Genomic DNA, 56,302 nt, shown 5'->3' with positions numbered 1-56,302 from the left:
TCGTTGGGGTCCTGCACGCGATAGACCAGCGTGTCGGAGACCATGCGGTCGATCATCTTGGTCAGCGTCGGATGGTTGAGCAGCACCGCATCCGCAAGCTCGCCCATCGAATGGCCGTCGCCGTCCGACAGCACCTTCAGGATTCGCCATTGCTCGACGGGAACTCCCTCCTTGCTCAACCGCAGTTCGAGTTGCCGGTTGATCTCCCGGTTGGCTTGCGCGAGCAGGTAGGCGAGGTGTTCGGTGATGGGAGCGTTCGATTTTGCCACGGCTAAGGCTTCGTCTTGACCCAAATGAGTGAATGTCTTGCAATCAATGCTGCATCTATATGCACTTCAATTGTTGAATATTCAATATTTTCAAAATAGGATCATTGCCCAACAAAAGGGCGGATGCCGCGGCCGCCTGCTCAATGTGCTTTCAGGTCTGGTGCCAGACAGGAGTTGGCGTGCGCGCGACGGTAAACTTCCCGGCTCACGGCGGTCTGGCGTTGCCGCCGTCCTTGCTGTTCAGGAATCTGTCGTCATCGGCGGCTGATGGCGCGCTGTCGCCTGCCGATCAGGCCTTTCTCAGGCGTCGTGGCCCGAACAAGTTGCGCGTCGGGGGCTTCATCTGCTGCACCGGTTCGCCCGGGATCTGGGGGCCCTGCGCGACCAACAGCGCGCAGCTCGCGGTCGCCGAGATCAACAAGCGCGGCGGTATCCTCGGCCGCGAGATCGAATTTTCCGTCTATGACGCTGGTGGGCCGCTCGACGAGGTCCTGAGCCGCGCGGAGCAGGCGATTGCCTTCGACGAGGTCGATCTGATCCTGGGCTTGCACACCAGCGCGGTCCGTGTTGCCCTGCGCGATATCACCACGCGCCATCGTATCCCCTACATCTACACCCCGGTCTATGAGGGCGGCGAGCGCACGCCGGGCGTGATGGCGATCGGCGAGACGCCACGCTGGCAGAGCCGGCCGTCGATCCACTGGCTGGCCGACGTGAAGAAAGCGCAGCGCTGGTACCTGATCGGCAGCGATTACGTCTGGCCCTGGCAGTCGCACCGTGCCGTGAAGAACTACATCAAGGAAACCGGCGGACACGTCGTCGGCGAGGAGTTCGTTCCCCTCGGCGAGGACAACCATGAGCCGCACCTGGCGCGCATCCGCGCCGCGCGGCCTGACGTGGTGCTGATCTCGCTGATCGGCACCGACAGCAGCACCTTCAATCGCGCCTTCGGCGAATGCGGCTTGGCTGCCACCACGCTGCGGCTTGCCGGCGCCATGGACGACACTGTGCTGCTCGGCATCGGCGCCGACAACAGCGAGAACATGTTCTGCGCCTCCGGCTATTTCACCGGCACCGGCGCGCGGGCCAATGACGACTTCCAGAGCCGCTATCGCACGATGTTCGGACCGAATGCACCGCCGATCGGCTCGGTTGGCCAGTCCAGCTACGAAGGCATGCGTTTCCTCGAAGCGGTTGCCAACAAGGCCGGCACATTGGCGATGGGGCCGATGCTCGCAGCCGGCCGCAACATCGTCTACAGCGGCGCTCGCGGAACGGTCACCGTTCGTGATGGGCGCGCGCGGATGCCGATGCATCTCGCCGAAGCCGATGGCCTCGACTTCAAGCTGATCAAGCCGATCTGACTCGCGCGGGCATTTCGCGAGGCGCGCCAAGCGCAAAATAATACTTGAAAAGGAAAATATTTCCGTTTTGAATGTTTCAGCGAGGCCGGTGGTGCGTCGCGCCGGGGCGGTCGCGCCCAACATTCGTTTCAAGAAGCTTCAGGAGAGCGCCGTGACAGTTGTCCTTCCCACGCCAGCCCAACTTCGCAGCGTCGCCGAGCAGTGCGGCCTCGCGCTGACCGACGATGACGTCGCTTCGTTCCGCGGCCTGATGCAGGGCTCGATCGAGGCTTACAATCTGGTCGCCGCGATGCCCGACGAGGTTCCGGAGGTGAAGTACCCGCGCACACCCGGCTATCGGCCGTCTGCGGAAGAGAACCCTCGCAATGCCTGGTATCGCAAATCGACCGTGAAGGGTGCTGCCAGCGGCAAGCTCAAGGGCAAGACGGTCGCCCTGAAGGACAACATCATGCTGGCCGGCGTACCCATGACCAACGGCTCGTCGACGCTGGAAGGCTATGTGCCCGATTTCGACGCCACCATCGTCACGCGCATGTTGGATGCCGGCGCCGAGATCGCCGGCAAGGTGCATTGCGAGCACTTCTGCCTGTCCGGCGGCAGTCACACCGGCTCCTACGGGCCGGTGCACAATCCGCACAAGATGGGCTACTCGGCCGGCGGCTCATCGTCAGGTTCGGGCGTCGTGGTTGCGCTCGGTGAAGTCGACATGGCGATCGGCGGCGATCAGGGCGGCTCGATCCGCATGCCGTCCTCGTTCTGCGGCATCTACGGCATGAAACCGACCTGGGGCCTCGTGCCCTATACCGGGATCATGCCGATCGAGATCTACGTCGACCATACCGGCCCGATGACCGCGACGGTCGCCGACAACGCACTGCTGCTCGAAGTGCTCGCCGGCGACGACGGTTACGATCCCCGCATCAAGGCGCCGAAGGTGGAGGAATACACCAAGGCGCTCGGGCAGGGCGTCAAGGGCATGAAGATCGGCATCTTGAAGGAAGGCTTCGAGCAGCCCGGCGCAGAGGCTGCGGTGAACGAAAGCGTGCGCGAGGCGGCGAAGCGCTTCAAGGATCTCGGCGCCAGCGTGGAGACGGTGTCGATCCCGATGCACCTGCTGGGCGGCGCGATCTGGACCCCCATCGGCACCGAGGGGCTGACCCAGACCATGATGTTCGGCGACGGCTACGGGCTCAGCCGCGGCGATCTTTATTCGACCTCACTGATGGATTTTCATCGCGGCTGGCGCCGGCAAGCGGACTCGCTCTCCGAGACCACGAAGTTGTTCATGATGCTCGGCACCTACATCAACAACAATTTCGGCCCACGCTTCTACGGCAAGGCGCTCAACATCTCGCGACGGCTGACCGCGGCCTACGACAAGGCGTTCAGGGATTATGATCTGCTGCTGATGCCGACGACGCCGATGAAGGCGACCAAGCTGCCGGAGCCCAATGCCAGCCGTGAGGACTATGTCGCTCGTGCGCTGGAGATGATCTCCAACACGGCGCCGTTCGACATCACCCATCATCCCGCAATGTCGCTGCCCTGCGGCATGGTCGACGGCCTGCCGGTCGGCTTGATGCTGGTCGGCCGCATGTTCGAGGAATCCACCATCTATCGCGCCGCGCATGCCTTCGAGCAGATCGGCGACTGGAAGACGATGTGAGCGGGGTGGTGATGCAGACGGGCGGGGTACCAGAGCGTTTTCGAGTGACGTGGACACCGGATCGCGTCAAGAAAACGCGTCAATGCAAGGAGCCCGGTTCCGATTTCATCGGAGCCGGAAAGGCTCTGGCGCATGGCTAACGCGTTCGTCGCGGCATTCGAGATCCTGAGCTTTGGCGCGATCATCGTCCTGATCGTGCTGGGGCTCGGGATCATCGCCAGCATGATGGGGATCTTCAACTTCGCGCAGGGTGAGTTCGTCCTGCTCGGGGCCTACGTCACCTATCTTGCCTACGCCAAGGGCCTGCCCATCTGGGCCGGCATGGTCGCGGCGCCGTTTGTGGTTGGCGCACTCGGCTTCGTGTTGGAAGCGCTGATCATTCGCCGCTTCTACGCCGCGCCGATCGTGGCGATGCTTGGCACTTACGCGCTCGGCCTGATCATCCGCGAATCCGTGCGCGGGCTGATCGGCGGCTTCTATCTCACCGTGCCCGAGCCGATCGGCGGTTCGATCGACCTCGGTACCATGCACATTTCGGCGTGGCGCTTCACCATCATCGTCATCACGATCCTGGTGATGGCCGGCTGTTATCTTCTGCTGTCGCGCACCAGCTTTGGCTTGCGCATGCGCGCCACGCTGGAGAATCCGTCGCTGGCGCGGGCCTCGGGCATTTCCACGCCTCTGATGTACGGCGCTACCTTTGCCTTCGGGTCTGCGCTCGCCGGGCTTGCCGGCGCGCTGATCGTGCCGGTGTTCAGCCTCTACGCCGATCTCGGCATCCGCTTCCTGATCCAGGGCTTTGTCGCCGTCATGGTCGGCGGTGTCGGCTCCTTTATCGGCCCCGTCGCCGGCGCTGGCGTGATCGGCACGCTCAGCGCCGCGCTGCCCTGGGTCATGGCGCCCGTGGTCGCCGATGTCCTCGTCTTCGTTCTCGCCATTGCCTTCATCAAATTCCGGCCGCAGGGCCTCATCGCTGGAAGAGGGGTTTAATCATATGTTCGATCGTCAGCTCTCACGCCGCCGTTTTCTGTCCAATTTTGCCTTCGCCTCCGGCGCGGTCGCGACCGGCGTCGGCAGCTGGGTGATCCCGGCGCCCTGGGCCAACGCGGCCGAAGCTCCGATCAAGGTCGGTATCGCGACCGACCTCACCGGCCCCATCGCCTATGCCGGCAATGCCGACGCCAATGTCGCCAAGATGGTGATCAAGGAGATCAATGCGGCGGGCGGCCTGCTCGGCCGTCCGCTCGAGCTCTATATCGAGGACACCGCGTCGAACGAATCGGTGGCCGTCGGCAACGTGCGCAAGTTGATCCAGCGCGACAAGGTCGACATGGTGCTGGGTGGTATCACCTCGTCGATGCGCAACGCGATCAAGGATCCGATCGTGGCGCGCGGCAAGACGCTCTACATCTATCCGCAGCTCTATGAGGGCAGGGAGTGCACGCCCTATTTGTTCTGCACCGGGCCGACGCCGGCGCAGCAATGCGACGAGTTCATCCCGTGGCTGATCAAGAACGGCGGCAAGAAGTTCGCGTTGCCGAGCGCCAACTACGTCTGGCCGCACACGCTCAATGTCTATGCCCGCAAGGTGATCGAATCCAACGGCGGCGAGGTCGTGTTCGAAGAATACTATCCGCTCGACCAGATCGACTTCTCCGCGACCGTCAACCGCATCATCTCCAACAAGGTCGACGTCGTCTTCAACACCGTCATTCCGCCCGGCGTCGGCCCGTTCTTCAAGCAGCTCTATGAAGCGGGCTTCCTCAAGAACGGCGGGCGTCTCGCCTGTGTCTACTATGACGAGAACACGCTCAACATCAATCAGGCCAACGAGATCGAGGGACTTGCGAGCTGCCTCGACTACTTCAAGGTGCTAACCAAGGAAAGTCCGTTCGACGCGAAACTTCAGGCGGCTTACGAGAAGGATTTTCCGGGCAACTTCCTGTTCGCGGCCGGCAGCGCGGCGACCGGCACCTATCGCGGCCTGAAGCTGTGGGAAGCCGCCGTCAAGGAAGCCGGCAAGATCGACCGCGAGTCGGTCGCCGCTGCGCTCGACCATGCCAAGATCGCCGAAGGTCCGGGCGGACCGGCCGAGATGGTGCCGGGCAAGCGGCACTGCAAGATGAAGATGTATACCGCAGTCGCCAAGGCCGGGAACTACGAGATCGTCGCGCGCAGCGAGGGCCTGGTCGATCCCAAGGAATGCTAACTTTCTTCACCTCCCCCCGCTGGGGAGAGGCGAAGAGACCGCCACAAGGTGCTTAATTCGGAATGCTGAAATCCATGGGTGCAGCTAGACAGGCCGTCCACGCCGACGTCGGGGGTGAGACGGACGTTTCGGTCGCCGAGAGTACAACGGCCGAGCGATCGTCGGCACGAAGAGTCCTGCCGATCGTGGAGGGCGTGGTGCTTGTCGCCGCGCTCATCGCGCCGCTGGTGCTGCAAGACTACCTCACGGTGTTCGCAACGCGTGTGGTCATTCTTGCGCTGTTCGCGCTGTCGTTCGATCTGGTCTGGGGCTATGCCGGCATCATGAGCTTCGGCCAGGCCCTGTTCTTCGGCTCGGCCGGCTATGGCGTCGCGCTGCTCGCGCGCGACTTGGACATCACCAACATCTTTCTGGTATTGCCGGCGGGCACGCTGATCGGCCTCACCTTCGCGCTGCTGCTCGGCGGCTTCCTGCTGCTGGGCCGGCATCCCTCCAGCGTGATCTTTGTGTCGCTCGGCACCTTGACCGGCTCCTACGCCGCCGATCGCCTCGCGCGCGGCTGGTACTATCTCGGCGGTCAGAACGGCATTCCCTCGATCGCGCCGATGACGCTCGGCGGCTACGAATTCTCGGAAGGGCCGGGGTTCTATTATCTCGTGCTCGGCATTCTCGTCGTCGTCTATCTGCTCTGCCGCTTCCTGGTGCGCTCGCAGTTTGGCCTCGCGCTCGCAGGCCTGCGCGAGAACGAGCAGCGCATCGCCTTCTTCGGCTACAAGGCGCAGCACCTCAAGGCGATCATCTTCGCGATTGGCGGCGCCATTGCAGGTCTTGCCGGCAGCCTCTACGCGTTCCACGAGGGCTTTGTGTGGCCCAACATGGTCGGCGTCGTGGTCTCGACGCAAGTGGTGCTCTACGTGCTGTTCGGCGGCTCCGGCACGCTGATCGGGGCCGTCATAGGCACCGTCATCGTCGAAGGCGTCAGCTTCTGGCTGTCGGACAATTATCGCGACATCTGGCCGATCATTCTGGGAGTATTGCTTCTGCTCGTGATCCTGTTCCGGCCGCTCGGCCTGATCAGTTTCGTCCTCGGCGAGCGCGAGCGGGTCGGCAGCTTCGGTACCAAGATCAAGGGGAAGAAAAATGCCGCTCCTTGAAGCCGCGGGCATCTCGAAGATCTTCGGCAAGCTCACCGCCCTCGACGGCGCCGCGCTCACCGTCGGCGAGAACGAGTTTCACGGCCTGATCGGCCCGAACGGCTCCGGCAAGAGCACGCTGATGAAGTGCATCGCCGGCGCCGAGGTGCCGACGCAGGGCAGGGTCTCCTTCGTCAACACCGACATCACCGCCTTCACGCCGACCGAGCGCGCGCGGGCCGGCATGAGCCTGAAATTCCAGATCACGAGCGTGCTACCGTCGCTGACGCTCTACGACAACATCCTGCTCGCGCTGCAGGCGCAATCCTCGCTGCTCGATCTCGTGCTCTCGCGCACGCGCAGGCTGCTGCACGATCAGGTCATGACCATGCTGACGCAATTCCGTCTTGCGAACCGCGCGTTCGATGCGGCGGCCGCGCTGTCGCACGGCCAGCAGCAATGGCTGGAGATCGCGATGGCGCTTGCGGGCAAGCCGAAGCTGTTGCTGCTCGACGAGCCGACCGGCGGCATGAGCCTGGAGGAGCGCCGCGTCACCGGCGAACTGCTGCAGCCGATCAAAGAACATTGCTCTCTCGTCATCGTCGAGCACGATCTCGATTTCATCCGCGACATCTGCGATCGGTTGACCGTGCTCGACCAGGGCAAGGTGCTGGCATCAGGCACCGTGTCCGAGATCCAGGCCAACACATCCGTCCAGGAGATCTATCTGCGCCGTGCCTGAATTTTTGGACATCAAGCATCTCGACGCCGGCTACGGCCGCAGCCAGGTCCTGTTCGACGTCAATCTCGGCATCCCCTGGCGTGGCGGCGTCGCCGTGCTCGGGCGCAACGGCGCGGGCAAGACCACGCTGATGAAGACCATCGTCGGCGAGCTGCCGGCATGGAAGGGCGAGGTCGGCTTCGACGGCCGCGACATCAGCCGCCGCCGGCCCGAGGAGCGCGTCCGCGCCGGCATCGGCTACGTGCCGCAGGAGCATTCGGTGTTCGCGCGCCTGTCGGTGCGCGACAATCTCGCGGTCGGCTCGCTCTTCAACAAGGATGCCACCGCCGTCGACCGCGTGCTGGCCATCTTCCCGAAACTCGGCCAGCGCCTCGACCAGCCCGCCGGCACGCTCTCCGGCGGCGAGCGCAAGATGCTCGCCATCGGCCGCGCCATGCTCGGCGACCCCAAGCTGCTGCTGCTGGACGAGCCGACCGAAGGCGTTTGGATCGGCGTGATCGAGGAGATCACCGAGCGTCTGATCGAGCTTGCCAAGACCATCGCCGTCATCATCGTCGAGCAGCACCTCGACCTCGCGCTGCGCGTCGCCGATTACGCCTACGTGCTGGATCGCGGCCGCGTCGCGCTGCAAGGCGAGGCGGGCGAGGTGAGGGGCAATCCGGAGCTGATGCGGTATCTGGCGCCGTAAATGGGCGGGCGAGCGAAACGCCGCCCGTTACTTCACCGCGCCAAAGCGGCTGTCGAACGAGTTCGACGACACCACCGGCGCTGCGCCGGCCATTTGCGCGCCATCGTTCACCGACGGCTTCAGCGGGGGGCGCGTCGCCGCGACCTTGGTCTCGGCGGGCTTCGCAGGCTCGGCGGGTTTTGCGGCAACGGCCGGCTTGTCCTTCGCGGTATCGTGGTGGCCGGGCACGAAGCGCGTCACGGCCGCCTTCAGCCTGGATGCTGCGGTAGGCGGCGTCGCGGCGGGGGCCACCGATGCGGTCGCTTGCGGCGGCGGCGTTGTCGCCGTCGTGTCGGCGGTGCCGAATCCCATCTTGCGGCCAAGGTTCGAGAAGAAGCCCGACTTCTCGGCAGGCTGCGCCGAGGCGACGCGGGTGTTGGTCGCGGGCGCGCTGACGGCGACGACCGGCTCTGCCTGCGGGGCGGTTGCGGTCGGCTCGAGGTTCGGCTTCGGCGGATTGACGGTGCCGGGGATCGTGCCCGGCGCCTTCGACATCGCCAGCATCTGCAGCGTGTTGCCTTCGGCGCCTTCCGACAGGCCGGTCGAGCCCTCCGGAATCTTGGCGGCGAAGATCTTGTTCATGCCGCCGTCGATGCCGGTGTTCATACGCGCCACCGGCGTGCCCTTGGCGACCAGCTTGCTGTACTCGGCCTCGTCGCGCTGCTCCTTCTCGCGCACGGCGCTGGCGACGTCCTCGGGGACGATATAGGCCGGGCACTTGGCCGAGGCGTCGAACACGGGATCGCGCTTCGCATCAGGCGCGCGTGCCGCATCGAACACGTACTTCTTCTCGCAGAAATCGACCTTCGGCTCCTGCCGCGTCACCTCGAAATGATCATAGCCTTCCTTGATCATCTTCCAGAAGGCCATGTTCGGATTGTTGCGGTGCTTGGCCATGTTCACCGGCGTCATCCGGAACGGATACGCCTGGAACTGGAACGCCTTCTGGCCGCCGAAGAAGGACTCGCGCCCCAGCGAATAGATCTCCGCGATCTGCTCGTCGGTCATGGCGTAGCAGCCGCGCGAGGAGCAATCGCCGTGCACCATCAGCTGCGAGCCGGTGCGGCCAAGCGCCTTGTCGAACGCGTTGGGGAAGCCGGTGTTGAACGAGAGGTAATAAGCCGATTGCGGATTCATCTGGCTCGGGTTGATCGAGTAGAATCCTTCCGGCGCCTGGCGGTCGCCTTCGCGCACCTTCGGACCCAAATCGCCCGACCAGCGGCAGATCGGATAGGTCTTGAGCAGCGCGAACTGGCCGCTGCGGGTCTGCTTCCAGATCTCGAGCTCGGCCTCCTGCTTGAACAGGCGGATCAGGATCGGCGACTGCAGATCCATGTCCTTCTCGCCCATCGCGGCGACGAGCTTCGGCGAGACCGGCTGGTTGGCCTTGGCGTTGGTCGCCAGCGACACCTGATCGGTATCGCAGCCGGCCAGCACAACGCTGAGGGCAAGCGCAACCGAAGCCAAGAGCGCGCGAGCAAGCGAACGAGAATTCAAGATGGACCCCACAACGTGCCGGGCAAGGAGCGCGAACCCCAATCTCTCGGGCATGGCCTGACCGGAGAACCGGACTTTCTCAGACCAAGCCCCAGCGCTTATGCCCTGAAGCCATTGATTAAAATTCTAACCTCCGCACCTTGGGGTCGCAACCCGACCGGGGATCACGAGCCCGTTGGCGAGACGGCGTGGTCAACAGAGACTTAAACTGGGCCGGAACTTGGACTTTGCAGTCGAACCAGTACTGAGATCGCCGATTTGGGCAAAAAAAGGGTTAATACGGGGTTACCGGTGCGTCGTTCCGGGATGGTCCGAAGGACCAGACCCGGAACCTCGAGATTCCGGGTTCGCCGTTCGGGCGCCCCGGAATGACAGGAAATGAACAGAATCAGCCCAGTTTCCGGCCGATATCGAGGAATTTCTGCCGGCGCTGCTTGCGGATGGCGTCGCCGTCCAAGCCGCGGAGCTCGTCAAACGCCTTGGCGATCGCGTCGCCCGTGGTGGCGATCATGGCGGCGGGGTCGCGGTGGGCGCCGCCGACCGGCTCCTTCAGGATCTGGTCGATCACCCCGAAGCGGAGCATGTCCTGGGCGGTGATCTTCATGTTGTTGGCGGCTTCCTGCGCCTTGCTGCCGTCACGCCAGAGGATGGAGGAGGCGGCCTCGGGCGAGATCACGCTGTAGATCGCGTGCTCCAGCATCAAGACCTTGTTGGCGGTGGTGATCGCGATGGCGCCGCCCGACATGCCCTCGCCGGTGATGATGGCGACGTTCGGCACGGTCAGCGCCATGCAGGCATCGGTCGAGCGCGCGATGGCTTCGGCCTGGCCGCGCTCCTCGGCGCCGATGCCGGGATAGGCGCCGGCGGAATCGGCCAGCGACAGCACGGGAAGGCCGAACCGCTCGGCCATCTCCATCAGCCGCACGCATTTGCGGTAGCCCTCGGGCCGCGCCATGCCGAAATTGTGCTTGATCCGGCTCTCGGTGGAATCGCCCTTTTCCTGGCCCATCACGCAGATGGCTTCGCCGCGGAAACGGCCGAAGCCTGCGACCAGCGCCTCGTCCTCGCCGAACTTGCGGTCGCCGGCGAGCGGGGTGAATTCGGTGATCAGGCCCTTGATGAAGTCGTTGAAATGCGGCCGCTGCGGGTGCCGCGCGACCAGCGTCTTCTGCCACGGCGTCAGGTTGAGATAGAGGTCGGCCAGCGCCTGCGCCGCCTTGTCCTCGATCCGTCCGATCTCTTCGGCGATGTCGGTGCCGGAGGCCGCAAGCGTCCTGAGCTCGTCGACCTTGGAGTCGAGCTCGGCGACGGGCTTTTCGAAGTCGAGATAGCTGCGCATCTGATCTGGCATCAACTCAATATAGGGGGACGGGACGACGAGGCGAAGCGAGGTTGGCTTCAGGTAAAGAAGTGTAGCTTCTTCAAGGGGTTGACCTGTGCGTTCGCGGGAGCGCGGCAAATCACGAATGAGGCCACGGCTCTTTCTGCGGAGATGTGGCCGAAGTCAAGGCGGTTAGTTCACCCCTCCAGCTACTTCTCCGCCAGCGGGTGCAGGTCGCGCACCAGGCTCTTCAGCCGCTCCTCGACCACATGGGTATAGATCTGGGTGGTCGAGATGTCGGTGTGGCCGAGCAGGGTCTGCACGATGCGCAAATCGGCGCCGTTGTGCAGGAGGTGGCTGGCGAAGGCATGCCGCAGCACGTGTGGAGAGACCAGGCGGGCCTGAAGCCCCGAGGCGACCGCGAGCTCCTTGAGGTCGCGGGCGAAATGCTGCCGCGTCAGGTGCCCGCTCTCGCCGAAGGAGGGAAACAGCCATTTCGAGGCGGCGAGGCTGCCCTTCTTCTCGCCCTTGTTGTTTTCCTTGGCCGCCTCCGTCGCCGCGAGATAGTCCGCCATCGCCTGGCGCGAGGCCTGGTTGAGCGGCACCAGACGTTCCTTGTCGCCCTTGCCGCGCACCACGATCATGCGGGCGTCGCGCTTGGCGGCCGAGCGCGGCAGCGACACCAGCTCGGAAACGCGCAGGCCCGTGGCGTAGAGCACCTCGAGCAGGCAATAGAGCCGCAATGCGCGCAGCCGCTGTGACGGCGAAGCGTCCATCGCCTCGCTCATCTCCTTGGCGCGGCGGAGCATGCGGTCGACATCCGATATCGACAGCACCTTCGGCAGGCCCCGGCCGCGCTTGGGGCCGGACAGGATCGCCGCGGGATCCTCGGTCCGGATGCGCTCGTTCAGCAGGAAGCGGAACAGGTGTCGCATCGCCGACAGCCGCCGCGCGACACTGGAGGATTTGAAGCCGCGCGCATCGAGGTCGGCAAGATAGTCGCGCAGCGTCTGGGTTTCGGCGTCAGTAAAGCCATGGCCGGTGCGGCCGAGAAACTCGGAGAAATCGGTGAGATCACGGCGATAGGCATCGAGCGTATTGGGCCCGGCGCCCTGTTCGGCTGCGAGCATGTCGAGGAACAGGCCGGTCAGCTTGGCGTCGGAAGGCTTGCTGGCGGAGGGTTTGCGCATGCCCCGGAGGCTAGCTCCTATTTCTTGAGAAATTTATCCGGCGGGATCGTCACGGTCATTTCTCGCGGCTTCGGATTGACGAAATTGGCCAGCGCGAACACGACGCCGTAGACGATGCCGGCGATCACGGCGACGACCGTCAGGAAGCGGAACAGGCTGGGCATCGGGCAAGGTCTCGAACGGCCGAATTAACCAATGAAATCATCCAACATGTTCGCCGTTTCGTGGCAAGAGTCCTCTGGCGAGGGCTTCGAGGGGGTCGTATAGGTGGCCGGGATGCCGCCTTTGGCGGCCAATTGAGCGAGATCCAGAGCAAGATCCAATGTCCGACGCCGTGTTGCCAGCACAAGCGAGCCCTGAGGCCGACATCCTGTCGGCGCTGGGGGCGCGTTCGATCGTGCTGGTCGGCATGATGGGCGTCGGCAAGTCGACCATCGGCCGGAGGCTGGCGGCGCGGCTTGGCCTGCGTTTTTTCGACGCCGATGTCGAAATCGAGGTGGCCCACGCCGGCATGACCATTCCGGAAATCTTTGCGACCCATGGCGAGCCCTATTTCCGCGACGGCGAGGCCCGCGTGATCGCACGCCTGCTTGAAGGCGGGCCGATCGTGCTGGCGACCGGCGGCGGCGCCTTCATGCGCGAGGAGACGCGGACCCGCATTGCGGCGAAGGCGGTTTCGATCTGGCTCAGGGCGGACCACGACGTCATCATGCGCCGCGTGCGCCGTCGCGCCGACCGCCCTTTGCTCCAGACCGCCGATCCCGAAGGTACCGTCACGCGGCTTCTCACCGAGCGTGAGCCGATCTATGGCAAGGCCGACCTCACCATCGCCTCGCGCGATGTGCCGCACGACAAAATCGTCGACGAGACCATCGCGACGCTGCACGCGCATCTCTGCGGCGAGCCGGCCGCCCAACCTCCTGCCGACGTTGCGAGTGCCGCTCGATGACTGCGCCCATGAAACATTCTGACCCTGTGAACGTCGATGTCGCGCTGGAAAATCGCGCCTATGACATCGTCATCGGCCGCGGCGTGCTGGCCTCGCTGGGCGAGCGCGTTGCCGCTTTGCGCCCGGGCGTGCGCACCGCCATCGTCACCGACCGCACCGTGGCAAGATACTGGCTCGAGCCGACGGAAGCCTCGCTTGCGGCCGCCGGCATTCCAACATCGCGCATCGTGGTCGAGGAAGGCGAGATCTCGAAAACCTATGCCGGCCTGGAAAAGGTCAGCGAAGCCCTGATCGCCGCAAAGATCGAGCGCAACGATCTCGTCATCGCGCTCGGCGGCGGCGTGGTCGGCGATCTCGCCGGGTTTGCCGCGGCGATCCTGCGCCGTGGCGTCGATTTCGTGCAGGTGCCGACCTCGCTGCTGGCGCAGGTCGATTCTAGCGTCGGCGGCAAGACCGGCATCAACTCGCCGCAGGGAAAAAATCTGCTCGGCGCCTTCCATCAGCCCGTGCTGGTCGTTGCCGATACCGCCGTGCTCGACACGCTGTCGCCGCGGCAGTTCCGTGCCGGCTATGCCGAGGTAGCCAAATACGGTGTGCTCGGCGACGAGGCCTTCTTCGCCTGGCTGGAAAAGAACCACGCGGATATCGTCAAGGGCGGCTCCGCGCGCGAGCATGCCATCGCGACCTCCTGCCGGGCCAAGGCCGGCGTCGTCTCGCGCGACGAGCGCGAGACCGGCGAGCGCGCGCTGCTCAATCTCGGCCACACCTTTGGTCACGCGCTGGAAGCCGCGACCGGTTTCTCCGACCGCCTGTTTCACGGCGAGGGCGTCGCGATCGGCATGACGCTGGCGGCGCAGTTCTCGGCCAGGCTCGGCATGATCGGCGAGGCCGACGCGACCCGCGTCGAGCGTCACCTCATTGAAGCCGGACTTCCGACGCGTCTGCAGGACATCGCCGGTTTCGCGCAGGAGGGCCTTGCCGATGCCGACGCGCTGATGGCGCTGATGGCGCAGGACAAGAAGGTCAAGCGCGGCAAGCTCACCTTCATCCTGCTGGAGGCCGTGGGGCGCGCCGTCATCGCCAAGGATGTCGAGCCGGCGCCCGTGCGCGACTTCCTGAAAGAGAAGCTCGCGCAGCAGGCTTGATGCGCGGCTGAACTTCTGTTGAGAGTCTCATGGATTGGCTCGGCTTCACCATCGTCATCATCTGTCTGCTCGTATCGGGCTTCTTCGCCGCGAGCGAGACGGCGCTGACCGGCGCGTCGCGCGCCAGCATGTTGCGGCTGTCCAAACAGGGTAACCGCGACGCCGACGTGGTCTCGCAGTTGCTCGACATGCGCGAGCGCCTGATCGGCGCGCTGCTGCTCGGCAACAACATCGCCAATATCAGCGCATCCGCGCTCGCAACCTCCATCTTCACGGCGTGGTTCGGTGATGTCGGCGTGCTCTATGCCACCGGCGTGATGACGGCGCTGGTCGTCATTTTCGCCGAAGTGCTGCCCAAGACCATCGCCATCAACGCGCCTGATCGGATGGCGCTCGCGGTCGCGCGTCCGATGCGGCTGACGATGTACGTACTGGGACCGCTGCTGCGGGTGGTGGAAGTCATCGTGCGCCTGTTGATGCGCGGCTTCGGCCTCGCCGGCGAGCACCAGGCGATCCTGTCGCCGACCGAACGCCTGCGCGGCGCGGTCGACCTCTTGCATCACGAGGGCAAGTTCGAGAAGCAGGACCGCGACATGCTCGGCGGCCTGCTCGATTTGCGCGAGCTCCAGGTCTCCGACGTCATGATCCATCGCACCGAAATGATGATGATCAACGCCGATCTGCCGCCGGAGGAGTTGGTGCGCGAGGTGCTGGCGACCGAATACACCCGCATCCCGCTCTGGCGCGAGAAGCCGGAAAACATCATCGGCGTGCTCCACGCCAAGGATCTCCTGCGCGCAATCCGCGCGTCCGACGGCGACACCTCGCGCATCGACGTCTCCACCATCGCGCTGCCGCCCTGGTTCGTGCCGGAGATGCGCCCGGTGTCCGAACAGCTGAAGGCGTTCCGCCGGCGAAAAACCCATTTCGCGCTGGTCGTCGACGAGTACGGCGAAGTTGAAGGTCTGGTGACGCTGGAAGACATTCTGGAGGAGATCGTCGGCGACATCTCCGACGAGCACGACGTCGTGGTCGCCGGCGTGCGCGCCCAGCCCGACGGCTCCGTCGTGGTCGACGGCTCGGTGCCGATCCGCGACCTCAACCGCGCCATGGATTGGCGCCTTCCGGATGGAGAGGCCACCACGGTCGCCGGGCTCGTCATTCACGAGGCGCGCTCGATCCCCGACCGGGGCCAGAGCTTTACGTTCCACGGCTTCCGCTTCCGTGTCCTCCGCCGCGAGCGCAACCGTATCACCGCGCTCCGTATTTCACCGGTGCCGCGCGATGCGGAAATGGAGGAAGCGAAGCCGAGAAGAGCCGGAACGTCGTTCTAGCTCGAAGTCCTCACCGTCATTCGATGCGAAGCATCAAACTCCGGTGCGCAGTTGCGCACCTGAGAATCTCTAGATTCCGGGTTCGGCTCTTCGAGCCACCCCGGGATGACGGTGCTAATTTTCCCCCGGCGCCTGCGCGTGGATCGCCAGCGCATGCACGCTTCCGGAAAGTTCCGCGGCCAGCGCTGAATTTATCATGCGGTGACGGTCGACCCGGCTCTTCCCTTTGAAGGCTTGAGACACGATATAAACACGGAAGTGCGTCTCGCCGCCCGGCCGATGGCCGGCGTGGCCCTCATGCAGATGTGACTCGTCGACGACCTGCAGGCTTTCCGGCGTGAAAGCTTCCCGCAACTTGTTGCTGATAGTATCTTTCATAACCATGAGTGCCATTAAGGGACGCGATCGCACTCCGTCAACACATAGGCCGCCTCTGGCGGCCGTTCTGAAAAACGCCGAAGTGAAACTTCGGCTACGGGTTCTCAGCTAATTGCAATGTCAAGACTTGAAGGTTTTTGCATTGCGTAGTCAAAGTCAGCCATGCCGATCGATTCATCAAAGTTCTTCGATTCCATCCGCGTGAAGCCGCGGGGCAAGCAGCCCGAGGTGAAGCCGCGCGACACTGTGGTCGCCTGCGAGTGGGCCGGGTGTCAGAACAAGGGCGCACATCGCGCGCCGAAGGGGCGCGATAACCAGCGCGAGTACTGGCACTTCTGCCTCGATCACGTGCGCGAGTACAACCAGAACTACAATTTCTTCTCCGGCATGAATGCCGATGCCGTCGCGCGCTATCAGAAGGATGCGCTGACCGGCCACCGCCCGACCTGGAAGATGGGCGCCAACGGCGGCAAGAAGGGTGCGGAAGCCGAGATCGACATGGCGTCCGATCCGTTCAGCATGTTCTCCGAGATCAACGGCCGCGCCAGCTGGCGGAAGGGCCCGGAGGCCGAGCCCAAGGCCGAGACGCGCAAGGTCATGAACGCCGAGCGCAAGGCGCTGCAGGTGATGGGCCTCGGCCCGAATTCCACGCTCGCGGACGTCAAGGCCAAGTACAAGGCGCTGGTGAAGCAGCACCATCCCGATGCCAATGGCGGCGACCGCTCCACCGAGGATCGCCTGATCGAGATCATCAAGGCGTATAATTATCTGAAGACGGTGGTGCGGGAGGCGTAGCCTCGCAGCACTGTTGAGTGTCGTCCAGGCTTTCGCCGCGACGACAGCATCGTAGGATGGGCAAAGCGAAGCGTGCCCACGACTTTCTTTGCAATTTCGGCGCGATGGTGGGCACGGCGCAAATGCGCCTTTGCCCACCCTACACGATACCGAACTCGCGGAGACGTCCGCGCCTCACGCCTTCGGCATCGCTCCCACATAGGACGAACTCGGCCGGATCAACCGCCCGGTCCGCTGCTGCTCGCGCGCATGCGCGGTCCATCCGGCGGCGCGGGCGACGGCGAAGATCGGCGTGAACGCCTGCCTCGGGATCGCCAGCGCATCGAGCAGGATCGCGGTGAAAAACTCCACATTGGTCTCCAGCGGCCGGTCCGGATTCTTCTTGCGCAGCGCTGCGCGGATATAGGCCTCGACCTCGCCGGCAAACGGCAGGTCGGTGCCGTTGGAGGCGAGCGCCTCGACTGCGGTCTTGAGGACGTCGGCGCGCGGATCGCGGACGCGATAGACACGGTGACCGAAACCCATCATCCGCTCGCCGCGCGCCAGCGCCGCATCCACCCAGGGCTGGATCCGCTCGCGCGAGCCGATCGCATCCAGCATTTCCAGCACCGGCTCCGGCGCACCGCCATGCAGCGGACCGGTGAGCGCGCAATAGCCGGCGGTGACGGCCGCGAACAGATCGGCCTGCGTCGAGGCCACCACGCGCGCGGTGAAGGTCGAGGCGTTCATGCCGTGGTCGCTGGCGGTGACGAGATAGGCATCGAGCGCGGTGACCTCCCGCGCGGCGGGCGCGCGTCCGTGCAGCATGCGCAGCGTATCGGCGGCATGGCTCACGGTCGGATCGGGCGCGATCGGGTCGAGCCCCTTTGCGCGCCGGACCAGCGCGCCGGCGATCACCGGAAACGCGCCGACGATGGTTGCCTCGTGCTCCAGTCCATGCTCGGCGCGAAGCCCTGCGACCGCCGCACGAAACCCGTCGATGATGCCCATGCCCTGGGTTGCCGGCAGCAGCACGGAGAGCCGCGCGAAGGCGCGCTCGCGCGCCGCGCCCAGGCTCGCCCGCACATTGGCTTCGCTGAGGGTGGTCTTGCTGGCGCCATTCCAGAGCCGGGCGGTGACGCCCTCAAAGCTCGATTTTGCGGCGAGGGTCCCGACATGCTCGCCGGCAATGATCAGCTCGCCGCGCTCGCCGTCGACATGGCTCAGCACGGTTTCGGCCGCGGGAACGCCGTCCAGCCCGATCTGGCTTTTGGTGAGGTGGATATTCATGGCCCGAATCTCCCTTTTTGCACTGCACCGAGGGAAAATCAGGCCTCTCGACAGATTGATCAATCTTGATTACGTAAATCAATATGAATAATTCGGAAGGCCTCTATCTCTCCGCCCGGGAAGCCGCCGCCGAGCTCGCGATCTCGCCGGCCACGCTCTACGCCTATGTCAGCCGGGGCCTGATCCGCTCCGAGCCGACGCCGGACTCGCGCAAGAATCGCTATCGGGCCGAGGACGTCCGCGCCCTGAAGGAGCGGCGGGTGCCGTCTCCGGAACCGCGCGGCCTGCGCAGCTTCGATGCCGATCTGCCCGTCATGGACACGGAGATCTCGACCATCACCGAGGAGGGCGCGATCTACCGCGGCGTCAACTGTGTCGATCTCGCCGAGAACGACACGCTGGAGCACACCGCAACGCTGCTCTGGGACGTCTCCGACGTCGATCCCTTCGCTCCTGACAACCAGCCGAAAATGTCCGACGAGATGCGTGCGATAGCGGACGCTGCGCGCCGCGCAGCTCCGATCGACCGCGCCATCGCGGTGCTCGCGCTCGCGACCAGCGCGGATTCCCGCGCCTTCACCCGCGCGCCCGATGGCCGCGCGATGGTCGGCGGACGCATCGTCCGTCTCCTTGTTGCCACGATGCTAAATTCCGAGCCGTCATCCGAGCCGTTGCATCAGCAGATCGCGCGCGCCTGGGCAGGCGACAACAAGCACGCGCCCGATCTCATCCGCCGCGCGCTGGTGCTGCTGGCCGACCACGAATTGAACGCCTCGACCTTCACGGCGCGCTGCGCGGCCTCGACCGGTCTCAGTCTCTATGATGCCGTCATCGCGGGCCTCGCCGCGCTGAAGGGTCCGAAGCATGGCGGCGCCGGCGTGCTGGCCTCGCAACTCGTCAAGACACTGGTCGACCGCGACGTCGAGCCGATGGTGCGTGAGCGCGTTGCGCTCGGCGAGCGCTTTCCGGGCTTTGGCCACGGCGTCTACAAGCGCGGCGATCCCCGTGCGCAGTCGCTGCTGAACGCATTGGCGCGCGCCGGCGCACCGCGCAAATTCACGAAAGAGGTGCCCGAGCGAATTGCGGAAGCGACCGGCGAGTTCGTCAATATCGACTATGTGCTCGCCGTGCTCGTTCACGCGCTGCGCCTGCCCGCCGGCAGCGAGCTCGCGCTGTTCGCCATGGCGCGCAGCGTCGGCTGGATCGCGCATGCGAGCGAGCAATTGCAATTCGGCAAGCTGATCCGGCCAAGGGCGAGGTATGTGGGACCGGCACCGGGGAGGAGGGCGGGAGCTGCTGGCTAGCGCAAATCTCTCCACCGTCGTCCTGGCGAAGACCAGCACCCACCGCGGATTCTATCGATGGTGCACGGTCGCAATGCCGAGCGACGAATCTTCGCCAAACTGCTCCCTGGGGTAAATGGGTCCTGGCTTTCGCCAGGACGACTCTGGGAGAGGTTCTACGCCCGCGGCTTGGCCGCGGCGACGACGCCATTCTGCCGGCGGCGGTAGAACCAGACACCGAGTCCGCCGATGATCGCCACCGCCACCACGGTCAAGATCCAGATGTGCTTGAACGGATGCCCGTGGTGCGGCAGGCCGAAATATTGGTGGAAGGCCGACACCGCCAGCACGCCCGGCAGCACATGGGCCGGCGCCCAGACCAGGATCGCCGGGATGTTGACCGCGTAGAATTTTGCCGGCGCCATGTCGAGCGCCCCGGCCGTAATCGGGACGAAGGCGCGGATCGGCGGCACGAACCGGGCGAAGAACACGGCCCAGCTGCCGAAGCGGTGGAAGAAGGTCTCGCTCTCCTCGACGACGCGCGGATAATTGGTCAGCGGCCAGGTGTTGAGGATCTTGCGCTGCTGCCGGTGACCGAGCCAGTAGGCGGAGCCGTCGCCCAGCACGGCGCCAAATGCGGCCGCCAGAAGCACCCATTGCAGCTTCAGGTCCCCGCCGGGAACCAGCGCGCTGAGCGCCAGGATGATGGTCGAGCCGGGGATGACCGACCCCACCACCGGCACCGCTTCGAGCAGCGCTGCCAGGAACAGGGTCAGATAGGCCAGCCACGCATGGACTGAAACGAAGGATATCAGGGGATCAAGGAAGGACGTCACGTCGTCTCTGTAGCGGGCTGGGGCATTCGGGTTCAGACCCTTACCTAAGTAGGGACGGCCGATGAAAGTGCCATTCGCTTGGGCAACGCGGCTGTCCGGGGCGAAATTTGGGCGAGATTTGCAGGGCAGCCTTCCAAAAATCGCGTTCCTTGCCTATCTAAATGAAAAGACAGTGGAACTTTGATTGGGGCGCGGGCTTCTGCCGGCTCCTCGTCTCTGATAGGTTCGCAGCCGCACCCAGCCGCAGCCAACGTGCAAATAACTGGTCTCGGGACCGCCCGGGGCCTCGGAGGATTGATGACGACCGCCGCCATGTCCAAAGTTGAGGAAGTTTCCGGTTTGCCCGACATGAAGGTGTCGGTGCGCCAGGTGTTTGGGATCGACAGCGATCTCGAGGTCCCCGCCTATTCCGAAGTCGATCCTCACGTCCCTGAAGTCGATTCCGACTACCGTTTCGATCGCGCCACCACGCTTGCCATTCTCGCCGGTTTCGCCCGCAACCGCCGCGTGATGGTGACCGGCTATCACGGTACCGGTAAATCCACCCATATCGAGCAGGTCGCCGCCCGCCTGAACTGGCCCTGCGTGCGCGTCAACCTCGACAGCCACATCAGCCGTATCGACCTCGTCGGAAAGGACTCCATCGTGGTCCGCGACGGCAAGCAGGTCACCGAATTCCGTGACGGTATCCTGCCCTGGGCGCTGCAGAACAACGTCGCGCTGGTGTTCGACGAATACGACGCCGGCCGCCCGGACGTGATGTTCGTGATTCAGCGCGTGCTGGAAGTTTCGGGTCGGCTGACGCTGCTCGACCAAAACAAGGTGATCAAGCCGCATCCGGCCTTCCGCCTGTTTGCGACGGCGAACACCGTTGGCCTCGGCGACACCTCGGGTCTCTATCACGGCACCCAGCAGATCAACCAGGGCCAGATGGACCGCTGGTCGATCGTCACCACGCTCAACTACCTCAGCCACGACGAGGAAGTGGAGATCGTGCTGGCGAAGGCCAAGCACTATCGCACCCAGGAAGGCCGCGACATCGTCAACAAGATGGTGCGCCTTGCCGATCTCACCCGTAATGCCTTCGCTAATGGCGATCTGTCGACGGTGATGAGCCCGCGCACGGTGATTACCTGGGCGGAAAACGCCGACATCTTCGGCGATATCGGCTTCGCCTTCCGTGTCACCTTCCTCAACAAGTGCGACGAGCTCGAGCGTCCCCTGGTCGCCGAGTTCTACCAGCGCTGCTTCAATGCGGAGCTGCCGGAATCGGCAGTCAATGTGGCGCTCAGCTGAGGTTGAGATGTCGTCCCGGACAAGCGAAGCGCAGATCCGGGACCCATAACCACAGGCCGTGGTTGTTGCGAAGATCGGGGCCGTCAGTGTGCTCACTAACTGCTCCCTGTGGCTATGGGTCCCCGCCTTCGCGGGGACGACGGTGAGATCGAGATGAGCACCACCTCCAACTCCAAATTCCGCAGCAGCAAGGAAGCGCCGACCGAGCCGTTCAAGCGCTCCGTCGCCTCCTGCCTCAAGGCGATCGCGAAGTCGCCCGAGCTCGACGTCTCCTTCGCCGCCGAGCGTCCGGGCCTCGCGCCCGGCAAGGCGCGGCTGCCGGAGCCGGCGCGCAAGATGACCAAGCGCGACGCCGCGATCGTGCGCGGCCATGCCGACTCCATTGCGCTGAAGATCGCCTGTCACGATGCCAAGCTGCATCGCAAGCTGATGCCCGGCAATCCGCAGGCGCGCGGCGTGTTCGAGGCGGTCGAGCAGGCCCGTGTCGAGGCGATCGGCGCGCGCCGCATGGCGGGCGTTGCGAAAAACCTCACCGCGATGCTCGACGACCATTTCCATCGTGGCAAGTTCGACGAGATCACCGACCGCGCCGACGCGCCGCTGGCCGATGCGCTGGCGATGCTGGTGCGCGAGCGCCTGACCGGGATGGCGCCGCCGGCGGCCGCGAAGAAGATGGTCGATCTCTGGCGGCCGATCCTGGAAGACAAAATTGGCAAGCGGCTCGACCGGCTCGATGGCGTGGTCGAGGACCAGACCAAGTTCGGCGATGCCGTGCATGATCTCCTGACCGCGCTCGAGCTCGGTGACGAGCGCAGCGCCGATAGTGAGGACAACGACGACAACGACGAGAACCAGGACGGCGACAACGATCAGTCCGGCGCGGAAGGCTCACCCGATTCCGACGCCGCGCAGGAGATGAGCGCCGACCAGGCGCAGGCTTCGTCCGAGGAGATGAGCGAGAGCGCGATGGAAAGCGCGCAGGCCTCGACGTCAGATACGTTCGACGACGGCGAGCTCGGCGACGACGAGACGCCGGGCGAGGCGACGCGTCCGAACTCGCACGGCAAGAACGAGCCGCGCGGGCCGGAATATCACGCCTTCGCACCGAAATTCGACGAGGTCATCGCGGCCGAGGATCTTTGCGACCATGACGAGCTGGAGCGCCTGCGCGCCTATCTCGATAAGCAGCTCGCGCATCTGCAAGGCATCGTCGCCCGTCTCGCCAACCGGCTGCAGCGCCGCCTGATGGCGCAGCAGAATCGCGCCTGGGAGTTCGACCTCGAAGAGGGCATTCTGGACCCTGCGCGCCTGTCGCGCGTGGTTACCGATCCCTATCACCCGCTGTCCTTCATGCACGAGAAGGAGGCGACGTTCCGCGACACCGTGGTGACGCTGCTGCTCGACAATTCCGGCTCGATGCGCGGCCGCCCGATCACGGTCGCCGCCACCTGCGCCGACATTCTCGCGCGCACGCTGGAGCGTTGCGGCGTCAAGGTCGAAATCCTCGGCTTCACCACGCGCGCCTGGAAGGGCGGGCAATCCCGCGAGGCGTGGCTCGCCGCCGGCAAGCCGGCCAGTCCCGGCCGCCTCAACGATCTCCGCCACATCATCTACAAATCCGCCGACGCGCCCTGGCGTCGTGCGCGGAAAAATCTCGGCCTGATGATGCGCGAGGGGCTGCTGAAGGAGAACATCGACGGCGAGGCGCTGGACTGGGCGCACAAGCGCCTGCTCGGCCGGCCCGAGCAGCGCAAGATCCTGATGATGATCTCGGACGGCGCGCCGGTCGACGATTCCACGCTGTCGGTCAATCCCGGCAATTATCTCGAGCGGCACCTGCGCCACATCATCGAGGAGATCGAGACCCGCTCGCCGGTCGAGCTGATCGCGATCGGCATCGGCCATGACGTGACGCGCTACTACCGCCGCGCGGTGACGATCGTGGACGCCGAGGAACTCGGCGGCGCCATCACCGAGAAGCTCGCCGAACTCTTCAGCGAGACCAATACGGCGCCGACCCAGCCGGCCAATCGCCCGCGACGCAAACTGCATTCGTGAGCACACTTCAATCCCGCCGCAGCTTTCTTGGCCATGCGGCGGCGGGATTTTCCACCCTCGCTCTCCCACGGCTCGCGCAAGCGCAGTCCGCGTCGCGGCCTGCGCAGGCCGAGCACGCCGTCACCGAAGCCGTCGGCATCGAGGTCAACGCGCGGCAGATCCCGTTCTTCGAGCCGCGCGACCGCGCGCGCGTGCGCTTCGGGCAGCTGGCATATCGCAGCGGTTTGGTCCTGACCTCGCCGCATCGCGGCTTCGGCGGCCTGTCCGGCTTGCGCTTCCTCGATGACAAGGGCGAGCGCTTTCTTGCGCTGTCGGATCAAGGCAGCTGGTTCACCGGCGCGATCCGCTACGCCAACGGCAAGATGGCCGGGCTCGATGACGTCGAGGCCGCGCCGATGCTCAATTCCGAGGGGCGGCCGATCACGGAGAAGCGGCTCTGGTACGACACCGAGTCGCTCGCGCGCGACGGCTCGCTGGTTTATGTCGGGCTCGAGCGCGTCAACCAGATCATGCGCTTCGATTTCGCGCGCGGCGGCACCCGCGCCCGCGGCGAGGTGGTGCCGACGCCGCCGGCCTTGCGCAAGCTGCCCTACAACAAGGGGCTCGAGGCGCTGGTGTTCGTCCCGAAGGGCATGAAGGGCCAGCCGCTCGCGGGCACGCTGATCGCGATGGCGGAAGGCGGCTTCGATGCCGACGGCAATCTGATCGGCTTCTTGATCGGAGGCCCAATGCCCGGCCAGTTCAGCATCAAGCGCACCGACAAGCAGTATATCAGCGACGCCGTGCTGCTGCCCTCGGGCGAGCTCTTGATCCTCGAACGCAAATTCTCCTGGTTCACCGGCATCAACATCCGCATCCGCTCGCTCCCCTTGAAGGGAATCGCGCCGGGCGCATTGGTCGACGGTCCCGTGCTGTTCGAGGCCGATCTCGGCCACGAGATCGACAACATGGAAGGCATCGATGCCCACGTCACGGCGGAGGGCGAGACCGTGCTGACGCTGGTGTCGGACGATAATTTCTCCATGCTCCAGCGCACCCTGCTGCTGCAGTTCACGCTGGTGGAGTAGGGCTCCAGCTCTCCGGTAATCCGCTGTCGTCCCCGACAAGCGAAGCGCCGATCTTGTGGCTATGGACCCCGGGGCTCACGCTTTGCGTACCCCGGGATGACGGCTGAGTTTGCAGTGGCCCGTAATGCATGGCGCCGCGGGCCGCCATGCTCCTCGCGCAACTGGCAATTCGTGCGTCGCTCACTAAACTCCATGCAATCGCTTCCATTCCTCCGATCCGGATCCTTGCATGAGCGCCCTGTTTTCCCCGATCAAGCTGCGCGGCCTGACGCTGAAGAACCGCCTGGTGGTGTCGCCGATGTGCCAGTATTCGGCCGAGGACGGCGTGCCGACCGACTGGCATTTCACCCACATCAACAATCTCGCGCTGTCGGGGGCGGCGATGTTCTGCATCGAGGCGACCCATGTCGAGGCGATCGGCCGCATCACGCCGGGCTGTCTCGGGCTCTACAGCGACGCCTCCGAGGCCGCGCTGAAGCAGATCCTCACATCGGTCCGCAAGCATTCCTCCACCGCGATCGCGATGCAGCTCGCCCATGCCGGCCGCAAGGCTTCCAGCGCGCGGCCCTGGGACGGCGGCCAGCTGATACCGCTCGGCGAAGGCGGCTGGCAGACGGTGGCGCCGTCGGCGCTGCCGCACAAGGAGGGTGAGGCGGCGCCCGTGGCGCTCGATGCCGCGGGGCTGAAGCGCATCCGCGAGGCTTTCGTAGACAGCGCCAAGCGCGCGGAGCGCATCGGCATCGATGCGATCGAGCTGCACGGCGCGCACGGCTATCTCATGCATCAGTTCCTGTCACCGATCTCGAACAAGCGCACCGACGAATATGGCGGTTCGCTCGAGAACCGCATGCGCTTCCCGCTCGAGATCTTCGACGCCGTGCGCGCCGTGTTCCCGCACGACAAGCCCGTGGGCATGCGGGTGTCGTCGATCGATTGGGTCGAGGGCGGCTGGGATCTGGCGCAGACCATCGAATTCGCGCGGGCGCTGAAGGCGCGCGGCGTCGACTGGATCGATGCCTCCTCCGGCGGCGTCTCCGCCTTGCAGAAGATCACGCTCGGCCCCGGCTATCAGGTGCAGTTCGCGGAGGCCATCAAGCGCGAGACGGGATTGCCGACCATCGCGGTCGGTCTGATCACGGACGCGAAGCACGCCGAGGAGATCGTCAGTAGCGGCAAGGCCGACATGGTCGCGCTCGGCCGCGCCATGCTCTACGACCCCCGCTGGGGCTGGCACGCCGCCGCCGAACTCGGCGGCGAAGTCGAGGCCCCGCCGCAATATTGGCGCTCGCAGCCCTCGACGCAGAAGGCGCTGTTCGGCAAGACCACCTTCGGGGCGCGGTAGGGGGCACCAGCGGCGCTCCAACAATAGTGTCGCCCCGGCGAAGGCCGGGGCCCATACCGCGTGATCTCACGATGGCGCGCGGCGTGCATTAACAACATCACCTAGAGTCTTCGCACAACTGCTCCCTGTGTGATGGGTCCCGGCCTTCGCCGGGACGACAGTGGAGGATGACGCGCGGCTAATGCGCCTCGCTCGCACGCGACCTCACGCATCCGTAACTCTCCTCACCTTCCACCCCAGACAAAACTGGCCTAACCTCCTCGCAGCTCAACGGCGCGCGAGGCTCGCCATGCGGTACCGTGTTCGCAAGTCTGCCCATGTGCTGGAACGGATCGGCCTCGCGATGGCGGGCGCCGCGTGCGGGCTGTTCGTCGGCGCCTATGTCGGATCGGCGGTTCCCGCGCTCACCACGCAGGGCTTTCTGCTGTTGATGATGCTGCTCGGCGTCGTCGGCTTCTATCTCGGCATCGACACGCCGCAGCTGCCGTTCGACGAAGCGCATAGCGAGATCGACGCCGCCGAATTCCTCAGCTCCGCCGGCACGCTCTGCGCCACGCTCACGGCGCTGGCGTCGGTTGCCGTCATCGTGCTGCGGCTCGAGCCGCACGATGCGCTGACCTGGCTGGTGTTCCTCGGCTGGATCGCCGGCGTCGCGATGCAGATCGTCGCGGGCGCAAAGGCGCGGATGCGGAAGGCGTGAGGGGCCGGTAGCGGCGCCTCAAACCCCGCCGTCGTCCTGGCGTTCGCCAGGGCGACACCGAGTTTGTAGCAGCGCCCTGAACGACGACGACGAGGAAATCAAAACACCACGCCCACCCGCGTGCCGCGCTTCCAGGCGATCCGGCAGCGCTTCTTGGTGTTCACGTGCAGCAGCTCGAACCGATCGGGAATCTTCACCTGTCCGCCGAGATCGACGCAGGCCCCGCCGGGCGAATAGTCGATCAGCGTGCAGACGATCACCGGCGCGCGCGGGTCGGTGATGATCTTGGCCTGGCGCGACACCAGGCCTGCGGGCTTCACCCGGACATGTCGACGCGGATGCATTGGCACTCTCCTCCAATACCGCGGACGGCGCGGTGGGCTTGGGGAACAATGATGGCGGAGCAGGTGATGCGAAGAGGCTAAAGCGGGGCGGAGAATTTTAATGAAAAGTAGCGGTGGTTGGAGAAAGTAGCGGTAGTGGGGTGGGGGGGGGGCGGAAGGGCGGGCGGGATGATGGAGAGATGCGCTACGGCCGCCAAAATCTCCACCGTCGTCCTGGCGAAGGCCAGGACCCACCCCCAGGGAGGCGTTTGGCGAAGACTCGTCGTCCGGTACACCTACCTACTGCAATCGAGAAATCACGCGGTATGGGTCCTGGCTTTCGCCAGGACGACACCATTTGTGTGGCGCGGACCCGCCACAACAACTGTCATTGCGCCCCACCATCACCCCGCCACGCTCTCCCCCACCTCCGCCTCAACACCAGGGCCCGTCGGCACCGGCATCGGCACCGTCACAAACTCCTTCGGCATGTTCACCGGCCGGTAGTCCGGCTCCACCGCCATCCGCTTCAACACACTCTCATGCACATGCGCGCCTTCGGGAATGAGGCGCGGTTCGCAATCGGGGATGTAGAAGCCGAGAAACACCTTCCGCTCCGGCCATTCCTTGTAGGTCGCGCGCTTCGGCAAAAATTCCAGCACGCGCCAGGCCGCGCTCATCGAATCGTGCAGCTTGCCCGCCTTGCCGGTGAAAGCCGGCTCGACATATCTGAACGGCGAGTTCTTGCGCTCCCGGCCCCAGGCGAGCTGCTTCACCGTGCTCGGGTTGAAGTTCAGCCCGGCCTTCGCCGCTTCCTCGATCATCCAGATCAGCGGATATTTCGACTCCGCGCTTTCCGCCTCGGGATAGCCGCCGCCGACGTCGCAATGCACGCCGGCGAACCACACCTGCAGAATGTCCTGCGCCACCTTCTTCTCGTCGGGCACATAGCGGTGGCTCCAGAACTCCTGCGGCTCCTCATACGCCTTCAGGCGGAACATGCAGCGCCGCTCGTCGATCGCGATCGCCTGGCGGAAGATGTTGACGCTGGGATTGCGCAGCGTGAAGGCGAGCTCCTCCAGGCTGAACACGAGGAAGAACACGTCGCGCCGCGGCACGATCACGCTCGCCACCGTGTCCCACACGCCGATGAAGTGGATGGTCGGCCAGCGCGTCGAGGTGATGCGCGCGAACTGGGCGGCGAGGTCGAATTCGTCCTTCGGCAGCGGCCCCTGGTCGTCGACGGCGATGTCCTTGAGGTCCTCGATGTCGTTGCCGTGGCCGAGCCCGGAATATTGCTTGTAGGCGACGAGGCCAGAGCCTGCGAGGTTCGCCTGCTCCGGCGAGATCAGCCCCACCTTGTGGATCAGCCCCGCCAGCACGCGAACGGTGTAGGCACCGCGCGAAAAACCGAACAGATAGATCCTGTCGCCGGGCGCATAATGCTCGACCAGGAAGCAATAGGCCGAGAGCACGTTGTCATCGAGCCCGTAGCCGGTGGCGAGCCCCAGCACCAGCCTGATGTTGGCCTTCCACCTGTTCCAGGTCGACGGCTCCGTCACCGTGCCGACCCCGGGATCGTAAAATACCATCTGCCGCGGCTGCGTCTTGTCGGTCTTGCGCAGGCAGCGATAGAGCTTCAGGACGTTGGAGATGTTCTCCGAGATCTCGTTGCCGGTGCCGTCACAGCAGATGACGAGGTTCTTCGGGGTGGGATTGGCCGAGTGCTCCATGGGATGCGCCTCCGGGTGATGCTACCGGGGCGAGCATAGCAAAAAAGCGCGACGGCGAGGAGACGGCGGGTGGTTGCCGCGAAGGCGGTGCGCTCACCCGGAATTTGCTATGCAAATTCCGACCTCGCCCCGCATCCGCCTTCGCCTAGGCTTCGGCGGACAAGAGCGGGGCGAGGTGAAGAAGCAGCTGCGCTGAGGCGATCGCGAGGCCTACTTCTTCTTCCCCGGCCCGAAATCCGGCTGCCACGCCGCTTCCTTGCGGCTCGGCGCCGCGGCGATCACCTTGGCTTTGTCCTTCTTCGGCTTCTTGGCTTCGCGATTGCTGCGCTGCTGTCCCTTGGCCATGATTTCGTCTCCTCCAGAGGTTTCGAATGAACTTGGCTCGACCGATGGCAACACGCATCCTGCGCGGCGCGCAGGCGCATCCAAGACGTACGCCTGCATCACCCCAATAGCGAGAACTAAAACGCCGCGCGTGCTCACTGGATGCGGCCGCTGCCGGCCACGGAGCGTGATCCACCTCTCCCATAGGGAGAGGTCGGAGCGCATCGAAAGATGCGTTCCGGGTGAGGGGTTGCGGTCTCACCGAATGCCGCGGCCCCTCACCCGGATTGCACTGGACGACGCTTCGCATCGCCAGGCGCAATCCGACCTCTCCCCGCTGGGGAGAGGTGAGCACCAAGTCTCGCTAGCGAGCCCAATCTCATCTCCGCATACGGCAGCGACGATAGCGCTGGCTATTGCCGGACATTGAGCGCATGGTCGTCGTTGCCGGTCGGTTGGGGCCGCTCTCGTGAGGAAGGCAGGCGTGCATGACCATCCGGTCGCGGCGGGAGACCGTCACGTTCAGGCATCCGTTCCGCATCCACGGCATCGACCGGCTGCTGCCCGCGGGCAGCTATCCCGTGATCGCCGACGAGGAGACGATCGAGAGCGAGACCTTCTCGGCCTGGCGCCGCGTCGGCACGTCGATCATCGTGCCCGTGGACGGCGTGCTCGGCTCGGTGGAGATGCGCTCGATCCGCGCGATCGACCTTGCCGACGCGATGGCGTCCGACGCGAGCATCGCCAATGACTGACACCCCCGTCGATCTCGACAAGCATCGCGGCATGGCCGCGCAGAAGGCGACCGACCTGCGCCGCGCGCTGGCCGAGGTCGAGAGCAATGTCCGGCAGCTGCGCGAGCGCGAGGCCGATCTCGAAAACCGCCTGATGACCGTGCCCGCCGCCTCCTGGTCCGAAGCCGCCGTGAAGGCGCGCTACCTCCTCAACCTCTACGCCGCAAGCCTGCCGACCGAGGACACCCGCCACCGCGCCCTGGTCGCCGCCCTGTTCGACGACTTCGCGAGGCTGGGCGGGGATAGCTAAGTAAGCCGCGGGCGGCCTGCGGCGACCGAGGCGCGCGCGCGGAATACATCTGTCGTCCCGGCGAAGGCCGGGACCCATAACCACGAAAGCGCGTTGTTTCGGATAGCGTGGCCACAGCGTCTTTCAAATAGAGCCGATCGACGATTGGAACGCGCAGCGGCGATCGCGCAACCCGCGTAACAGGAGTAACCCCATGCCCCTCACCAGCGGCCGTTTCATCGGCCACGAGCAGGACCGCGGCATCATCCAGTTCTCGATGCACGACGGGCCAAAGGAAATTCCCTGCGCGATCTCGACCTCGGCCATGGACGATCTCGAACGCGGCCCCCAAACCCGCCCCGACCAGCGCGAAGCCCAGTTCGCCCGCCTCCGCGACCGCATCGAAACCCGCGTCGCCAGCAAATACCGCGCAGCCGAGTTCGAAGGCACCCCGCCGGGGATCGTGCTGCGGAGCATTGATTTTCGGGGGTAGGGGGAGGCGGCGAGTTATGGCGGCGCGGACCTGATCATCTTGCGCAGTCAGCGATGGAGCTTCAGCTGAGAGCTCGTTGCCGCGCGCGTCACAGCAGATGATGAGCAATTCTTCCTGATCCGAGGCGCTAACGAGACTTGGACGAATTAGATTCTCTCAAGGAACTGGCCGACGTCGGTGGACAATAGGTCTGCTTTGTTCATGAAATGGGCGATTCGCCAGTTATCAGCTTTAGCCCAACCGTTAGCGTGCTCAGCCATCCGCTCGTATTCTGTCAGTGCGGAAAAGCCTTCACCCAGAGCGGCCTTTACAGCATGATCCGGAAGATAATTCTCTATGGCACGCCTTCCGGTCACGCAAACTTGGAAGCCTATTTTAGTGCAAGTCTCCGCAAATTGCTGGCGGCGCTCGGCGGCCGGTTCATTGCTGTTGAAGCGCTCGCTGTCGACAAGCACAGAGACGTTGTTTGATAGCCGCTTTAGCTCTGCGAGTTCGATTTCTCGATGGCCAGCAGCCATCTGATCTCCTCCCAACGGGAGGATCACTGTTGTGTGTTCTTTTCCAAGCAACCGAAGCATCTGTTGCACAACTTTGACGTCGTGCACTCCTTCAACAAGCAAAATCCGATCGCAGCCCATCTCTTTGAAGCTAGTAAAGCTTAGTTCACCGAGAAACTCACTGTAGCTGGTTGTCGCGGCAAAGGGTCGTACGACTGGACCAAGCTTGCTACGCTGAACAGAATAAACTCGCTCCGCTACCGAGCGGGCTAACCCGATGGAATGCGTGGAAAATATGCAGCCAATCCGAGCATACTGAGCCAAGGTGAGTAGAAAATCGATCTGTAAGGCGGGATGAAGATTTGTCTCGGGCTCATCTATCAAAATTAAAGTAGGGCGCGCGGTAGCTGCATTTCCTAACGCCATGATAAACTGCGAGATGCCTGATCCCAACGCACTCAACCGATACGGATGCCCATCGATTGAGACGATCAGGGTCTTCAAACTTAGCGACGCATTGATTTCCAATTGTTCAAACTCAAAAAGTCTTCGGATCTCTTCTGTGATTTTTCCTATTGCTCGTGAATGCGCGATATTTCCGGCTGTCTTCCAGTTATTCCAAAGTTCAATAAATGCTGTTCCGATTTGAAAATCAAAGTACTGGCCAGAGCCTTCGTTTAGTGCGTTGCGAAAAGCTCCATAGTATTTCGCGCTTCTTAGGGCTTTGAATGCGTCCAACACGTATCCAAAATAGTAAGTTATCGTATTTGATGAATCCGCAACTGTCGTGTCGTCTCGATCAACGTAACCGTTGAATGAACGGACTCGATCTTTTGGGCTTTGAAAAGAGAATGCGTCAACTTGCCAATTCATCGGCGCTGCGCGCGAGCATTTGACGACCACACGATTAATCGTGTGGTCGAATTCCTTCGATGGGGACGCTCCTACCACCTCGAATTCGATAGTTATCCCGCGGTCGTTGGTATTGTTGAAGAGTTCAACTGGATCAGATGTCCCCGGATAGTTGCCGCATGACAGTTGCTCTCCGGTAGTTGCGAAGAAAAGATTTGGCCTAGTGGCGAATGGCCGCGAGAGAAGTTCAAAGAGGGGGCGTAGTTCATAAACGAGCAACTTGAGCGCAGACTTGCCAACGTTGTTCGACCCGACAAAGGCAGTCAATCCGGGGCCAATTTCGAACCGTGCTGGAGCCTGGTCTGAAAATCCGCGATAATTTTTGACTGTTACGCGAAATGTTTCCATTGGTGTGAGCCATTGCTACAGACAGAAGTGCTTCTTGCGGTCTCACGACGCGCTCGAAGTTTGAAGTGTCTAGCCGATCGAGTGTGCGCCAGCGCGCTTCGTTATAAACACCAGACTTCTTCAAAAGAGGCTTGTAGTCACAACCTGGCGCGCAGTTATAGATTGTAGTTCTTCTATCTACAGTTGTCCGCCGCCGAAGTCGATTCAACGCGGCTCATACAAACAAAAACGGCCGGATCTTTCGATCCGGCCGCAACGCAAAACTCGACTGACTAAGCCTACGCCACGCGACGCAACTTAGCCCCCGCCCAATTCGGAAATATCTTAGCTGGCCTTCTTGACCGGCGCGTCGCCGACCTTCTTCTGGATGGCGCGCTTCAGCTCGAGGGCGCGCGGCGACAGGGCGTCGGCCTTGGCCTTGAGCAGGTAGGCGTCCAGGCCGCCATTGTGGTCGACGCTCTTCACCGCGTTGGTGGAGACGCGCAGGCGCACGTTGCGCTCCAGGGCTTCGCTGATGAAGGTCACGTTGACCAGGTTCGGCAGGAAGCGGCGCTTGGTCTTGATGTTGGAGTGGCTGACCTTGTGGCCGACGAGGGGGCCCTTGGCCGTCAGTTCGCAGCGGCGAGACATGGCAAAAATCCTTGTTTCGAACCCCCAACGATTGCGGCCGCCATTCGGGGCGCCACGGGGGCTAATTCTGTGTCCTTGTAGGGAGCGGGCGGACGTATAGGGGGATAGGGGCGGGTAGTCAAGGATTTGGGCCACGGATCGTGCCCCGGGATAAGGTGCGCTCCCTCCCCCGCCTGCGGGGGAGGGTTGGGGAGAGGGTGTCACCGTGGTGGGAACGTAGTGGATGTCCCCCAGAGGAGAAAGCCCTCACCCGCGCTGCGCGCGACCTCTCCCGCAAGCGGGAGAGGTTATCCCGCCGGGGCGGGGACACGGGCCGATCACCAAAACGGCAATGTTTAAAGCGCCTTACCATCACATAAAGGGCGCAATCGCGCCTGAAAGACTCCGGTGAGTTCCCGGCTATAGCGGCCCGGATGCATTGCTTGCGGCCGTAACAGGCTTAAGTAACAACACTCGCTCTCCGATTGGATCGTTTCGTGCCCACCTCACCCCTCTTTCCGCCCCGGCTGCGTGCGGCCGGCCGGCTGGCTGCTGTTGTCCGGCTGGCCCTGGCTGCGCTTGGCGGGCTGGTGCTGGCATGGGCGGCGGAGCCTGCGGCGGCGCAGGGCAAGCTCGAGGCGCAATATGAGGCGACTTTGGCCGGCATTCCGGTCGGCCGCGGCGCCTGGAACATCGATATCCAGGACGACGTGTTCTCGGCGGCGGCCTCCGGCGGCACCACCGGCATCTTGAAATCGTTCGCGGGCGGGTCCGGCACCGGCGCCTCGCAGGGTCGCATCGTCAATGGTGCGCTGGTCGCTTCCGCCTACCAGGCTTCCACCACCACCTCGAAGAAGACCGAAGAGATCCACATCACGCTCGACAAGGGCAACGTGAAGGAGTTCGGCATCATTCCGGAGCCGCCGGTCGATGCCGACCGCATCGTCGTCACCGACGCGCATCGCCGCGGCGTGTTCGATCCGATGACGGCCTCGCTGGTCCGCGTGCCCGGAACCGGCGATTCCTTGTCGCCGGAGGCCTGCCACGGCAGCGCGCCCGTGTTCGACGGCCGCATGCGCTACGAGCTCAAGCTCGATTTCAAGCGCATGGAGACCGTGAAGGCGGAGAAGGGCTATCACGGCCCGGTCGTGGTCTGCGCGCTCTATTTCGTGCCGATCGCCGGCTACATCCCCGACCGCCCCGTGATCAAATACCTCGCCGCCCAGCGCAACATCGAGATCGCGCTGGCGCCGGTCGCGGGCACGCGCATCCTGGTTCCATTCTGGCTGAAAGTGCCGACGCCGCTGGGGCCGGCGATGCTGGAAGCGACCAGCTTCATCACCACCGCCCAGCCGCCAAGGGTGGCGAAGACGCAGTAAGGTCTTCGCCGCGCACGCCCCTCCCAGGCCGTCATCCTGAGGTGGCAGCCCTCTTGGGCGGCCCTCGGAGGACGACAGCCCGACTACTCTCTCCCGCATCAACAATATCAATGACTTACCTACTGTGCATGGGGTTGTTTTGACGAAAGAGGTGAGGGGCCCGTCATGCCGGGGAATCCATTTGACTCCTCCCCGATTCTGATTCGACTCCGCGCCATCCCCAACTTAAGGAAATCCGTCATCGAAACGTCGCTTGTGCGGCAGCCCAAAACTCCATCTAGTGCGACGGAAACAAGAGTCCCGCGACATGTTGCGTGAACGTAACGGGACTCACTGGGGAGTCTGCGATTCGGCCGCGATTCGTTCTAGAGTCGTTCCGAAGCTTAAAGCGCGAGGGAAAAGCGTCGCAAAGTGAGACAGTTGCGCGGGATTTGCACGGCTCTCTCGTCCCCCTCGCCCCGTTCTTACGGGGAGAGGGTTGGGGTGAGGGGCTGCTTCCATGGATGCGGTGACAGTCGGACGCGCGGAGAGTCCCCCTCACCTCGCCGCCCCAGACAGCACTGACATTCGCCTCAATCGCCACTACCTAATCATTCAGAATGGCCTTTCCTCCTTCCCCCTTCGCTTCCGAGCGCGCGCTGTCCGATCGGGTGCCCGGCGCCGGCGTCACTGCGGTGCTCGGGCCGACCAACACCGGCAAGACCCATCTCGCCATCGAACGGATGCTTGCGCATTCCTCGGGCATGATCGGCCTGCCGCTGCGGCTGCTCGCGCGCGAGGTCTATAACAAGATCGTCGGGCGCGTCGGCCCCGAGGCCGTCGCGCTGATCACCGGCGAGGAGAAGATCAAGCCGAAGAATCCGCGCTATTGGGTCTCGACCGTCGAGGCGATGCCGCGCGACATCGACGTCTCCTTCCTCGCCGTCGACGAGATCCAGATCGCCTCCGACCTGGAGCGCGGCCACGTCTTCACCGACCGCATCCTCAACCGCCGCGGCCGCGACGAGACGCTGCTTTTGGGCGCGGCGACGATGCGCCCGATCATCGAGCGGCTGTTGCCCGGCGTCTCCATGATCACCCGGCCCCGGCTGTCGCAGCTGGAATTTGCCGGTGATCGCAAGATCACGCGCCAGCCGCGCCGCACCGCGATCGTCGCGTTCTCGGCCGACGAGGTCTATGCCATCGCCGAGCTGATCAAGCGCCAGCATGGCGGTGCCGCCGTGGTGCTGGGATCGCTGTCGCCGCGCACGCGCAATGCGCAGGTCGAGATGTTCCAGAACGGCGACGTCGACTATCTCGTCGCCACCGACGCCGTCGGCATGGGCCTCAATCTCGACGTCGACCATGTCGCGTTCGCCTCCGACCGCAAGTTCGACGGCTATCAGTTCCGAAGGCTCACGCCGGCCGAGTTCGCGCAGATCGCCGGCCGCGCCGGCCGCGCCACGCGCAACGGCACCTTTGGCACCACCGGCCGCTGCGGTCCGTTCGAGCCCGAGCTCGTGAACGCGCTCCAGAACCACACCTTCGACCCCGTGAAGATGCTGCAATGGCGCAACTCGAAGCTGGATTGCTCCTCCCTCGGCGCGCTCCAGGTCTCGCTCAACCTGGCCCCCGGCCACGAGACGCTGACCCGGGCGCCGATCGCCGAAGACATGCGCGTGCTCGACCATGCCGCCCGCGACGTCGAGGTGCGCGATATCGCGCATGGCAAGGCCGCCGTGGAGCGGCTGTGGGAGGCCTGCCAGGTCCCGGATTACCGAAAGCTGTCGCCGGCGGCCCACGCCGAGCTCGTCACCACGCTCTACGGCTTCCTGATGCAGAAGGGCTGCATCCCGGATTCCTGGTTTGCCGCCCAGGTCGACCAGGCCGACCGCATCGACGGCGATATCGACACGCTGTCGGCCCGGATCGCGCAGATTCGCACCTGGACCTTCGTCGCCAACCGCCCGGACTGGCTGAGAGACCCCGAACGCTGGCAGGGGATCGCCCGCGAGGTCGAAAATAAATTATCGGATGCGCTCCATGAACGCTTGACTGAGCGTTTCGTTGATCGCCGGACCAGTGTATTGATGCGCCGCCTGCGGGAGAACACGAGCTTGAATACGGAAATCGGCAAGACCGGCGAAGTCATCGTCGAAGGCCATGTCATCGGCCGCCTCGATGGCTTCACCTTTGCACCGGATGCGGCGGAAGCCGGCTCCGATGCGAAAGCCTTGCAGGCTGCCGCGCAAGCGGTGCTCGCCGGCGAGATCAACACGCGCGCCGAAAAGCTCGGCAACGCGCCGGACGATCAGTTCGTGCTGACCTCCGATGGCACCATCCGCTGGACCGGCGATGCCGTGGCGCGACTGACCGCCGCAGAGGAGGCGCTGCATCCGCGCATCCGCATCATCTCGGATGAGCGGCTGACCGGCGGCCCCCGTGAGAAGGTGCAGGCGCGGCTCGATCTCTGGCTCAAGACGCATATCGAGAAGCTGCTCGGGCCGATGTTCGAGCTGTCGAAGGCCGAGGACGTCACGGGGATCGCCCGCGGCATCGCCTATCAGCTGGTCGAGGCGCTCGGCGTGCTCGAGCGTCCCAAGATCGCCAATGAGCTGAAGGATCTCGACCAGCCCTCGCGCGCGACGCTCCGTAAATACGGCGTCCGCTTCGGTGCCTATCACATCTATTTCCCCGGCATCCTGAAGCCCGCCGCGCGTGCGCTGGCCGCGCTGCTGTGGGCGCTGAAGCAGGACAATGTCGATCTGTCGGCGCTGTCAGGCGCGCAGCATCTGGCATCGTCGGGCCGCACCTCGTTCCCGGTCGACAAGCAGCTGCCGCGCGATGCCTATCGCGTGCTCGGCTACAAGCAGGCCGGCGAGCGCGCCGTGCGCGTCGACATTCTGGAGCGCCTTGCCGATTTGATCCGACCCGCTTTGGCCTGGCGTGACAATGCGCCCGGCGAAAAGCCCGCCGGCGCGTTCGACGGCCGCAGCTTTGTGGTGACGCAGGCGATGACCTCGCTCACCGGCTCCGCCGGCGAGGACTTTGCCTCGGTGCTGCGTGCGCTCGGCTATCGTATGGAAAAGCGTCCGCCGCTGCCGGTGAAGCCCGCGGCGCCTGCCGCTGCGGAGACGCCCGTTGCGGACGTTTCCGCTGAGACGCCTGCGACGGAGGATGCTGCCGCCGCTGCGGAGACGGCCATTGAGGCCGCTGGCGAGCCAGTCACCGTCGAAGACGCGCCCGGCATGGAGCAGCAGGACGAGCCCGCGCACGAAGAGCCGGCGCTCGAAGCCTCGCCTGAAGCACCTGTCACGCCCGAGGATGCCCCCGGCATCGCGCCGCCGGCCGAGGAGGCCGCTGCACCCACGGAAGCTGCTGAAGCTGCTCCGGCCGAGACCGCTGCAACGGAAGCTGCCGCGTCGCCCGATGCCGCTGCGCCCGCCGAGCCCGAGCTCGTCGAGGTCTGGCGTCCCGGCGGCCGTCACGAGGATCGCAAGCCCCGCCACGAGCGCCATCGCCACCAGCGCCACACCAACCAGCGTCCGCAGGCCGGTGCTGAAGCTGGCGCCGCGGCCGCGCCCGGCGAAGCAGCCGAAGGCGCCAAGCCGGGCGAGCGCCATCGTCACGGCGGTGGGCATCGCCGCGACGGCGGCAGGGATTTCCGCAAGGGCCGTGAAGGCGGCGAGGGCGGAGAGCGCCGCGACGACCGCAACCGCAGCTTCCAGGGCAAGGACCGCGACAAGGATCGCGATCGCAACCGCGACAACAAGAAGTTCGGCGGCGATCGTGACAAGGGCCGTGACAATCGTGGCCGCGACCGCGACAAGGGGCGCGACCGTCAGGGCGGTCCGTCGCTGCGTCCCTACGCCTCGAGCGCCAGCCCGCGGGAGCGCGATCGCCCGGCCGACCCGAACTCGCCCTTCGCAAAGCTCGCCGCGCTGAAAGAGCAGCTCGCCGGTCGGAAGGAGTAAGCCCACGACCACCGAGCGGCAGCGCCTCGACAAATGGCTGTGGCACGCGCGGGTGGTGAAGGCGCGCACCTCGGCGGCTGAGCTCGTCGAGTCCGGTCACGTCCGCATCAACGGCACGCGCGAGACATCGCCGGGTCATGCGATCAAGATCGGCGACGTCATCACCGTCGCGCTCGACCGCACCGTGCGGGTGTTGAAGGTGACTGATTTCAACGAGCGCCGCGGCGATGCCGCCTCGGCGCGCGTGCTCTATGAGGAGCTCGGCGACGTAAAGCGCAATTAATTGCGGTTTGTATTCATTTCTTGGTCGATCAAACACATAAAGCCGTCATGATCGGGCCTTCCCGACCTTGCAGCGCGGGGCCATCCGCGCTACGCAAGCCGCGACTTTTAAAAGAGCTTTTCGGAGCGTTGGATGACTTACGTCGTCACTGAAAACTGCATCAAGTGCAAGTACACCGACTGCGTCGAGGTCTGCCCGGTCGACTGTTTCTACGAGGGTGACAACATGCTCGTCATCCATCCGGACGAGTGCATCGATTGCGGCGTGTGCGAGCCGGAATGCCCCGCCGACGCCATCAAGCCGGACACGGAACCCGGCCTCGAAAAGTGGCTGCAGGTCAACGCCGACTACGCCAAGAGCTGGCCGAACATCACCCAGAAAAAAGAATCACCTGCCGATGCGAAGGAGTTCGACGGCATGGAGGGCAAGTTCGAGAAATATTTTTCTCCGAACCCCGGCTCCGGGGACTAAAATCCGGCGCAAACTTAACCCTAATACTGTCGTTGCCGCTGAAAACCAGCCCTCAAGACCCCTAAATCATTGATTTTTGCGGGAAATGTGCTATATTGGGCACATTAAGCCGAACCCCGTCAGCCTCGTTGGCCCCTCTGGGTTCCCGTGAAACCAAATGTCGAAACAGGGGCGTGGCAGTTTCCGCGCGCAGGCTGTGTCACAGAAAACGCGTAAAAAGAGTACTTCAGCGAGGGCTTCCCATAAGGAGGCCAAAAAAGTCGCCGCGGCCAGCCGTAGCGCATCCAAGGGTCGGGCCGCTGCCAAGGCGCCGCCGGCTGCAAAGTCCTCGAAGAACAAAAGAAGCGCAATGCCTAACAAGACTGCCAAACCGGCCGCGAAAGCGACCGTTGCCAAGCCTGCTGCTGCCAAGGCTCACGCTGCCAAGCCCGTTGCTCCGAAGGCTCCCGTTGCTGCCGCCCCTGCCAAGGCCCCCGTTGCTGCCGCCCCTGCCAAGGCCCCCGTTGCTGCTGCCAAGCCGGCTGTGAAGGCCGCTGCACCCGCGCCGAAGGTCGAGGAAAAGAAGGTCGTGACCCAGCGTCAGGGCTTCAAGGCCAATGAATTCGTCGTCTATCCCGCTCACGGCGTCGGTCAGATCCTGGCCATCGAGGAGCAGGAGATCGCCGGCGCGAAGCTCGAGCTGTTCGTCATCAACTTCATCAAGGACAAGATGACGCTGCGCGTTCCGACCGCGAAGGTCGCCAACGTCGGCATGCGCAAGCTGTCCGAGCCCGCGTTGGTGAAGAAGGCGCTCGAGACGCTCAAGGGCCGCGCCCGCGTCAAGCGCACCATGTGGTCGCGCCGCGCCCAGGAATACGAAGCAAAGATCAATTCGGGCGACATCGTCGCGATCGCGGAAGTCGTGCGCGATCTCTATCGCTCGGAGTCGCAGCCCGAGCAGTCGTACTCCGAACGCCAGCTCTATGAAGCGGCGCTCGATCGCCTCTCCCGCGAGATCGCGGTGGTGCAGCACTCGACCGAGACCGAAGCGGTCAAGGAGATCGAGGCCCAGCTCGCCAAGAGCCCGCGCCGCGCCAATGCCAAGGCGGAAGCCGCTGATGGCGAGGGCGAGACGGATGCCGAGGGCGATACCGACGATACCGATGGCGACGACACCGCCGTCGCGGACGAGGCTGCGTAAGCGCACCCGCCGATCACAACAGATCAAAAGCCCGGCCGCTCGGCCGGGCTTTTTGTTTGGACGCGGATCCAGCGCCGATCGAGCGTCGCCTACGGCGTCGCGCGCGGCTGGGTCCAGATCGCGATCGGCCGCTCGAGCCCGCGGATCGCTTGAGGATCCTGGGCGATCAACGATGCAAATGTTTCGGCTGTGCTGCCGAGCTCCAACTTGGCGCGACTGACGAGATCGTTGCTTGCTACCAGCGCGCAGTCGAGCCTGCGCGTCAGCGATTCGAGACGGCTTGCGGCATTGACGGTCGCGCCGATCACGGCAAATTCCAGACAAGTTTGCCCGATGTCGCCGAGCACCACCGGACCGTAATGCAGGCCAAAGCTGACGCGCATCGGTGGTTCACCGGACGCTGTTCGCCGCACGTTCCAGCCGTTTGCCGCGGCGATCATGGCCTGAGCACAGAGCAACGCGTTGCTGGCGTCGCGCGCGCCCGCGAAGGGTGTGCCGAATGTCGCCATCAATCCGTCACCCAGATATTTATCCAGCGTGCCGTCGTGGCGGAAAACCTCTTGCTCCATCAATCCGTGGAATTCGCGTAACGTTCGCACCACTTCCTCGGGGGCGCGCGCATCGGCAAAGGCCGTGAAGCCGACGATGTCCACGAACAGCACCGCAACGTCTTGCGTGCGCACCTGCTTCAACGGCTCGTCGTGCTTCGATAATTCCGTGACGACATTGGGTGAGAAGTAGCGCGCCAGATTGCCGCGTTCTCGTTCCACCGCAGCATGCCGGATCAGCAAATCATTGCTGCGGCTGGCCGCGAGCGCCAGTGTCACGGCCACGATCATGAAGACGACGATTTCCTGGATACGCAGGCCGAACCCGATCGCAGTGGGCGAGATCAGCGCGAACAGCCTGTGATCGCCGCCCACCGCCTCTGCAATGCGGGCGGTCAGTGCGGGATCGCGATCAGGTTGCCACCACACCCAGGCCACGCCGATCATCCAGAGCGCTGCGGTCCACGTTCCGACCGCAACCACGGTTCGCCAGGAATAGGCCAGCGTGGCGCCGGAGAGCAGCACGAAGAAGTAGATGAAGTTGTCGAAATGGTATTGCATCGCCACCGGCCAGTGCGTCGTGCCGAATGGGTTCGGGACCACGATGACGAATGTGAGCAGCGCCAGGTCGCAGAACAAAAGGGCCAGTTCCGACCGCGATACACCGACCCGCCCAACCCTGACCTGGGCCCAGCCGATCAGTGCAAACAGGCCGAGCAGCGCCACGTAGTACAGCTGCTCCCATGCCGGATTGATGGCCGGCAGCAGGCAGGCGATGATAGCCAGCGCGACGTAGCGCGCCCGTACGGCCAGTTGCAGGCCCTCCTTCTTGCCGGCTTCGAGCGCGGCCTGTGCAAACTGAACGGTTTCGGTGTCGCGCTGGTTGCGCGTCCGCGACAGCGCCGCAGGCGAGTTGAGGCGCTCGACGAGCATTGTCATGGGGCGGTTTCCTCGCTTGGGCCGATGCAGCACAGCGGCGGCTGTCAGCCGCGCATCCGACAGTCTAGTGATGCATGGAAGCGAGGTCATCAGCTTGGGTGAGCGTTTTCCTCCCCGCGCGGCGAACCGCTCACTTCACCGGCCGTTTCTCGAGCTTCCTTGCCAGCGTACGCCGATGCATCCCCAGTCGCCGTGCCGCTTCCGAGATGTTGAAGTCCGTCTCGATCAGCGTCTGGTGGATGCGCTCCCATTCCAGCGTCTTGATCGAGGTTGGCCGCACGTCGAGCGCGACATCGGCGTTGCCTTCGGCCTTGTTGAAGGCGGCTTCGATGTCGTCGGTGTTGGAGGGTTTTGCGAGGTAGTGGCAGGCCCCTAGCTTGATGGCCTCGACGGCGGTCGAGATGCTGGCGAAGCCTGTCAGCACCACGATCAGCATTTCCTCATCGTGGGTGTGCAGCAGCTCGACACAGGCAAGGCCCGAGGCGCCCCCGAGCTTGAGGTCGACCACGGCGTAGCCGAAGGATCGCCCCTCCAGAACTCTCTGGACGTCTTCGATCGATGCGGCGAGCACGACCTCGTAGCCGCGGCGCTCGAACGAGCGCTTCAATGTGCGCGCAAAGCTTTCGTCGTCCTCGACGACGATGAGCGAACGGTCAGGTGTCAAAGCTGCCTCCGATCGCGAGTGTCGCAAGCGGCAGGGTCAGGCGCACGGTGGCGCCGCGCTTCCTGTGGTTCTCGGCGATCACGCTGCCCCCCAGCTTGCGCACCACGTTCACCACCAGAAACAGGCCGAGGCCGCCCCCGGCGCGACCCTTGCTCGACTGATAGGGCTTTCCGAGCTGCGCCAGCATTTCCGGCGCGAAGCCCGGGCCGCGGTCGCTGATCGAGAGCACCAGATTGTCGCCCTCGCGCTCGGCCACCAGCTCGACCCACTCGCGCGAGACCTCGTAGGCATTGTCGAGCACGTTGAAGATCACCTGCTTCAGCGCGATGTCGGAGACGATCGCGACGTCCTCGCCAAAGGTGTTGACGAAATACAGCGTCCGCGCCGAGCGCGCATCGCGCCATTCCTCGACCAGCGCGGTGACGAAGGCCGTCACCGTCGTCGGCGACGATCCTTCACCGCGCGCCTCGCCCGCCGACACCAAAATGCCCGTCACGATGGACTTGCAGCGCTGCAGCGAGGTTTCCATCTCGGTGAGGTCCTCGGCAAGCTCCTGATCGGCGGCGAGATCAGGCATGCGTCGCCAGTCACTGAGGATGACCGAGAGCGAGGCGAGCGGCGTGCCGAGCTCGTGCGCTGCGCCGGAAGCGAGCAGACCCATGCGGACGATGTGATCCTGCTCGGCGGCGTGCTGGCGGAGGGCTGCCAGATGCGCGTCGCGCTGGCGAAGGTTCCGGTTGATACGGGTGACGAACACGACCAGCAGCACGGCGTTGAGGACGAAGCCCAGCAGCATGCCGGTGACGGTGAGCGTGTAGGTTTCGCTCAGCGGATTCGGCGGTAGGTCGAGCGGCCGGTAGGCCATCGTCAGCCACACAAAGCTTGCGCAGGTCAGCGCCACCAGCGACCAGGTCGAGCGTGCATCGAGCAGCACGGCGCCGAGCGTGACCTGGAGCAGGAACAGCGAGGTGAAGGGATTGGTGGCGCCGCCGCTCAGGTAAAGCTGCGCGGTCAGCGCGGCGACGTCGAGCATCAGCGCGACCAGGAGCTCGTTGTTGGTGATGGCGGCGCGATGCCGTACCCAGACCAGGCTCGAGACATTGAGCAGCACCAGCGCGCCGATCACCGCGCCCATGCGGGTGAGAGGGAGGGGAATGCCGAGCCAGAAATGCACCCCGCCGATGGTCACGATCTGGCCGACCACCGCGGTCCAGCGCAGCTGGATCAGCAGCGCCATGTTCTTGCGGTTGGTCTCGTCGTCGGTCGGTGCCGCGCCGATCAGCTCGCTGCGGGCGTCCGCCTGCGACTGCAGCGTGACGGCCAGCTCGCCAAAATTGTTCCCATCGTCAGGTCGGTTCGACGATCGTTCCAGCATCTGATCCCGTCCTGCGGGCGGAAGCATCTGAGCCGCCGGCCGGTTCGTGGACGAAGCGCGTGCGGCGGAACAGCCCGCCGCGGAATGTGACGAAAAGTCTACCAGCCAGCATGAAAGCCAGGGCAAACCACGTCAACGCGTAGATCAGGTGGTTATTGGGAAAGCGGATCACGGTCAATCCGCCGATTGGACCGACGCCGGATTGTGATCCGGCGTCCGCATCGATGAAGAAGGGCGCGACGTTCTGGAGATCGCGCGCGGCCGCAATCGCGCCAACATCCCGCGAGTACCAGCGGTTGTGCTGGGGCACGTTGTCCCTGAGAAATCCGCCCTTCGGTTCGGTGATGCGCAGAAGCCCGGTGACCTCGATCTGGCTGTCAGGATTGCCGGCTTGGCGCGTCGATGGGTCGCGCCGCTCGGATGGCACGAAGCCGCGGTTGATCAGGACAAGCGTTCCGTCGGCGCGCTGGAGCGGCGTCAGGACCCAATAGCCAGGGCCTTCCTCGGTGACGGCCTGCACCAGCGTCTCGCGGTCGTGCAGGAAGCGGCCGGAGACGCTGACATGCCGGTATTCGTCGCTTGCGGCGGAGACCGCGGGCCAAGCGGCGCGCGAGGGGATCGGCTGGGCCGGGGCATGAACGCGCTGCTCCACGCGGTCGATCAGCGCCAGCTTCCAGGCGCGGCGCTCGACCTGCCAGATGCCGAGGGCCATCAGAACAACGACCGCGGTGAGCGAGAGACCCGTGAGCCACAAGGATGGACCCGCAGCCCTCGCGGGGCTGCGGGATTCGCTTCCTTTGGGCTTCACGAGGTCGCTCATTTCATTCCCGTCATCTCGTGGACCGGCATCATGTTGCTGTTGAGGTGATTCATCACCCACAGCGAACCGGACAGCGCGATCACCACCATGACGATGGTGAAGATCAGTGCCATCATGCTCCAGCCGTTCTCGGATTTCGGGCTCATGTGCAGGAAGTAGATCATGTGCACGACGATCTGCACGATTGCGAAGGCCATGATGACCAGCGCGGTGATCTGCTTGCTCGGCAGCATGCCGCTCATCACCAGCCAGAACGGGATCGCGGTGAGCACCACCGAGAGCACGAAGCCGAGCATGTAACCCGAGAACGTGCTGTGGGCGTGGCCGTCGTCATGGTGATGAGCGTCCGCGTGGGAGGCGTGGGTGTCGGTGTTCATCGCAGAACTCCCAGGAGATAGACGAAGGTGAAGACGCCGATCCAGACCACGTCGAGGAAGTGCCAGAACATCGACAGGCACATCAGGCGACGGCGGTTGGCCTCGATCAGGCCGAAGCGCCAGACCTGCACCATCAAGGTCACCAGCCAGATCAGGCCGCAGGAGACGTGCAGGCCATGGGTGCCGACCAGGGTGAAGAAGGCGGACAGGAAGGCGCTGCGCTGGGGCGTGGCGCCTTCATGGATCATGTGGGCGAATTCGGTGAGCTCGATGCCGATGAAGGCGGCGCCGAACAGGCCGGTGATCAGGAGCCACATCTGCGTCTGCGCGATCTTGTTCTGCTGCATGGTCAGCATGGCAAAACCATAGGTGATCGACGACAGCAGCAGCATCGAGGTGTTCACCGCGACCAGGTCGAGGTCGAACAGGTCCTTCGGCGCCGGCCCGGCGGCATAATTGGCGCCGAGCACGCCGAAGGCGGCAAACAGCATCGCGAAGATGAGACAGTCGCTCATCAGATAGATCCAGAAGCCGAGCGAGGTGCTGTAGCCTTCCGGATGCGGATGCTCGTCGGCGAGATAGAAGACCGGCTCGCCGGTTTGTGAGGGATTGACAGCGACAGTCATTTACTTGGCTCCGGCGAGCAGTTTGGTGCGCGCGTCCTCGGTCCGGATGACGTCGTCGGCCGGAATGTCGAAGTCGCGGTGGTAGTTGAAGGTATGACCGATCCCGACGGCGAGCATTGCGATGAAGCTCGCGGCCGCCAGCCACCAGATGTACCAGATCAGACCGAAGCCCATCGCGGTGGCGAAGCCGGCGAGGATGATGCCGGTGCCGGTGCTGCTCGGCATGTGGATCGGCTTGAATCCGACCAGCGGGCGCTGGTAGCCGCGCTTCTTCATGTCCCACCACGCGTCATTGTCGTGAACGACGGGGGTGAAAGCGAAGTTGTAGTCCGGCGGAGGCGAGGAGGTCGCCCATTCCAGGGTGCGCGCGTCCCAGGGATCGCCGGTGACGTCCTTGAGCTGCTCGCGCTTGAGGAAGCTGACCGCGAATTGCATCAGCATCGAGAGGATGCCGAGGAAGACGAGGCCGGCGCCGATCGCGGCGATGACGAACCAGATTTGCAGGCTCGGATCGTCGAACACGCGCAGGCGGCGGGTCACGCCCATCAGGCCGAGCACATAGAGCGGCATGAAGGCCATGTAGAAGCCGGTGACCCAGAACCAGAACGACAGCTTGCCCCAGAACGGATCCAGCTTGAAGCCGAACGCCTTCGGGAACCAATAGTTGATGCCGGCGAATGCGCCGAACACGACGCCGCCGATGATCACGTTGTGGAAGTGCGCGATCAGGAACAGGCTGTTGTGCAGGACGAAGTCGGCCGGCGGCACCGCGAGCAGCACGCCGGTCATGCCGCCGAGCACGAAGGTCAGCATGAAGGCGATCGTCCACAGCATCGGCAGCTCGTAGCGGATTCGGCCGCGATACATCGTGAACAGCCAGTTGAACATCTTCGCACCCGTCGGGATCGAGATGATCATCGTAGTGATGCCGAAGAACGAGTTGACGCTGGCGCCCGAGCCCATCGTGAAGAAGTGGTGCAGCCAGACCAGGTACGACAGGATGGTGATGACCACCGTGGCGTAGACCATCGAGGTGTAGCCGAACAGCCGCTTGCCGGAGAAGGTCGAGGTGACTTCCGAGAAGATACCGAAGGCGGGGAGAACCAGGATGTAGACCTCGGGATGCCCCCAGATCCAGATCAGGTTCACGTACATCATCGGGCTGCCGCCGAAATCATTCGTGAAGAAGTTGGTGCCGACATAGCGATCGAGCGAGAGTAGCGCGAGCACCACGGTCAGGACGGGGAAGGAGGCGACGATCAGGATGTTGGTGCAGAGCGAGGTCCAGGTGAACACCGGCATCTTCATCATGGTCATGCCGGGACAGCGCAGCTTCACGATGGTGCAGATCAGGTTGATGCCGGACAAGGTCGTTCCGACGCCGGCGACCTGCAGCGCCCAGATGTAGTAGTCGACACCGACGTCAGGACTGTAGCCGATGTTCGACAACGGCGGATAAGCCAGCCAGCCGGTACGGGCGAATTCGCCGATGAACAGCGAGATCATCACCAGCACCGCGCCGCCAACCGTCATCCAGAAGCTGAAATTGTTCAGGAACGGGAACGACACGTCGCGTGCGCCGATCTGCAGCGGCACCACATAGTTCATCAGACCGGTCACCAGCGGCATCGCCACGAAGAAGATCATGATCACGCCGTGGGCGGTGAAGACCTGGTCGTAGTGATGGGCGGGCAGGAAGCCCTCGGAGCCGTTGAATGCCAGCGCCTGTTGCGCGCGCATCATCAGTGCGTCGGCGAAGCCGCGCAGCAGCATCACGATGCCGAGGATCATGTACATGATGCCGATGCGCTTGTGATCAACGGTGGTGAACCACTCGCGCCACAAATAGCCCCAGAGGCGGAAATAGGTCAGGCCAGCGAGCAGCGTGACGCCGCCGAGCGCGACCATCACGAAGGTGCCGACCAGGATCGGCTCGTGCAACGGCAGCGAATCGATGCCGAGACGGCCGAAGATGAGCTTGAGAAGATCAGGAGACATGCGAGCTCTCTTTAGGAGTCTGACGTCAGGAGTCTGACTTGGGACGTTGTCCCAGGAAGAAGGACGAGGACTTCAGCGGCGTGAAGGTCGGCCGCTTCAGGCCGGCGCCGAGCAGCGGCGCGGTGTCGAGCGGGGCCTTGATCGACGCGGTGGTCTGACCCTGCGGCGCATCCGGCGTGCAGGTGCCGGCGACGAAGGTTGGTTCGGGTCCGAGTGCGGTGCCGCGGCGGGCGTATTTGTCGTAGGAGAGCGGCAGGGTGTTGTTCAAGCCCTCGTGGCCGTTGCCGCCCTTGGCGTCGATCGCCATCATCTCGCTCTGGCACATCTTACCGGCCTCGACGCACATGTTGAGGATCAGGCGGTAGAGATCGGCATCGACCGTGCCGTAGCGGCGGACCGGCTCGTTCTCGCTGGGCTTTTCGAGCTGGAGATATTCGCCGCGGCCGAGCGAGCCGCCGGCGGATTTGGCCTGCGCGACCCAGGCGTCGAAGCCCTTGTCGTCGAGGCCCTGGAAGTTGAAGTGCATGCCGGAGAAGCCGGCGCCGCTGTAGTTCGCCGAAAAGCCCTTGTAGGTGCCGGCGTGGTTCACGACGGCGTGGAGCTTGGTCTCCATGCCGGGCATCGCATAGATCTGGCCGGCGAGCGCGGGGATGTAGAAGGAGTTCATCACCGAGGAGGCGGTGATGCGGAAGTTGATCGGACGATCGACGGGAGCGGCCAGATCGTTGACGGTGGCGATGCCGTAGTCCGGATAGATGAAGAGCCATTTCCAGTCGAGCGCGACGACGTCAACCTCGAGCGGCGCCTTGGACTGGTCGATCGCGCGGTCGGCATGGATGCGGCCGAGCGTGCGATAGGGGTCGAGCAGATGCGTGCCCATCCAGGTCAGCGCGCCCAGGCAGACGATGATCAACAGCGGCGCCGACCAGATCACCAGCTCGAGCTTGGTCGAGTGGTCCCAATCCGGTTCATAGCGGGCCGAGGTGTTGGACTGGCGGTAGCGCCAGGCGAACAGCACCGTCAGCGCCATCACGGGGACGACGATCAGGAGCATCAGGATGGTGGAGATGATGACGAGGTCGCGCTGTTGCGCCGCGATATCGCCGGCTGGCGCCAGCACGACGTAGTTGCAGCCGCTGAGCGCAGCTGCCAGGGGTAGCAGCGCCAGGATCTTGAGACGGGACACGGGCCGAGCCTTATGAGAATGAGTTTCCTTTGCGGGGTCAACGGGTAGCTGCGGCGCAGCAATCCGGACATTGGACAATTTGTCCAATGTTGCAGTGCGGCATGTTGAGACAGAAAGGGCCGGATTGCCTGGCCTCCCGCCGGGCGGTCGGCTTTGGCTTTCAGGACGTTAAGGGCGCACGCATGGCGACGGCACAGACCCCCGCAATGGCAGACCTCCACTCGGGCGAGCACGGCCATGACCAGGCCAGTCCCGGCGAGATCGCCATCGGCGTCATCATCGGCCGCACCTCGGAATTCTTCGACTTCTTCGTCTATGCGATCGCCTCGGTGATCGTGTTCCCGCGTTTGGTGTTCCCGTTCACGAGCGAGCTGACCGGCACGCTCTATTCCTTCATGATCTTCGCGCTGGCCTTCATTGCCCGGCCGGTCGGAACCGTCATCTTCATGACGGTCGACCGGGAGTACGGCAAGACGGCCAAGCTGGTCTCGGCGCTGTTCCTGCTCGGCACCGCCACCGTCGCGCTCGCGTTCCTGCCCGGCTATCACGACATCGGCGCCGCCGCGATCTGGCTGCTGGCGCTGGCGCGTCTCGCGCAGGGTCTGGCCTGGGGCGGGGCCTGGGACGGCATGGCGTCGCTGCTGGCGCTGAACGCACCGGCCTCGAAGCGCGGCTGGTACGCGATGGTGCCGCAGCTCGGCGCGCCGCTCGGGCTGATCGTGGCGAGCGCGTTGTTCGCCTATTTCGCCGGTAATCTCTCGGCCGACGATTTCTTCGACTGGGGCTGGCGCTATCCGTTCTTCGTCGCTTTCGCGATCAACGTCGTGGCGCTGTTCGCGCGCCTGCGCATGGTGACGACCGAGGAATATTCCTCGCTGTTCGAGACCCGCGAATTGCAGCCCTCGCGCATCTCCGACACGGTTGCGCGTGAAGGCCACAACATCATGCTCGGCGCGTTCGCGCCGCTCGCGAGCTTCGCGCTATTTCACATGGTCACGGTGTTTCCGCTGTCCTGGGTGTTCCTGTTCACCCGCGAAAGCCCGGTGCGCTTCCTGATCATCGAGATCGTCGCCGCCGTGTTCGGCGTCGCCGCGATCGTGGCCTCCGGCATCATCGCCGACCGGGTCGGCCGCAAATCCCTGTTGATGGGATCGGCGATTGCGATCGCGATCTACAGCGGCTTCGCTCCGCAGCTGCTCGATGCCGGCGCGTTCGGTGAGACCATCTACATGGTGATCGGCTTCATCCTGCTCGGCCTGTCCTTCGGCCAGTCCTCGGGCGCGATCGCCTCGAACTTCAAGCAGGCCTATCGCTACACGGCTTCGGCGCTGACCTCCGATATGGCCTGGCTGTTCGGCGCGGGCTTCGCTCCGCTGGTGGCGCTGCTGCTCGCCACCAATCTCGGCGTCATCGCCTCGGGTGCCTATCTGCTCTCCGGCGCGTTCTGGACCCTGCTCGCGCTTTGGCTCAGCGGCCAGCGCGAGGTCGGCGACATGGACGCGGGCGAATCTTCGAGCTGACGGGAATAAAACCCGGGCCGGATGATCCTGTTTGCGGGACTGCAAGCAGGAGATCACATGAACGTCTGGTCGTATTTCGTCCGCTTGCGAAGCACTGCAAGCCTGGCTGTTGCCGCGGTCGCGCTTGCGCTTCTATGCGCTGCCGGTCCCGCGGGCGCGACCGGTGATGCTGCGCGCGGCCAGACGCTCTACAAGGGCTGCGCGGACTGCCACTCGATCGCCGAGAACGGCGTCGGCCCGATGCACAAGGGTGTGGTCGGGCGCAAGGCGGGCAGCGTTCCCGGCTACGATTACTCGCCCGACCTGAAGAACTCGGGGATTGTCTGGACCGAGGACAATCTCGACAAATGGCTGACCGGACCGCAGGCCATGGTGCCGGAAACCAAGATGTTCTTCGATGTGCCGGATGCACAGGATCGTGCCGACATCATCGCGTATTTGAAGGAAAAGGCGCGGTAGGCGGGCAAAGCGACTTGTCCGCCTGTCTTTGTGGATCGAGATCCAGGGTTCTCGCTAAGCACGCCCCGGGATGACGCGCTTAGCGCGCCTCAATCCGTCACGATCTTCACGCGATCGCGCACCTTCACCTGCGCGGTGCGATCGAGGCCGTTCAGCACACGAAAACGCTCGGCAGGGTGATCGACGCCGGCCATGCGGTGCGACAGCGATTCCACGGTGTCGCCGGGCTGCACCGTGATGACCTTGATGCGCAGCGGACGCGCGGCCTGGATCTCGTCCAGCGTCAGGCGGCGGAATGAATTGACGGTCTCGCGTGCATTGCGCTCGCTCTCGGTCGACTTCTGCCGCGTGGCGAAGATGAAGCGATAGACGTCGCTGCCAAAGCGCAGCGCATAGACCTTGAATTGCCACTGGTCGCCCTTGGCGGTGGCGGACGCGGCCGGGAAACCGTTGATGGTGATGTCCTCGGTCGATGCCTTTTCGACGCCCTCCATCCAGCCGGAATTGAGGTAGTCGCCGAGCGACTGCTCGGCCGGCACGCGCACGACGTCGAAGCGCATCGCCTGCGAGCCGCCCTCGCGCACGCCGATCACCGCCTGCGCGGTGTTGTCGAGCGTGAAATTGTCCGGCGCCTGGAAGGTGAAGCCGAGCTTCGGATGCAGGAAGCGGCGGCCACGGACAAAGCCTTCGCTGGGATCCTCGCCATAGACGAGATTGTCGATCGCGGCGAGATAGCTCTCGCGGTCGCGCTCGGCACCCTCGGGCGCCGCATATTGCCGCGCGATGGTCTGCGCATTCTGGACCCGCTCGGGCGTGGCGGGGTGCGACGAGGTGAAATCCTGCGCGCGCGGATCAAGCGAGCCCTTGCCCGCCTTTAGCTCCGCATTGCGCTCCATCGCCGAGAGGAAGCGCGCCGCACCGTAGGGATCGAAATGCGCCTTGGCGGAGATGCCGACGCCGATGCCGTCAGCCTCGAACTCCTGGTTGCGCGAAAAGCTCGCCATGGTGAGCTTGGTCTTGGCAAGTGCGAGCGCGGTGAGATCGGGATCGGTGCTCATGTCGGTGACGACACGTGTGACGATGGCGGCCTGGCGCGCCTGGTCCTCGCGCATCGCGGCATGCTTCGACAGAACATGCGCCATCTCGTGGCTGAGCACGGAGGACAATTCGGAGGTGTCACTGGCGAGCGCAAGTAGGCCGCGGGTGACATAAAGCTGGCCGTTCGGAAGCGCGAAGGCGTTCACCGCGCCGGAATTGAGGATGGTGACCTTGTAGCCCTGGTCGGGGCGGTCGGAGGCGGCCACGAGCCGGTCGACGGTCTTGCTGACCAGTGATTCGAGCCGGGGGTCATCATAGGTGCCGCCATAGCTCGCCAGGATGCGCTCGTGCTCTTTCTCGGTGGCGGGGGTCTGGGCGACGGCCGGTTTCGGCTTCGGCATCGCGACAGTCGGCGGCGCCGCCGCCGTTTGGAACCGGCCCATATCGCCGCAACCGGCGAGCGCCGTGCCCAGCGCGAGGCAAAGCACGGCCGGCGCAGCCCGCAGGCGGCGGCCATCACTTCGTCCGTGCTGTCCTAGCACCCCATTCACGTCGCTTAACCCGTGCCCGGCCTTGCTTAAGGCCTTACCCCTGTCAGTTCGTTTGCGCCCAGCAACTCGACCTGTCCCACGAAGCGCACATCGATACGCGGCCCCGTCGTCCCCTCAACCCAGCCCCGAACGCGAATACGTTTATTTTCCAGGGACTTAAGGGCCATACCGACGCTTTCAAACGCCGGCAGCGTGCGCTTTGAAATAGTCACAGCAAAGCCGCGTGTCCAGTTCCGTCCGAAGTTGAGGTAGGTCATTGCCCCAGCTTGCCGGACCGACAGGACTTTGCCCTCGACCACCATAAAGCGCCCGATCCCGGCCAAAATATCGTCCGGACTTTCCGCGTTTTTTATGGCCGACGGGTCAGCCCAGCTGCCCTTTTTTTGGCGCCGCGCCTCCGCTTCGGACGCCATCAGGGCGGCTGCGCAGTCCTTGTCCGCGATCTCGGCGGAGACGAGGGCGTCACCCTGGGCGAGGAGGGTGGCCTGTATCGAGGTGTCGCTCTCGCCGATGAACAGAAGCGCACCTTGCCGGCCGTAGCGATCGGGCGTGTCGTCATTGCCGCGAAGCGTCACGTCGCGGCCGACGAGCAGCGACGTCAGCACCTGCCTGGTCGTCGCTGTCGTCTCGATCCCAGTGAGGCGAACCTCGCGGCCATCGTCGAGACGCACACTGCGGGCATCGACGACGGCGGCGACGCGGCCTTCGCCTTGGGATTCGAATTGGCATGGCGTGGCGCTCGCGGTGTGACCCGCGGTCAGAAGGAATACGACGATGAGGTGGAGTCGTCGTGTCACGAAAACCCGGAGAGGTTGCGTTGCGCTTCGATATTAACTCAAGCGTGGTGGGTCGCGAAGGGGCTTCCTCACACTCCGTCATTGCGAGCGCAGCGAAGCAATCCAGAGTCCTTCCGCGGCGAGATTCTGGGTTGCTTTGCGGAGCCTGTCATGGGGCCGCGCTTCGCGCGGACCCCGTGGCTCGCAATTGACGAGGCGGAAACATCTTGCGTCTTCCGACCATTCCGTTTTGCGGAAAACATAAGAGCGCCAGCGCGATGCGCATCGCGCTTCTGCTTGCTGCGCTCCTGCGCATGCGGCATGATCGCGACAAGAGCAATAATCAAGCCGCCGTTCAGAGCCAGGCGATCAAGGGAGGTTGGTTTCCATGAAGCATGTTTTGTCGGGCATTTTTGCCGCCGCGTTTGCCCTCAGCGCGAGCGCCGCGCAGGCCCAAGACAAACCACCCCTGAAGATCGGCGGCATCCTCGATATGTCGAGCCTCTATGCCGACATCACCGGTCCAGGCAGCGAGACCGCGGCCAAGATGGCGGTGGAGGATTTTGGTGGTGAGGTGCTGGGTCGTAAGATCCAGGTGCTGGCAGCCGACCATCTCAACAAGGCAGACCTGTCCGCCAACATCGCCCGCGATATGCTCGACAACCAGGGCGTGGAGATGATCTACGACGTCGCGGCATCCGCAACCGCGCTTGCCGCCGGCGAGATCGCGAAGGCGCGGGGCAAGATCATCATGTTCAACGGCCCGGGCTCGATCCGTCTTACCAACGAAGCCTGCGGTCCCTACACCATCCACTACGTATTCGACACCTATGGCCAGGCCAATGTGACCGGCCTTGCCGCCGTGAAGTCGGGCCTCGACACCTGGTTCTTCCTCACCGCCGACTACGCTTTCGGTCAGGATCTGGAAAAGGACACCAGCGCCGTCGTCACCAAGACCGGCGGCAAGGTGCTCGGCGGCGTACGCCATCCGCTCAACACGTCGGACTTCTCGTCGTTCCTGCTTCAGGCACAGGCCTCCAAAGCCAAGGTGATCGGACTCGCGAACGCCGGAGGCGACACCGTCAACGCCATCAAGCAGTCGGCCGAGTTCGGCATCATGAAGGGTGGCCAGAAGGTCTCGCCGCTGCTGGCCTTCGTCACAGACATCGACTCGATCGGGCTGGAGACGGCGCAGGGCTTGCTGCTGGCGGAGGCCTTCTACTGGGATATGAACGACGAGACGCGCGCTTTCTCGAAGCGCTTTCAAGAGCGCGTCAAGCGACCGCCGACCTCCGCACAGGCCGGCGTCTATTCCTCCGTCATGCACTATCTGAAAGCGGTGAAGGCGGCGGGCACGACGGACGCGGCGGCGGTCATGAAGGTGATGAAGGAGACGCCGATCAACGACTTCTTCGCTCACAACGGCAAGATCCGCGAGGACGGCCGCATGATCCATGACATGTACCTGTTCGAGGTGAAGAAACCGTCGGAATCCAAGGGGCGCTGGGACGACTACAAGCTGCTCGCGACCGTGCCAGGTAGCGAGGCGTTCCAGTCGCTCGAGCAGTCGCGCTGCCCGCTAGTGAAGAAATGACGGTCTGGCCAGCGAGCCCGACTACCGCCCGTCGCGCCCCGGAATGACGGAGCAAAATCGAAGCATCGAACAAGAGGCAAACACCCATGAGCAACGACATGGTCCTGCAACAGCTCGAGGGCGGGCTGCTCACCATCACGATGAATCGTCCCGAGCGGAAGAACGCGCTCAATCCCGAGATGGTCGCCGGCCTCGTCGAGGCGGCGCGGCGTGCGGCTGACGATTCCGAGGTGCGGGCGGTGCTGTTCAAGGGGGCCGGCGGCTCGTTCTGCGTCGGCGGCGACGTCAAGTCGATGGCGGCCGGCCGCGCGCCGCTGCCGTTCGAAGTGAAGATGGCGAACCTCCGCCGCGGTATGGAAGTCTCGCGCATCCTGCACCAGATGCCAAAGCCCGTGGTGGCGCAGCTCGATGGCGCTGCGGCCGGTGCCGGCCTGTCGATGGCATTGTCCTGCGACCTGCGGATTGCTAGCGAATCCTGCAAGATCACGACCGCCTTCGCAAAAGTCGGTTTCTCCGGCGATTACGGCGGCACCTATTTCCTCACCCAGCTGCTCGGCAGCGCCCGGGCGCGAGAGCTCTACATGATGTCGCCGGTGCTCACGGCCAGGGAAGCGCATGCGATCGGCATGGTGACGAAGGTCGTCGCCGACGCCGAAATCGACGCCGCCGCGCATGAGCTCGCGCTGTCCTTGGCGCAAGGTCCCTCGATCGCGCTTGGCTTCATCAAGCGCAACATCAACAATGCTGAGCATCTTCCGCTGGAAGATTGCTTCGACGGCGAGGCGATCCATCACACCCGCTGCGGTGACACCGAGGATCACAAGGAGGCCGCAAAGGCCTTCGTCGAGAAGCGCAAGCCGTCGTTCAAGGGGGCATGACGATGACGCGCTATATCCGGCTGCGTCAGATTTGCCTCGTCGCGCCGCAGCTGGCGCCCGTGATCTCCGATATCGGCGAGATCATGGGCCTTGCCGTCTGCTACCGCGACGGCAATGTTGCCAAATACGGCCTGGAGAACGCGCTGCTCCCGGTCAGTACGATCCTGCTCGAGGTCGTCGCGCCGTTCGAGGACGGCACCACCGCAAGCCGCTTCATCGAGAAGACCGGCGGCCGCGGCGGCTATATGGCGATCTTCTGCTGCGACGATCCGGACGAGCGCGGCCGTCATGCCAATGCGATGGGTGTGCGCACCGCGAACGTGATCGACCACGCGCCCTATCATGGCGTCCAGCTCCACCCCCGCGACTGCCGCGCCGCTTTCATCGAATTCAACCACACCGACGGCAGCGACGACATCCTGGGCCCCTATCCGCCGGCCGGGCCGGATTGGCAAAAGTTTATCCGTAAGGACGTGACGCTGGCCCTGACGGGCGTGGAGATGCAGAGCCCGGATCCGCAAGGATTGGCGGAGCATTGGGGGAAGATCATCGGCGTTGCGGCTATTGGCTCTGAATTGAAGCTGCCCAACGCAACCTTCCGTTTCGTCACGGGCGCTAGCGAGATCATGAGTGCGCTCGAGTTTCGCGTGGCCGATGTGGCCCAGGTGCTGCACTCTGCCAAAGCGAAAGGGCTGGCAGTTGCCGGGAATGAGTTCCTGCTGGGCGGCGTGACGTTCCGGCTTACTGCTTGACCACTTGCGACATTTCTCGTTGTGTTGTCATGCCCGGGCTTGTCCCACGGCTGTCCGGTTTAGGTTTGAGGAAGACTTAGGCACATCTGCCGCTGATCTTGGA

General features: G+C 64.2%; 52 protein-coding genes and 2 pseudogenes (1 of these 54 cut by a window edge). 31 read left to right on the top strand and 23 right to left on the bottom strand.

Going from position 1 to position 56,302, the window contains the following annotated elements; genetic code table 11:
* A protein-coding gene (locus JQ587_RS30620; RefSeq protein ID WP_057747431.1) for a MarR family winged helix-turn-helix transcriptional regulator crosses the window boundary here: on the bottom strand, positions 1-269 show its 5' portion. Its footprint begins 166 nt before the window's first position; only the first 269 of its 435 coding nucleotides appear in the window; its start codon is at positions 267-269; its stop codon lies beyond the left edge, outside the window.
* A gap of 179 nt (positions 270-448) precedes the next feature.
* Between JQ587_RS30620 and JQ587_RS30615 the strand changes: the two genes are divergently transcribed.
* The 7 genes from JQ587_RS30615 to JQ587_RS30585 all read left to right on the top strand — a co-directional run bounded on the left by JQ587_RS30615 (position 449) and on the right by JQ587_RS30585 (position 8,071).
* Positions 449-1,633: a substrate-binding domain-containing protein gene (locus JQ587_RS30615; protein WP_349629544.1), complete on the top strand. Its 1,185-nt coding sequence runs from the start codon at positions 449-451 to the stop codon at positions 1,631-1,633.
* 151 nt (positions 1,634-1,784) lie between these two features.
* Complete coding sequence (locus JQ587_RS30610) at positions 1,785-3,299, top strand: amidase (RefSeq protein ID WP_212427819.1); 1,515 nt, start codon at positions 1,785-1,787, stop codon at positions 3,297-3,299.
* 132 nt (positions 3,300-3,431) lie between these two features.
* Positions 3,432-4,289: a branched-chain amino acid ABC transporter permease gene (locus JQ587_RS30605; RefSeq protein WP_212427818.1), complete on the top strand. Its 858-nt coding sequence runs from the start codon at positions 3,432-3,434 to the stop codon at positions 4,287-4,289.
* Positions 4,290-4,293: 4 nt separating this feature from the next.
* Positions 4,294-5,508, top strand: coding sequence for a substrate-binding protein (locus JQ587_RS30600; protein WP_212427817.1), 1,215 nt, complete (start codon positions 4,294-4,296; stop codon positions 5,506-5,508).
* Between the two features lie 62 nt (positions 5,509-5,570).
* Positions 5,571-6,662 (top strand): branched-chain amino acid ABC transporter permease, encoded by a 1,092-nt coding sequence (locus tag JQ587_RS30595; protein ID WP_212427816.1) that lies wholly within the window; start codon positions 5,571-5,573, stop codon positions 6,660-6,662.
* Positions 6,649-7,383, top strand: a complete 735-nt coding sequence (locus JQ587_RS30590; RefSeq protein ID WP_212303553.1) for an ABC transporter ATP-binding protein — start codon at positions 6,649-6,651, stop codon at positions 7,381-7,383. The genes JQ587_RS30595 and JQ587_RS30590 overlap by 14 nt, the downstream gene beginning before the upstream one ends.
* Complete coding sequence (locus JQ587_RS30585) at positions 7,376-8,071, top strand: branched-chain amino acid ABC transporter ATP-binding protein (RefSeq protein WP_212303552.1); 696 nt, start codon at positions 7,376-7,378, stop codon at positions 8,069-8,071. The genes JQ587_RS30590 and JQ587_RS30585 overlap by 8 nt, the downstream gene beginning before the upstream one ends.
* A 27-nt stretch (positions 8,072-8,098) precedes the next feature.
* Here the strand turns inward: JQ587_RS30585 and JQ587_RS30580 are convergent, their stop codons facing one another.
* The 4 genes from JQ587_RS30580 to JQ587_RS30565 form a co-directional block, all read right to left on the bottom strand.
* Positions 8,099-9,607, bottom strand: a complete 1,509-nt coding sequence (locus JQ587_RS30580) for a L,D-transpeptidase family protein (RefSeq protein WP_249154607.1) — start codon at positions 9,605-9,607, stop codon at positions 8,099-8,101.
* 388 nt (positions 9,608-9,995) lie between these two features.
* Positions 9,996-10,958, bottom strand: a complete 963-nt coding sequence (locus tag JQ587_RS30575; RefSeq protein WP_212427814.1) for an acetyl-CoA carboxylase carboxyltransferase subunit alpha — start codon at positions 10,956-10,958, stop codon at positions 9,996-9,998.
* A 179-nt stretch (positions 10,959-11,137) separates the two neighbouring features.
* Complete coding sequence (gene xerD, locus JQ587_RS30570; protein ID WP_212303549.1) at positions 11,138-12,118, bottom strand: site-specific tyrosine recombinase XerD; 981 nt, start codon at positions 12,116-12,118, stop codon at positions 11,138-11,140.
* Between the two features lie 17 nt (positions 12,119-12,135).
* On the bottom strand, positions 12,136-12,282 hold the full coding sequence (locus tag JQ587_RS30565) for a hypothetical protein (protein ID WP_035669499.1): 147 nt from the start codon (positions 12,280-12,282) through the stop codon (positions 12,136-12,138).
* Positions 12,283-12,440: 158 nt separating this feature from the next.
* Between JQ587_RS30565 and JQ587_RS30560 the strand changes: the two genes are divergently transcribed.
* The 3 genes from JQ587_RS30560 to JQ587_RS30550 are packed head-to-tail and all read left to right on the top strand — an operon-like array spanning position 12,441 to position 15,546.
* Positions 12,441-13,067 carry a shikimate kinase gene (locus JQ587_RS30560; RefSeq protein ID WP_212303548.1) on the top strand — a complete coding sequence of 209 codons (627 nt, stop codon included), beginning with the start codon at positions 12,441-12,443 and terminating at the stop codon, positions 13,065-13,067.
* Complete coding sequence (gene aroB / locus JQ587_RS30555; RefSeq protein ID WP_212427813.1) at positions 13,064-14,212, top strand: 3-dehydroquinate synthase; 1,149 nt, start codon at positions 13,064-13,066, stop codon at positions 14,210-14,212. Before JQ587_RS30560 ends, aroB begins: the two co-directional genes overlap by 4 nt.
* Before the next feature lie 29 nt (positions 14,213-14,241).
* Positions 14,242-15,546 carry an HlyC/CorC family transporter gene (locus JQ587_RS30550; RefSeq protein WP_212303546.1) on the top strand — a complete coding sequence of 435 codons (1,305 nt, stop codon included), beginning with the start codon at positions 14,242-14,244 and terminating at the stop codon, positions 15,544-15,546.
* 114 nt (positions 15,547-15,660) lie between these two features.
* Here JQ587_RS30550 and JQ587_RS30545 read toward each other — a convergent pair whose 3' ends face one another.
* Positions 15,661-15,930 (bottom strand): BolA family protein, encoded by a 270-nt coding sequence (locus tag JQ587_RS30545; RefSeq protein WP_433995312.1) that lies wholly within the window; start codon positions 15,928-15,930, stop codon positions 15,661-15,663.
* Between the two features lie 156 nt (positions 15,931-16,086).
* On the opposite strand from JQ587_RS30545, the gene JQ587_RS30540 reads away from it, so the two are divergent.
* A complete protein-coding gene (locus JQ587_RS30540) occupies positions 16,087-16,719 on the top strand; it encodes a J domain-containing protein (protein ID WP_212427811.1) in 633 nt (210 codons plus the stop codon).
* Between the two features lie 174 nt (positions 16,720-16,893).
* Here the strand turns inward: JQ587_RS30540 and JQ587_RS30535 are convergent, their stop codons facing one another.
* On the bottom strand, positions 16,894-17,988 hold the full coding sequence (locus tag JQ587_RS30535) for a citrate synthase/methylcitrate synthase (RefSeq protein WP_212303544.1): 1,095 nt from the start codon (positions 17,986-17,988) through the stop codon (positions 16,894-16,896).
* 83 nt (positions 17,989-18,071) lie between these two features.
* On the opposite strand from JQ587_RS30535, the gene JQ587_RS30530 reads away from it, so the two are divergent.
* On the top strand, positions 18,072-19,292 hold the full coding sequence (locus JQ587_RS30530; protein WP_212427810.1) for a citrate/2-methylcitrate synthase: 1,221 nt from the start codon (positions 18,072-18,074) through the stop codon (positions 19,290-19,292).
* A 155-nt stretch (positions 19,293-19,447) separates the two neighbouring features.
* Here JQ587_RS30530 and JQ587_RS30525 read toward each other — a convergent pair whose 3' ends face one another.
* Positions 19,448-20,107 carry a DedA family protein gene (locus JQ587_RS30525; protein WP_212427809.1) on the bottom strand — a complete coding sequence of 220 codons (660 nt, stop codon included), beginning with the start codon at positions 20,105-20,107 and terminating at the stop codon, positions 19,448-19,450.
* Between the two features lie 297 nt (positions 20,108-20,404).
* Here JQ587_RS30525 and cobS point away from each other — a divergent pair, with 297 nt between their 5' ends.
* From cobS to JQ587_RS30500, 5 genes are all read left to right on the top strand, one after another.
* Positions 20,405-21,403 (top strand): cobaltochelatase subunit CobS, encoded by a 999-nt coding sequence (gene cobS / locus JQ587_RS30520; RefSeq protein ID WP_128949368.1) that lies wholly within the window; start codon positions 20,405-20,407, stop codon positions 21,401-21,403.
* Between the two features lie 153 nt (positions 21,404-21,556).
* The gene (gene cobT / locus JQ587_RS30515; RefSeq protein WP_212303541.1) at positions 21,557-23,461 is read left to right on the top strand and encodes a cobaltochelatase subunit CobT; all 1,905 of its coding nucleotides are present in this window, start codon (positions 21,557-21,559) and stop codon (positions 23,459-23,461) included.
* Positions 23,458-24,528, top strand: coding sequence for an esterase-like activity of phytase family protein (locus JQ587_RS30510; protein ID WP_212427808.1), 1,071 nt, complete (start codon positions 23,458-23,460; stop codon positions 24,526-24,528). Before cobT ends, JQ587_RS30510 begins: the two co-directional genes overlap by 4 nt.
* 229 nt (positions 24,529-24,757) lie before the next feature.
* Positions 24,758-25,870, top strand: a complete 1,113-nt coding sequence (locus JQ587_RS30505; protein ID WP_212427807.1) for an NADH:flavin oxidoreductase/NADH oxidase — start codon at positions 24,758-24,760, stop codon at positions 25,868-25,870.
* Positions 25,871-26,159: 289 nt separating this feature from the next.
* Entirely contained in the window at positions 26,160-26,570 is a 411-nt protein-coding gene (locus JQ587_RS30500) for a hypothetical protein (RefSeq protein ID WP_212303538.1), read from the top strand.
* Between the two features lie 98 nt (positions 26,571-26,668).
* Here JQ587_RS30500 and JQ587_RS30495 read toward each other — a convergent pair whose 3' ends face one another.
* The 3 genes from JQ587_RS30495 to JQ587_RS36985 form a co-directional block, all read right to left on the bottom strand.
* The gene (locus tag JQ587_RS30495) at positions 26,669-26,914 is read right to left on the bottom strand and encodes a PilZ domain-containing protein (RefSeq protein ID WP_212303537.1); all 246 of its coding nucleotides are present in this window, start codon (positions 26,912-26,914) and stop codon (positions 26,669-26,671) included.
* Positions 26,915-27,297: 383 nt separating this feature from the next.
* The gene (locus JQ587_RS30490; RefSeq protein ID WP_212427806.1) at positions 27,298-28,626 is read right to left on the bottom strand and encodes a T6SS phospholipase effector Tle1-like catalytic domain-containing protein; all 1,329 of its coding nucleotides are present in this window, start codon (positions 28,624-28,626) and stop codon (positions 27,298-27,300) included.
* Between the two features lie 210 nt (positions 28,627-28,836).
* Positions 28,837-28,971 carry a hypothetical protein gene (locus tag JQ587_RS36985; protein WP_283815704.1) on the bottom strand — a complete coding sequence of 45 codons (135 nt, stop codon included), beginning with the start codon at positions 28,969-28,971 and terminating at the stop codon, positions 28,837-28,839.
* Positions 28,972-29,438: 467 nt separating this feature from the next.
* Between JQ587_RS36985 and JQ587_RS30485 the strand changes: the two genes are divergently transcribed.
* The 3 genes from JQ587_RS30485 to JQ587_RS30475 all read left to right on the top strand — a co-directional run bounded on the left by JQ587_RS30485 (position 29,439) and on the right by JQ587_RS30475 (position 30,466).
* The gene (locus JQ587_RS30485; protein ID WP_212427805.1) at positions 29,439-29,705 is read left to right on the top strand and encodes a hypothetical protein; all 267 of its coding nucleotides are present in this window, start codon (positions 29,439-29,441) and stop codon (positions 29,703-29,705) included.
* On the top strand, positions 29,698-29,994 hold the full coding sequence (locus JQ587_RS30480; protein ID WP_212303962.1) for a hypothetical protein: 297 nt from the start codon (positions 29,698-29,700) through the stop codon (positions 29,992-29,994). The genes JQ587_RS30485 and JQ587_RS30480 overlap by 8 nt, the downstream gene beginning before the upstream one ends.
* Positions 29,995-30,187: 193 nt before the next feature.
* The gene (locus JQ587_RS30475) at positions 30,188-30,466 is read left to right on the top strand and encodes a DUF1488 family protein (RefSeq protein ID WP_212303961.1); all 279 of its coding nucleotides are present in this window, start codon (positions 30,188-30,190) and stop codon (positions 30,464-30,466) included.
* A 146-nt stretch (positions 30,467-30,612) separates the two neighbouring features.
* Here the strand turns inward: JQ587_RS30475 and JQ587_RS30470 are convergent, their stop codons facing one another.
* Both JQ587_RS30470 and rpmB read right to left on the bottom strand, forming a co-directional pair.
* Positions 30,613-32,223: an ATP-dependent nuclease gene (locus JQ587_RS30470; protein WP_212427804.1), complete on the bottom strand. Its 1,611-nt coding sequence runs from the start codon at positions 32,221-32,223 to the stop codon at positions 30,613-30,615.
* 324 nt (positions 32,224-32,547) lie between these two features.
* The gene (gene rpmB, locus JQ587_RS30465; protein WP_212427803.1) at positions 32,548-32,853 is read right to left on the bottom strand and encodes a 50S ribosomal protein L28; all 306 of its coding nucleotides are present in this window, start codon (positions 32,851-32,853) and stop codon (positions 32,548-32,550) included.
* 548 nt (positions 32,854-33,401) lie between these two features.
* On the opposite strand from rpmB, the gene JQ587_RS30460 reads away from it, so the two are divergent.
* The 5 genes and pseudogenes from JQ587_RS30460 to JQ587_RS30440 all read left to right on the top strand — a co-directional run bounded on the left by JQ587_RS30460 (position 33,402) and on the right by JQ587_RS30440 (position 40,098).
* Positions 33,402-34,211 carry a DUF3108 domain-containing protein gene (locus JQ587_RS30460; RefSeq protein WP_249154610.1) on the top strand — a complete coding sequence of 270 codons (810 nt, stop codon included), beginning with the start codon at positions 33,402-33,404 and terminating at the stop codon, positions 34,209-34,211.
* Positions 34,212-34,810: 599 nt separating this feature from the next.
* Complete coding sequence (locus JQ587_RS30455) at positions 34,811-38,164, top strand: helicase-related protein (protein ID WP_212427801.1); 3,354 nt, start codon at positions 34,811-34,813, stop codon at positions 38,162-38,164.
* A 13-nt stretch (positions 38,165-38,177) separates the two neighbouring features.
* Positions 38,178-38,447, top strand: a pseudogene (locus JQ587_RS30450) (RNA-binding S4 domain-containing protein); the annotation flags it as partial.
* Between the two features lie 132 nt (positions 38,448-38,579).
* The gene (fdxA, locus tag JQ587_RS30445) at positions 38,580-38,918 is read left to right on the top strand and encodes a ferredoxin FdxA (RefSeq protein ID WP_018643465.1); all 339 of its coding nucleotides are present in this window, start codon (positions 38,580-38,582) and stop codon (positions 38,916-38,918) included.
* Positions 38,919-39,267: 349 nt separating this feature from the next.
* On the top strand, positions 39,268-40,098 hold the full coding sequence (locus JQ587_RS30440) for a CarD family transcriptional regulator (RefSeq protein WP_212427800.1): 831 nt from the start codon (positions 39,268-39,270) through the stop codon (positions 40,096-40,098).
* 89 nt (positions 40,099-40,187) lie between these two features.
* Here the strand turns inward: JQ587_RS30440 and JQ587_RS30435 are convergent, their stop codons facing one another.
* The 8 genes from JQ587_RS30435 to cyoA all read right to left on the bottom strand — a co-directional run bounded on the left by JQ587_RS30435 (position 40,188) and on the right by cyoA (position 48,631).
* Complete coding sequence (locus JQ587_RS30435) at positions 40,188-41,585, bottom strand: adenylate/guanylate cyclase domain-containing protein (protein ID WP_212427799.1); 1,398 nt, start codon at positions 41,583-41,585, stop codon at positions 40,188-40,190.
* 130 nt (positions 41,586-41,715) lie between these two features.
* The gene (locus tag JQ587_RS30430; protein WP_212427798.1) at positions 41,716-42,249 is read right to left on the bottom strand and encodes a response regulator transcription factor; all 534 of its coding nucleotides are present in this window, start codon (positions 42,247-42,249) and stop codon (positions 41,716-41,718) included.
* On the bottom strand, positions 42,239-43,624 hold the full coding sequence (locus JQ587_RS30425; RefSeq protein WP_212427797.1) for an ATP-binding protein: 1,386 nt from the start codon (positions 43,622-43,624) through the stop codon (positions 42,239-42,241). The genes JQ587_RS30430 and JQ587_RS30425 overlap by 11 nt, the downstream gene beginning before the upstream one ends.
* Complete coding sequence (locus JQ587_RS30420) at positions 43,596-44,444, bottom strand: SURF1 family protein (protein ID WP_212427796.1); 849 nt, start codon at positions 44,442-44,444, stop codon at positions 43,596-43,598. The genes JQ587_RS30425 and JQ587_RS30420 overlap by 29 nt, the downstream gene beginning before the upstream one ends.
* Positions 44,441-44,821 (bottom strand): cytochrome o ubiquinol oxidase subunit IV, encoded by a 381-nt coding sequence (gene cyoD / locus JQ587_RS30415; protein ID WP_212427795.1) that lies wholly within the window; start codon positions 44,819-44,821, stop codon positions 44,441-44,443. Before cyoD ends, JQ587_RS30420 begins: the two co-directional genes overlap by 4 nt.
* On the bottom strand, positions 44,818-45,447 hold the full coding sequence (gene cyoC, locus JQ587_RS30410; protein WP_128963603.1) for a cytochrome o ubiquinol oxidase subunit III: 630 nt from the start codon (positions 45,445-45,447) through the stop codon (positions 44,818-44,820). Before cyoC ends, cyoD begins: the two co-directional genes overlap by 4 nt.
* Entirely contained in the window at positions 45,448-47,445 is a 1,998-nt protein-coding gene (gene cyoB, locus JQ587_RS30405; protein WP_212427794.1) for a cytochrome o ubiquinol oxidase subunit I, read from the bottom strand.
* Positions 47,446-47,470: 25 nt separating this feature from the next.
* Positions 47,471-48,631 (bottom strand): ubiquinol oxidase subunit II, encoded by a 1,161-nt coding sequence (gene cyoA, locus JQ587_RS30400; RefSeq protein WP_212301809.1) that lies wholly within the window; start codon positions 48,629-48,631, stop codon positions 47,471-47,473.
* A gap of 182 nt (positions 48,632-48,813) precedes the next feature.
* Here cyoA and JQ587_RS30395 point away from each other — a divergent pair, with 182 nt between their 5' ends.
* Both JQ587_RS30395 and JQ587_RS30390 read left to right on the top strand, forming a co-directional pair.
* Positions 48,814-50,151: an MFS transporter gene (locus JQ587_RS30395; protein ID WP_212301836.1), complete on the top strand. Its 1,338-nt coding sequence runs from the start codon at positions 48,814-48,816 to the stop codon at positions 50,149-50,151.
* Positions 50,152-50,208: 57 nt separating this feature from the next.
* Positions 50,209-50,610, top strand: coding sequence for a c-type cytochrome (locus tag JQ587_RS30390; RefSeq protein ID WP_212301810.1), 402 nt, complete (start codon positions 50,209-50,211; stop codon positions 50,608-50,610).
* Positions 50,611-50,699: 89 nt separating this feature from the next.
* On the opposite strand, the gene JQ587_RS30385 is transcribed toward JQ587_RS30390, so the two are convergent.
* A complete protein-coding gene (locus JQ587_RS30385) occupies positions 50,700-52,190 on the bottom strand; it encodes a M48 family metalloprotease (RefSeq protein ID WP_212301837.1) in 1,491 nt (496 codons plus the stop codon).
* Between the two features lie 35 nt (positions 52,191-52,225).
* Positions 52,226-53,078: pseudogene (locus tag JQ587_RS30380) on the bottom strand (thermonuclease family protein).
* Between the two features lie 124 nt (positions 53,079-53,202).
* On the opposite strand from JQ587_RS30380, the gene JQ587_RS30375 reads away from it, so the two are divergent.
* The 4 genes from JQ587_RS30375 (at position 53,203) to JQ587_RS30360 (ending at position 56,199) form a co-directional block, all read left to right on the top strand.
* Entirely contained in the window at positions 53,203-53,367 is a 165-nt protein-coding gene (locus tag JQ587_RS30375) for a hypothetical protein (RefSeq protein ID WP_212301811.1), read from the top strand.
* The gene (locus JQ587_RS30370; RefSeq protein WP_212301812.1) at positions 53,364-54,569 is read left to right on the top strand and encodes an ABC transporter substrate-binding protein; all 1,206 of its coding nucleotides are present in this window, start codon (positions 53,364-53,366) and stop codon (positions 54,567-54,569) included. Before JQ587_RS30375 ends, JQ587_RS30370 begins: the two co-directional genes overlap by 4 nt.
* An 86-nt stretch (positions 54,570-54,655) precedes the next feature.
* The gene (locus JQ587_RS30365) at positions 54,656-55,447 is read left to right on the top strand and encodes an enoyl-CoA hydratase (RefSeq protein ID WP_212301813.1); all 792 of its coding nucleotides are present in this window, start codon (positions 54,656-54,658) and stop codon (positions 55,445-55,447) included.
* A gap of 2 nt (positions 55,448-55,449) precedes the next feature.
* Positions 55,450-56,199, top strand: a complete 750-nt coding sequence (locus JQ587_RS30360; protein ID WP_212427793.1) for a VOC family protein — start codon at positions 55,450-55,452, stop codon at positions 56,197-56,199.
* Positions 56,200-56,302: the final 103 nt, after the last annotated feature.

This window comes from Bradyrhizobium manausense (assembly GCF_018130615.1).
GTDB classification, from domain to species: Bacteria; Pseudomonadota; Alphaproteobacteria; order Rhizobiales; family Xanthobacteraceae; genus Bradyrhizobium; species Bradyrhizobium manausense_A.
Note: the sequence above shows the minus strand (reverse complement) of the source record. Positions and strands in the feature narration are given on the sequence as shown.

What these genes read in the sequence shown, in the direction of transcription:
- JQ587_RS30395 (WP_212301836.1), top strand. Translation starts at nt 48,814, where the DNA reads ATGGCGACGGCACAGACCCCCGCAATGGCAGACCTCCACTCGGGCGAG.
- JQ587_RS30575 (WP_212427814.1), bottom strand. Translation starts at nt 10,958, where the DNA reads ATGCCAGATCAGATGCGCAGCTATCTCGACTTCGAAAAGCCCGTCGCC.
- cyoD (WP_212427795.1), bottom strand. Translation starts at nt 44,821, where the DNA reads ATGAACACCGACACCCACGCCTCCCACGCGGACGCTCATCACCATGAC.
- JQ587_RS30590 (WP_212303553.1), top strand. Translation starts at nt 6,649, where the DNA reads ATGCCGCTCCTTGAAGCCGCGGGCATCTCGAAGATCTTCGGCAAGCTC.
- JQ587_RS30475 (WP_212303961.1), top strand. Translation starts at nt 30,188, where the DNA reads ATGCCCCTCACCAGCGGCCGTTTCATCGGCCACGAGCAGGACCGCGGC.
- JQ587_RS30490 (WP_212427806.1), bottom strand. Translation starts at nt 28,626, where the DNA reads ATGGAGCACTCGGCCAATCCCACCCCGAAGAACCTCGTCATCTGCTGT.
- JQ587_RS30470 (WP_212427804.1), bottom strand. Translation starts at nt 32,223, where the DNA reads ATGGAAACATTTCGCGTAACAGTCAAAAATTATCGCGGATTTTCAGAC.
- JQ587_RS30560 (WP_212303548.1), top strand. Translation starts at nt 12,441, where the DNA reads ATGTCCGACGCCGTGTTGCCAGCACAAGCGAGCCCTGAGGCCGACATC.
- cyoB (WP_212427794.1), bottom strand. Translation starts at nt 47,445, where the DNA reads ATGTCTCCTGATCTTCTCAAGCTCATCTTCGGCCGTCTCGGCATCGAT.
- rpmB (WP_212427803.1), bottom strand. Translation starts at nt 32,853, where the DNA reads ATGTCTCGCCGCTGCGAACTGACGGCCAAGGGCCCCCTCGTCGGCCAC.
- JQ587_RS30565 (WP_035669499.1), bottom strand. Translation starts at nt 12,282, where the DNA reads ATGCCCAGCCTGTTCCGCTTCCTGACGGTCGTCGCCGTGATCGCCGGC.
- cyoC (WP_128963603.1), bottom strand. Translation starts at nt 45,447, where the DNA reads ATGACTGTCGCTGTCAATCCCTCACAAACCGGCGAGCCGGTCTTCTAT.
- JQ587_RS30605 (WP_212427818.1), top strand. Translation starts at nt 3,432, where the DNA reads ATGGCTAACGCGTTCGTCGCGGCATTCGAGATCCTGAGCTTTGGCGCG.
- JQ587_RS36985 (WP_283815704.1), bottom strand. Translation starts at nt 28,971, where the DNA reads ATGGCCAAGGGACAGCAGCGCAGCAATCGCGAAGCCAAGAAGCCGAAG.
- JQ587_RS30365 (WP_212301813.1), top strand. Translation starts at nt 54,656, where the DNA reads ATGAGCAACGACATGGTCCTGCAACAGCTCGAGGGCGGGCTGCTCACC.
- JQ587_RS30370 (WP_212301812.1), top strand. Translation starts at nt 53,364, where the DNA reads ATGAAGCATGTTTTGTCGGGCATTTTTGCCGCCGCGTTTGCCCTCAGC.
- cobS (WP_128949368.1), top strand. Translation starts at nt 20,405, where the DNA reads ATGACGACCGCCGCCATGTCCAAAGTTGAGGAAGTTTCCGGTTTGCCC.
- JQ587_RS30530 (WP_212427810.1), top strand. Translation starts at nt 18,072, where the DNA reads ATGAATAATTCGGAAGGCCTCTATCTCTCCGCCCGGGAAGCCGCCGCC.
- JQ587_RS30540 (WP_212427811.1), top strand. Translation starts at nt 16,087, where the DNA reads ATGCCGATCGATTCATCAAAGTTCTTCGATTCCATCCGCGTGAAGCCG.
- JQ587_RS30425 (WP_212427797.1), bottom strand. Translation starts at nt 43,624, where the DNA reads ATGCTGGAACGATCGTCGAACCGACCTGACGATGGGAACAATTTTGGC.
- JQ587_RS30480 (WP_212303962.1), top strand. Translation starts at nt 29,698, where the DNA reads ATGACTGACACCCCCGTCGATCTCGACAAGCATCGCGGCATGGCCGCG.
- JQ587_RS30500 (WP_212303538.1), top strand. Translation starts at nt 26,160, where the DNA reads ATGCGGTACCGTGTTCGCAAGTCTGCCCATGTGCTGGAACGGATCGGC.
- JQ587_RS30390 (WP_212301810.1), top strand. Translation starts at nt 50,209, where the DNA reads ATGAACGTCTGGTCGTATTTCGTCCGCTTGCGAAGCACTGCAAGCCTG.
- JQ587_RS30495 (WP_212303537.1), bottom strand. Translation starts at nt 26,914, where the DNA reads ATGCATCCGCGTCGACATGTCCGGGTGAAGCCCGCAGGCCTGGTGTCG.
- JQ587_RS30360 (WP_212427793.1), top strand. Translation starts at nt 55,450, where the DNA reads ATGACGCGCTATATCCGGCTGCGTCAGATTTGCCTCGTCGCGCCGCAG.
- JQ587_RS30545 (WP_433995312.1), bottom strand. Translation starts at nt 15,930, where the DNA reads ATGGTTATGAAAGATACTATCAGCAACAAGTTGCGGGAAGCTTTCACG.
- JQ587_RS30550 (WP_212303546.1), top strand. Translation starts at nt 14,242, where the DNA reads ATGGATTGGCTCGGCTTCACCATCGTCATCATCTGTCTGCTCGTATCG.
- xerD (WP_212303549.1), bottom strand. Translation starts at nt 12,118, where the DNA reads ATGCGCAAACCCTCCGCCAGCAAGCCTTCCGACGCCAAGCTGACCGGC.
- fdxA (WP_018643465.1), top strand. Translation starts at nt 38,580, where the DNA reads ATGACTTACGTCGTCACTGAAAACTGCATCAAGTGCAAGTACACCGAC.
- JQ587_RS30440 (WP_212427800.1), top strand. Translation starts at nt 39,268, where the DNA reads ATGCCTAACAAGACTGCCAAACCGGCCGCGAAAGCGACCGTTGCCAAG.
- aroB (WP_212427813.1), top strand. Translation starts at nt 13,064, where the DNA reads ATGACTGCGCCCATGAAACATTCTGACCCTGTGAACGTCGATGTCGCG.
- JQ587_RS30505 (WP_212427807.1), top strand. Translation starts at nt 24,758, where the DNA reads ATGAGCGCCCTGTTTTCCCCGATCAAGCTGCGCGGCCTGACGCTGAAG.
- JQ587_RS30600 (WP_212427817.1), top strand. Translation starts at nt 4,294, where the DNA reads ATGTTCGATCGTCAGCTCTCACGCCGCCGTTTTCTGTCCAATTTTGCC.
- JQ587_RS30485 (WP_212427805.1), top strand. Translation starts at nt 29,439, where the DNA reads ATGACCATCCGGTCGCGGCGGGAGACCGTCACGTTCAGGCATCCGTTC.
- JQ587_RS30455 (WP_212427801.1), top strand. Translation starts at nt 34,811, where the DNA reads ATGGCCTTTCCTCCTTCCCCCTTCGCTTCCGAGCGCGCGCTGTCCGAT.
- JQ587_RS30420 (WP_212427796.1), bottom strand. Translation starts at nt 44,444, where the DNA reads ATGAGCGACCTCGTGAAGCCCAAAGGAAGCGAATCCCGCAGCCCCGCG.
- JQ587_RS30595 (WP_212427816.1), top strand. Translation starts at nt 5,571, where the DNA reads ATGCTGAAATCCATGGGTGCAGCTAGACAGGCCGTCCACGCCGACGTC.
- cobT (WP_212303541.1), top strand. Translation starts at nt 21,557, where the DNA reads ATGAGCACCACCTCCAACTCCAAATTCCGCAGCAGCAAGGAAGCGCCG.
- JQ587_RS30435 (WP_212427799.1), bottom strand. Translation starts at nt 41,585, where the DNA reads ATGACAATGCTCGTCGAGCGCCTCAACTCGCCTGCGGCGCTGTCGCGG.
- JQ587_RS30535 (WP_212303544.1), bottom strand. Translation starts at nt 17,988, where the DNA reads ATGAATATCCACCTCACCAAAAGCCAGATCGGGCTGGACGGCGTTCCC.